Raw genomic sequence first — 55,832 nt, 5'->3', positions numbered from 1 at the left:
TCTCGGCCACCTCCTTGTTCTTCAGCGCCTCGATCGGCGCGCCGAGTTCCTTGATGCGGGCAAGGACAGCGGGATCGGGCGCGATCGACTTGTCGAGATAGATCGGGGCGCCGCTGGCTTCCTTGACGTTGCCGTTGTCGTCGAACACGACCTTGAACTCACCGAGATATTTCGAATAGGACGCCGCCTGCACGACGGGCACCTTGTAGCCGTCCGGGTTGTCGACCATCGTCGGGTACGGTCCCTCGGCCTTCGGGTCGGTGTTCGACAGGAGCGTGTGGCTGTGGCCGCCGACCACCACGTCGATGCCCGGGATCTTGGCGATGACGTCGCGCTCGCGCCGGTAGCCGATGTGAGTGACCGCGATGATCTTGTTGATGCCCTGCGCCTTCAACTTCTCGACCTCGGCGGTGATCGCCTTGACGTCGTCCGTGATGGCGATGTTCGGACCGGGCGAGGCGAGTTCCGGCGTGTCGTTGGTGACGGCGCCGACGATGCCGATCTTCTGACCGCCGACCTCGACGACGATCGAAGGCTTGATCTTATCCTTGGCGCCGGACTTGTCGTTGGGCACGACATTGGCGCTGACGACCGGGAACTTCGCCTTGTCGAGAAAAGGCACCAGCGCGGTCTCGCCGTCGTCGAACTCATGATTGCCGAGCGTCACCGCGTCAGGCTTGATCTGATTGAGGAATTCCTCTTCCACCGCACCCTTGTAGGTGGTGTAGAACAGCGATCCCTGGAAGCTGTCACCGGCATTGAGCAGCAGCACATTCTGGCCTTCGAGCTTCTTGCGCTCCTCGGCGATTGCCGTGATCAGCCGTCCGGCGCCGCCGATGCATTCGCCTTTGGTCTCCTCGTCGGCCGAACAGGTCGATTCGTATTTGTTGTTGCCTTCGATGCGGCTGTGCCAATCGTTGAAATGCAGGATGTTCAGCGTGTAGTCGGCAAAAGACATGCCTGCTGACAGGCCGAGCGCCGAGGCAGACAGGGCTAGGATCGCGGCAATCTTCTTCATTTTCGTCTCCCCGATGAGCTGACTGGGACGTGCTTAACGCCCTCGCTTGACTGGAAAATAACAGTCAGCCTCGGATCATGTTCACATCGGGTTCCAGCCGATGCAAGTAGAAATCAGGGAGATGTTTGCCGGCATAAAAAGGACGGCGGCTCGCGCCGCCGTCCCCCTGTTAGCGAGGCATTCGCCTGCCTCAGGCCCGGCGCGTCAGCACGAAGTTCTGGCCGCTGGCGCTGGTGCAGTTGAGCTGGCTGGTGGAGACCATCAGGCAGTTGAAGCTGACCGGCGTCTGGCGGATCAGCGAGGTGCCGTGGATCTCGACCGAGGTCGCCCCGGTCATGGTGTAGCTGCCTTCCGAAAGCTTCTGGCCGGTGTCGGTGGCGACGGTGGTGAACTTGCCACCCGCGAAGGTCGAAAGGCCGGTACCCTTGGCGTCGATCCAGTTGCCCTCGACGCCTTTGGGTGCGGCGGCGGGCAGTGGCTCCGACGGTCCGGTGGTGGTGCAGGCGGCCGCAGCCAGCAGGCTTGCCGCGGCGCCTGCCGAAAGCAGTTTGCGCGCAATGGTCATTTTCGAAAATCCTCTCCTCAGTCCGCATCCTTCAATCGCCCGATTTCCGGGCGATTGCAAGGCGGTGAGGCCGGTCAGACAGACTGCTATCGCACCAGAATGTTGCGGAACTGCCACGGATCGTCCTTGTCCAGGTCCTCGGGGAAGAGGCCCGGCCGGTTATCCAGCGGCGTCCAGTCGGTGTAGTAGCCCCTGACCGGCCCGAGATAGGGCGACTGCACTTCGAGGCAGCGCCGGTAGTCCATCTCGTCGGCCTCGACGATGCCGGCGGTCGGGTTCTCCAGCGCCCAGACCATGCCGGCGAGCACCGCCGAGGTCACCTGCAGGCCGGTCGCGTTCTGGTAGGGGGCGAGCTTGCGCGCCTCGGCCAGCGACAGCTGCGAGCCGTACCAGTAGGCGTTCTTGTCGTGACCGTAGAGCAGCACGCCGAGTTCGTCGACGCCGTCGACCAGCTCGTTCTCGTCGAGCACATGGTGGACCGGCTGTGGCTTGCCGGCGGCGCCGAACATCTCGTCGAGCGACAGCATGGCGTCGTTGCAGGGGTGATAGGCGTAGTGGCAGGTCGGGCGGTACTGGACCTTGCCCTTCTTCGAGCGCACGGTGAAGAAGTCGGCGATCGAGATCGACTCGTTGTGCGTCACCAGGAGGCCGTATTGCGCGCCCGGCGTCGGGCACCAGCTGCGCACGCGCGTGTTGGCGCCGGGCTGCTCCAGATAGATTGCCGCCTTGGAGCCGTGCTTGTGTTTCTTGCCGTTCTTCGGCATCCAGTTTTCATGCGTGCCCCAGCCGAGCTCGGCCGGCTGCAGCCCTTCCGAGATGAAGCCTTCGACCGACCAGGTGTTCCAGAACACGTCCATCGGCTTCGGCTTCTTCGTGCGCTGGGTGTCGCGCTCGGCGATATGGATACCCTTGACGCCGGCCTTTTTCATCAACCTGGCCCAGGCTTCGCGGTCTTCTTGGGCGGGCTCGGAAAACTCGAGCCCGAGATCGGTGGCGAGGTTGACCAGCGCCTTCTTGACGAACCACGAGACCATGCCGGGGTTGGCGCCGCAGGTGGAGACAGCCGTCGGGCCGCCCGGCTTGTCGTGCTTTTCCTTGATCAGCGCCTCGCGCAGCGCGTAGTTGGTGCGGCTGGCATTGTCGGCCTCGGCGTTGAAATAGAAGCCGAGCCACGGCTCGACGACCGTGTCGATGTAAAGCACGCCGAGCTTGCGGCACAGTCTCATCAGGTCCACCGAGCCGGTGTCGACCGACAGGTTGACGCAAAAGCCCTGGCCGCCGCCATTGGTCAGGAGCGGCGTGAGCAGCTTCTTGTAATTCTTCTCGGTCACCGCATCCTGCATGAAGGTGATGCCGCGCTCGTCGAGCAGCTTGCGATCGGTATCGCGCGGGTCGATGACCACCATGCGCGATTTGTCGAACTTGAAATGGCGCTCGATCAGCGGCAGCGTTCCCCGCCCGATCGAGCCGAAGCCGATCATCACGACAGGACCGGTGATTTCACCGTAAACGGGCCAGTTTTCATTCGCCATTTTTTCGCACACTCCTTCAAACACGCGCAAAACCGGGCGCCTTTCGCCCGACGGCCAAGCGCTACACCACAGATCATTGTCATAAACCAGCGAAAAGCGCCAATCGCCGGCTAGCCAGCCTGGCGCCTTGGTTAAGGCGTGTTGGCCATGCCGCCGAGGAATTCGACCAGCCGGTCGCGGTCGGCGGTCAGGCCCTTGTAGTCGAGTTGCTGCTGGTCGAGGGCGAGGAGCTGCTCCGCGAAGGAGGCGGCCAGCGCTGCCCGGTCCGGATGGCGCATGAGCAGCTTGAGCGGATCGAGATGGATGCGGATGGTGAAGAGGATGTCGCGCGAAGCGGGCAGCTTGCGCAACGTCTGGCGTTCGACGCGGATGAAGGCATGGGCTTTGACGTCGCCGTCGGGGAAGCGGCTCGGGCGGTTCGTGGCGCGGTCGATGCGCTCGACGTTGGAAAGCGGATGATAGAGCGCATCGCCCGCCTGGATCGACCAGTTGAAGCGCTCGACCGCCTGGCCCTGCAGGCCGTCGAACATGCGGTTGATGAGCTCGGCCGGCCGCGTGCCGGGTCCGAATCCAGGCACCGGCTGGTGGATCTCCTGCAGCGGCTTGCCGAATTTTTCCTGCAACGACCAGGACGAAGGGAAGCAGAGCGAGCCGGCGGCGAGCCGCCAGCCGCGCTCGTCGCGACGCATCAGGATCAGGTCTTCCTGGACGAGCAGCGAAGCCTTTGCCAGCGGCGCCTGGCGCAGGGCAGGGGGCAGCCTGTCGATCGTTCCCTCGAAACCGATCGGCTCGGCATCGCCGCGGCGGTGCGTGCCGGGATGCGCGGCTTCAAGATGCGCGACGAGCAGGTCCAGCACTTCGCGCTGAGCGTCGCTTGTGCCGTCTTCCTCGACAAAAACCTTTTCCGGGATTTCCGCGTAAAGCCGTTGCTTTTCGGCCAGATGCGGCAAAAGGAACTCATCGACCTCGATCCAGCGGTTGAAGTCGAGCGGCTTCAGCCCGATGGTGAAGAGTTTGGAGGACCCGTCATAGGGCGTGTGCGTCGGCTGGCGAATGGTCATGCCTGTTTGGGTGCTATCCAGTCTATGTCTCCAGCGTGGTCAGCCAAGCCGCGCCGGAATCAGCCCGCGCAGCGAGTTTCCGACGAAGATCGCCTTCGCCGCTTTCAGATCGTCGAAGCTGTAGATCGCTTCCACGGCGCGGCCTTCGTCCAGAAGCTCGCCGCGCAATATTCCAGGCAAAAGGCCGCAGTCGAGGCGGGGCGTGGCGAGCGGACCGTCGCCGAAATCGGCGAAGAGATTGGTGATCGTGCCCTCGCAGAGCTCGCCGCGCTCGTTGGCCAAAAGCACCTCATCGGCGCGGGTCGCGAGATATTCGGCGCGCGCCTGCGTGTAGACCTGGCGCAGGCTTGTCTTGTGGCGCAGAAGCGTATTGGCGGAATCGAGACGGATGCGCGCCAGCTGCAGCCGCCAGACCTTGTCGGCAGGCAGCGGTTCATAGGCTTGAGCGGCGGCCGTCGCTTCGCCGTTGCGCTGCAAGGCAAGGCGCACGCGCAAGGCAAAGCCGTGTCCGCCGACAGTGTTGGAAAGCACCTCGCCGATCCGTCCGGGATCGCAGGTGAAGCCGAGCTCGGCGGCGGACGCATAAAGCCTCGCCAGGTGGCGCTCGAAGCGCAGGAAGCCGGAACCAGGCTCCCAGCGCATGGTCTCGATCAGCTCGAAGCCGGCACTGTTCCCGTCGCGAAGCGCGCTTTCAACAGACACTCCCGATACTCCTCCTCGGCGGTGGAATCGAAGACGACGCCGCCGCCGACATTGTAGACCGCCTCGCCGTCGGCGAAGAGCGAGATGGTGCGGATCGCCACCGAAAAACGCATCCTGCCGCCGGGCGCGATCCAGCCGATGGCGCCGCAATAGATGTCTCGCGGCGCGTCTTCCAGCTCATGCAGGATTTCCATGGCACGGATTTTCGGCGCGCCGGTGATCGAGCCGCAAGGAAAGAGCGCGGCGAAGATCTGGCGGATGCCGATGCCAGGCAACAGCTTCGCCCGCACCCGGCTCACCATCTGGTGCACGGTCGGATAGGTCTCGATGCGGAACAGTTCCGGCACGTCCAGCGTGCCGACCTCGCTGATCAGCGAGATGTCGTTGCGCAAGAGATCGACGATCATCCGGTTCTCGGCCTGATTCTTCTCGTCGTTGCGCAGGAAGGCCTTCAGTCGCGCGTCTTCGGCCCTGGTCGTGCCGCGTGGCGCGGTGCCCTTCATCGGGTGCGTTTCGATCATGCCCTCGGCATCGATCTCGAAGAACAATTCGGGCGAGCGCGACAGGACGACCGGATCGCCGAGCGAAACCAGCGCGCCATATTTGACCGGCTGTCGCTCCGTCAGCGCGTCGAAGGCGGCGAGCGGGTCGCCGGACCACTGCGCCTGGACCGGGAAGGTGAGGTTGCCCTGGTAGCAATCGCCCTTGCGGATGTGGTTGTGAAGGCGCGCGAAGCGGCCGGCATAGTTCTCGGCGGACCATGTTGCCCTGGCGTCGAAGATCGGGCCGTTGCTGGCGGGTACTGCACTTTGCGGCACCGCCTGGTCGACAGGCGCATCGAAGACGCCGAGACAGATCAGCGGCGCGCGGCGGCCTTCGGGCAGGAGCGGCACCAGCTTCGGCTCGAACAGGTAGCCGGCTTCGTAGGAGAAATAGCCCGCCAGCCATTTGCCGGCGTCGGCGGCGGCCTGGGCCCTTTCGAGCGCAGGCGCGAACTCCTCCGCGGTACGCGCGAGAATGATCTCGTGCGGCCGGTCGAACACCAGCTGACGCGCGCGCTCGTCGTTGCGGAATATGGCTGCGGGCAGGGACATGAGCCTTGGACGCCGAGAATCTCTTTGTTTGGCGCAATTTCCAACGGAAAACCGCTACACACTTTTCCTGGAACTGCTCCAAGTCGACCGCTCTATATGGGGGCTCAGCGTGGCGCAATCGAGGGAGCGGCGTCGGGCGGCGCAAAGGCGGCTGGCCCAAAACAAAGGCGGCGCCCGTGCGGGCGCCGCCTTTGCGCCAACAAGCGGATTGTTCAGCTGTTGCTTGCTGTTCCCGCGGTCGGGAATTGGCGGGCGAACTCGGCCTCGTCGCCGGCGGCCAGCAGTTTCGCCTGGTCGATCCATTTCTCGCGCGCGATGCGGCCGTCGAAATTGAGCACCTCCTCGACGCGCTTGACGTCGGCGTCGGTCCAGGCTGCGATCTGGGCATAGGTGGTGACGCCCAGGCCCTTGAGCAGCCTTTCGTTGACCGGCCCGATGCCGATGAGGCGGCGCAGATTGTCGGCCTTGCCTGTCGTCGGCGCGGCAGCTTTCTTTGCCGCGGGGGCCGCCGCTTTCTTGGGCGCAGCAGCCTTGGCGGCCGGCTTCGGCGCCGCCGCGGTCTTCGTTGCCGGCGGCTTCTTCGCGGCGGCCGCCTTCGCGGGAGTGGGCTTTGCCGATGTCGCGGGGGTCGACATCAGCGTCGCCGGCGCCGGCGTTGCAGCCTTGTCGGCGCCGGCCTTGGCGGAGGGTGCGTCGCGCAGCCGGCTTTCGAGATCGGCGCGGGCGCGGCCGCAGGCATCGAGCTCGCCTTTCAGCCGATCGCTGTCGGCGCGCAGCCTGTCGCGTTCGCCGCGCGTGCGGTCGAGATCGCCGCGCAGGCTGTCGAGCTCGCCGCGCAGGCGGCCCCAGATGAACCAGCCAACCAGGATACCCACAACGAACGCCAGGAGCATGTAGAAGAAAGTGCTCATTTCCCTCTCCAGTCCGATCGTCGGCGGAGGCCCGGAAAGGCGAGCGCACGCCAAGGATCGTCAAAGGTTCCGTGGTTGGCGGAACCGCCGGCTTCAATCGAGCCGTCGACGTTCGGCCTTGTCCTGAGCCGACGGCCATCATCGCATTCGCCGTGGCGTCGCGACCGGCCATCTCTGGCCTGGGCGAAGCGTCCGGCTGAGCTTGAGGCCGGACGCTATCATATGGCCTGTCGAAAGCCAGTTGAAAAATGCGCCGGAGAATTATTCAAGAACACCTATTTAGGGCAAGAATAAAGTCTTGCTAATGTGCGTATCGGCTAAACTATAGCTGCCGATGCACTTTTTGTTGCTGTTCAATTGTCGAGCGCCTCCAACTCGTCGATCAGCGAACCGATCACGCCAAGGCCGATCTGCCAGAAAGCGGGATCGGTGGCGTCCAGGCCAAAGGGAGCCAGAAGCTCGGAGTGATGCTTCGTGCCGCCGGCGCGCAGCATCTCGAAATACTTCTCCTGAAAGCCGCGCTCGGCGTTCTGGTAGACGGCGTAGAGCGAGTTCACCAGGCAATCGCCGAAGGCGTAGGCGTAGACGTAGAAAGGCGAGTGGATGAAATGCGGAATGTAGGTCCAGAACACCTCATAGCCCTCGCGCAGCTTGATTGCCGGTCCCAGACTCTCGGCCTGTACCTCCAGCCAGAACTCGCCCAGCCTGTCCGAGGTCAGTTCGCCGTTCTTGCGCTCGGCATGCACCTTGCGCTCGAATTCGTAGAAGGCGATCTGGCGCACGACGGTGTTGATCATGTCCTCGACCTTCTGGGCAAGCATGGCCTTGCGCTCGCGTTTGTCGCCGGTCTGCTCGAGCAGCGAGCGGAAGGTCAGCATCTCGCCGAAGACGGAGGCCGTTTCGGCCAGCGTCAGCGGCGTCGAGGCCATCAGCGCGCCCTGGCCGGCGGCCAGCACCTGGTGTACGCCATGGCCGAGCTCATGCGCCAGCGTCATCACATCGCGCGGCTTGCCCATGTAGTTGAGCAGCACGTAAGGATGCACCGACGGCACCGTCGGATGGGCGAAGGCGCCGGGCGACTTGCCCGGCCTGACCGGCGCGTCGATCCATCTGCGATCGAAAAAGCCGCGGGCGATTTCGGCCATGTCCGGCGAGAAACGCTGGTAGGCGGATAGCACCGTGTCCCTGGCGTCGTCCCAGCTGATCACCGCCTGCGGCGTCTCCGGCAGCGGCGCGTTGCGATCCCAGTGGTTCATCACCTCCATGCCGAGCCAGCGCGCCTTCATCGCGTAATAGCGGTGCGACAGCCGCGGATAAGCCTCGCGCACGGCCGCGGCCAGCGCGTCGACCACTTCGCGCTCGACACGGTTGGCGAGGTGGCGCGAGTCGGCGATATCCTGGAAGCCGCGCCAGCGGTCGGAGATTTCCTTGTCCTTGGCCAAAGTGTTGGTGATGAGGGTGAAGGTGCGCAGATTTTTGCGGAAGGTGGCGGCGAGCGCCTCGGAAGCACGGCGGCGAACCTCGCCATTGGCATCCTGCAACCGGTTGAGCGCCGGCTCCAGCGTCAGTTCCTCGCCGTCGACGTCGAAGCGCAGGTCGGTCATCGTCTCGTCGAACAGGCGGTTCCAGGCGCCGCGCCCTGTAACCGACTTTTCGTGGAACAGCTGCTCGACACGATCTTCGAGCTGGTAGGGCTTGTCCTTCCTGAGGTCGAGCACCCAGGGCCGGTAGTGGCCGAAGGTCTTGTCCGCGGCCAAAGCGCTCTCGATCGCCGCGTCGTCGATCAGGTTGAGCTCGAGCGCGAAGAACAGAAGATGCGCGCTCGCGTCCGTCATCTTTTCCTGGACGTCGCCATAGAGCTTGGCGCGCTGCGGATCGGCGGTATTGCCGGCATAGACCAGGCCGGCATAGGAGACGATGCGGCCGATCAGTTCCTCGAGCGCCTCATAGGCTTGCAGCGCCTCGCCCAGGCGGCCGGCGCCGCCGCGCCCGGCTTCCGCGGCCAGCGTGCCTTTCCAGCGGGTCTCGAAGGCGACGGCGTCGCTGGCCGCCTTGGCGATGTCGCGCTTCAACTCGGGCGCTTCCATTCCGGAATAGAGATCGGCAAGATTCCATTCCGGCAGGTCGCCAAGCCCCGCAGCACCCTGGCCGGACGCTGGCGCCGCAAGCCGCCGACCAAACATCATGCGCATCAACGATACCTTCCAGAAACAAGGGAAAGGAGAAGCCGGTCAAATCCTAAGGAATTCGTTCACCGGGTTTTTTGAAACCTTATTTAGAACCCTGTGCCAAGATGATCCATGGGGATTTCTCGGGCGGACAACTCAAACAGTCATGACAGGTTCCATACTCATAGTCGATGACGATCCGGTGCAACGCAGGCTGGTCGAGGCCGCGTTGACCAAGTTCGGCCATACCGCGATCGTCACGGATGGCGGCGAGGCCGGCCTCGACGTGCTCGATGGGCCGAACGCGCGCGAGGTGTCCGTCGTCATTCTCGACCTCGTCATGCCCGGCCTCGACGGCATCGGCGTGCTGAAGGCGATGCGTGAGCGCGCCATCAACGTTCCCGTCATCGTCCAGACGGCGCAGGGCGGCATCGAGACTGTCGTCTCGGCGATGCGGCACGGCGCCTTCGATTTCGTCGTCAAGCCGGCGTCGCCCGACCGCCTCCAGACCGCGATTTCCAACGCGCTCAAGGTGGAAGCCGTCGAGGACGAGATTAAGCGCGCCTCGCGGCGGCGCGGCGGCGGCCATCTCACCTTCAAGGACATGATCACGCGCAGCCCGGCGATGGACCGGGTGATACGTCTCGGCCAGAAAGCGGCGGCCTCCAACATCCCAATCCTGATCGAAGGCGAGTCCGGCGTCGGCAAGGAACTGGTGGCGCGCGCCATCCAGGGCAGCGGCGACCGCCGCTCGAAGCCCTTCGTCACCGTCAATTGCGGTGCCATCCCCGACAATCTCGTCGAATCGATCCTGTTCGGCCACGAGAAGGGCTCCTTCACGGGCGCAACGGAGAAGCACACCGGCAAATTCGTCGAGGCAAATTCCGGCACGCTTTTCCTCGACGAGATCGGCGACCTGCCTCTCGACGTCCAGGTCAAGCTGCTGCGCGCCGTGCAGGAAGGCGAGGTCGATCCGGTCGGCGGCCGCTCGACCGTCAAGGTCGATATAAGGCTGATCTCGGCCACGCATCGTAACCTCCTGCAGCAGGTCAAGGACGGCAAGTTCCGCGAGGACCTGTTCTACCGGCTGAACGTCTACCCGATCTTCGTGCCGCCGCTGCGCGACCGCCGCGACGACATTCCCTACCTTGTCCGCCATTTCATGGAAAAGGTCGCGCCGGCCGATCCACGCCGCCGCCTTGCCGGCATATCGGCCACGGCGCTTGCGATGCTGCAGGCCTATGACTGGCCTGGCAACATCCGCCAGCTGGAGAATGCGGTCTTCCGCGCGTCGGTGCTTGCCGAGGGCGATGTGCTGACCGAGGAGGAGTTCCCGCAGATCCGGGCGCAGGTGGAAGGCACCGTCGATCTCGGAGCGGAACCGGCATCCGCCGTCGTCGAAACGGCCGAGGACGCGAGCCGTCCGGATGTGACTGTTGCCGATGTGGCCGGGGCTGGCGTGTCCGACGGCGAAGCGCCGGCCAGGCCGCAGCTGCGCTTCGGAACGCTTCGGGCGCTCGACGAGCGCGGCAATGTGCGGGCGCTGGCCGACGTCGAACTCGAGATGATCAAGCTCGCGATCGACCATTACAACGGCCAGATGAGCGAAGTCGCGCGCCGGTTGGGCATCGGGCGCTCGACGCTCTACCGAAAGTTGAAGGAATATGGCATTGATCCCGAAGCTGGTCGCGTCGACCGGCTTGCCTCGTGAGGGGCAAGCCTCGAACCAGCTTGCCTGCCTAAAATCCGAGTCAAATTGTCGCTTTTGACGTGAAAACCCAGTGTTTTCAGCGGTTGGCGCTGCCATGGATCACGCATTAACGCTAACGGTAACAGATCGTGTTCTGGCCGAGGCCGGATTCTTGATCTAAACCAGTGGTTTACCACGAAATGCTGTGCATCATTTTTGACGGGATATCGCCACGGTGTTACCGCATTTCGGCTTCAATAAACGATGATTAACCATTAGGATCGATATTCGGATGTGAAAACCACGCATCCGTTTGGTCAAATCCGGGGACAAACGGCAGCCTGAAAGCCATTTGATTTGAACAAAATCGAACGACACAAAAACGGGCGGCATTTTCACGTGAGCGTCTGGCCGAGGTGGCTGACGTTTGTGATTTTGGCTGTCGGGTTCCTGTCCGCGGCGACGTCGGGCGCCAGGGCGGAAGTGCGGACGCTCAAGCTCTATCACCTGCACACGCACGAGAAGGCCGAGATCGTCTACAAGCGCAACGGGCGTTACGATCCGGAAGGCCTGCGCAAGATCAACATCATCCTGCGCGACTGGCGCCGCAACGAGCCGACCAAGATGGATCCGCGGCTGCTCGACCTCGTCTGGGAAGCCTATCGCGAAAGCGGCGCGACCGATTATATCCAGGTCGTCTGCGGCTATCGTTCGCCGTCGACCAACGCGATGCTCCGCTCGCGCAGCCGCGGCGTCGCCGAGAAGAGCCAGCATATGCTGGGCAAGGCGATGGACTTCTACATTCCCGGCGTGCCGCTGAAGAAGCTGCGCAACATCGGCCTCAAGATGCAAGGCGGCGGCGTCGGCTATTATCCGACCTCCGGCTCGCCCTTCGTGCATATGGATGTCGGCAATGTGCGCCACTGGCCGGGCATCAGCCGTCAGGAGCTGGTCAGCCTGTTCCCGAACGGCAAGACGCTGCATGTGCCAAGCGACGGCAAGCCGCTGCCTGGCTACGAGCAGGCGCTGGCCGCTTATCAGGCGCGTAAGGGCGCCGGCACGCCCAATATCGAACTGGCCAGCGCAGGTGGCTCGACCAAGCGGTCCGGCGGCCTGTTCGCCTGGTTCCGCGGCGGCGGCGCCGACGAGGCTGACGACGAGGCCGATGACAGCGGCCCGGCGCCGCAGCAGAAGACTGTGAAGCAGGTTCAGGTCGCGAGCGCCGCCACGGCCCGCACCAACAATCTTCCGGGCATCGCGATCGTTTCGCCGAAGGATGCCAAGCGCGCCAACATCCCGCAGGTCGCGGATGACAGCGCCGACGATTCGCAGCAACCGGAGCGAGATACGCCCGAGACGATCATCGCCGCGCTGCCGCCTAAGGAAGTTCCGCTGCCCGACTTCGCGCCGCGTCCGAAGGTCGATGTCGGCCAGCAGACGCCGCAGAACGTGCCGTTCGCCATGGCGGATGCCTCGGCGACGACAGAGCAGGCGGTTTCAACGGCGCAGGCGCCCGCGCCGGCCAAGGTTCCGCTCGGCGCAGCCAGCGCCGCCCAGGCCGCGAGCACGGATCCGGCGCAGGTGGCGGTCAACAACATCCCGCTGCCGACCTGGCGTCCCGACCGCTCGACGCCGGCGGAACTCGCGCCGAAGGACAAGAACGTGCTTCTGGCGCTGGCCGAAACGGCTTCGCAGGACAAGAGCGCGACCGACGCGTTCTCCGTGCTGCCGACCGCACGGCCGCAGCCGGGCAAGCAGGATGAGGTCAAAGCCGTCCTCGAACAGGCCAATGCGACCGTCGGGGCCGATGGCGGCGGCGCCGAATATCAGCTGGCGTCGTTGACCGAACCGGAGCCGCGCTCCGCCTTCAACGATCCGTCGGGTGTCGATGCGGCCTCGCCGCGCCAGGCCATCGCGGCGCTTCCGGCCGGGACCGATCCCGCGAAGGCGATCGGCGGCGGCGTGAAGACGACGGCCAAGGAAGGCAGGGCGTCCGCCCATGATCTGAAGCCCGGGCCCAAGGCCATGGTGGTGGCGCCGCCGCCGCAGGCCGCGCGCTGGGCGCTGGGCAGCGGCGTCAACATTGCCTCGGTTTCCGACCCGACGACAGCGCCGCGCTACGCCTACAACATCGTGCACACGCCCCCGAGCGAGGTATACACGGCCGGCTTCCAGACGGATGGTCAGGTGCCGGATGCAAACCGCTTCACCGGCAACGCGGTGAAATTCCTGTCGGTCGCGCGCTTCCAGACGAGATAGGCGAGCCAGCGTGGCCCGCCGCAAAGCCGCGTTGGCCTGCCAGCGCGGCTTTTGTGTTTCAGGGCGTGTCTCCCGAAAGTGGGAACCGGCTTCGGGACAAAGACATGCGCAAAATCAAAAGCCCAAATCGCATGGAGCAAATCTGAAAGATCGCGACGCGCTTTAGTCTAGAGCATCGCCGTGGTCTATTTGACCGGCCGGTCTTCCCGCTTCGTCTATGGTAGGACAGCGCCCTTTGAAGGCGTGAATCGTGGTTCGAATCCATGAGCGGGAACAGACGCGGCGAGGTCTCAACCGGCGTTCCGCGGACGCACGTTCACGCCGGGCTAAACTTGCCGTGAGGTTGGAACGCCGTGCCCAGTGATGGGTTAAAACGGGTTCGTTCCAAACTGGGGATATTCATGAAGAAGATTGTATTGGCGTCAGTTCTGGCGCTGGCCGCGGCATCGGCTGGCGTCGCTCCCTCGCAGGCCGAAACCGTGATCGTCAAGGCCGGACGGCATCATTGCGTGACCAAGCTGGTGACGCATTGGCGCCACCATCACAAGGTGGTCGAGAAGGTCAGGGTCTGCAGATAGCTGCGTTTCAAGACTCCCCCGGCCGGCGCAAGCCGGCCGGTTTTCTTGCTCAGTCGACTTCCAGCGTGGCCGCTTCGCCCTTGGCCAGAAGCCGCGCCGCGTCGCGCGCGGGCGGGAGCCCGAATTGGCGCGTATATTCGCGGCTGAACTGGGAGGCGCTTTCGTAGCCGACGGCGAACGCAACCTGTGAGGCGTTGCCGGGTTGGGCGATCAGCATATGGCGCGCCTCCAGCAGGCGGAGCTGCTTCTGATACTGGATCGGGCTCATCGCCGTCGCCGCCTTGAAGTGGCGATGAAAGGCGGCATTGCTCATATGCGACAGCTCCGCCAGTTGCGTCACATCGATCGGCTCGTTGTAATGTGCCCGGATCCAGGCCGTGGCGCGGCGGATCTGCGACAGGCGCCCGTCGGCGTGCGCGAGCTGGCGCAGCTTCTCGCCTTGCGGGCCTTGCAAAAGCCTGAACGCGATTTCCCGTTCGAGCATCGGCGCGAGAACAGCAATCTCGGCCGGCCGGTCGAGCAGCCGCAGCATCCGGCGCCACACATCGAGCAGCAGGGCATCGATCTGATTGGTCACGAAGCTATCGCCATCGATCGCCGGCTTGTGGTCGATGAGCAGGCCGGCGATCAGCTCGGTATCGAGCGCGAAGGCGACGGCCAGGTAGGGCCGCGCGGCGCTCGCCTCGATCAGCTGGCTGGTGGCGGGTGTCTCGACCGCATAGACGAAATAGCTGCCGGCGCTGTAGGCAAGCGTGCGGTCGCCGATCAGCACGGTCTTGGTTCCCTGTAATACGAACAGCGTGGTCGGCTGGCAAAGCTCGGGCAATGGTGGCGTCGGAACCTCGCTGCGGCCGATCGTGACGCGCGGAATGGCTGTCTTGGTCCGCCTCCCGCGCGCATGGCGGCCGGCAATCGCGGTCAATTCCTCCAGCGCTTCGTTCATCGCTTTAGCATTGCCGATCCACGGAGGCGACGCAACCAAGCGAGACGCGACTCGCACGTGGCAACGCGCACTTGAGAGGATTAGGCAAGAGCATGAGAGTTTCCGGCGCGCGAAGCGGACCAGCTCACGTCATCTCTAGGTCGTCAAAAGGAGGACATGGATATGACGACGAAGAACGCGCTGGTGACCGGCGCCAACAAGGGCATCGGCCGTGAGACCGTCCGGCGCCTGGGGGCACTGCATTACAAGGTGTGGCTCGGCGCTCGCGATGCCGAGCGCGGTGAGACCGCGGCGCAAGCGTTGCGTAATGAAGGGCTGGACGTCGAGTGGCTCGCGCTCGACGTCGCCAGCGAGGACAGCGTCGCGGCGGCGGCCAAAGCCGTCGCGGCGCGGACGCCCAGCCTAGACGTGCTGGTCAACAATGCCGGCATCGCGCCCGGCTATGTCGAGGCACTGGGCCCGGACGGCCGCTATCAGCGGCCGCCGAGCCGCGAGACTGTCGCTGACATGAAAGCCACCTATGACGTCAATGTCTTCGGTCCGGTCCGGGTCACCCAGGCCTTCCTGCCGCTGCTCCTGGCATCGCCCGCTTCCCGCATCGTCATGGTGAGCAGCTATCTCGGATCGCTGGCACGAGCGTCAGGCAACGGCCAGTCGCCCAATGTGATGGGTTATGGCAGCTCGAAGACCGCGCTCAACGCGATTACGCTCGCCTTCGCCAGGGAACTCGCGCCGCGCGGCGTCATGGTCAATGCCGCCGCTCCCGGCTACACCGCGACGGACCTCAATGCGCACAAAGGCGGCCGCACAGTGCAACAGGCGGTCGAGATCATCGTGCGGCTGGCGACGCTGGAACCAGGCGGACCGACGGGCGGCTATTTCGATGAGAACGGCGCGCTGCCCTGGTGAAAGCGCGGTTACGTCTTGAGCTTGCTCGCCTCACGCGCCAGCGCTTCGATCTCGTCCCACTTGCCGGCCTTGATGAGATCGTCCGGCGCCACCCAGGAGCCGCCGACGCAGATGACGTTCGGCAGGCTCAGATAGTCGGCGGCGTTCCTGGCCGTGATGCCGCCGGTCGGGCAGAATTTCACGTCGGCCAGCGGCGACGCGAAGGCTTTCAGCGACGCGATGCCGCCGGACTGCTCGGCCGGGAAAAATTTCAGGAAGCGCAGGCCGGCTTCGCGGGCGGCCATGATCTCGCCGGGCGTGATGGCGCCGGGCAAAAGCGGCACCTGGCTGTCCCTGGCCGCGTCGAGAAGCTGGCTGGTGATGCCTGGGCTGACGATGAATTTCGAGCCGGCGGCGGCCGCTTCATCGAACTGCCTGGCATCGAGAATGGTGCCGGCGCCGACAACCGCGTCCTCAACCTCGGCCGCGACGCGGCGGATCGCCTCCAGCGCGCCGGCGGTGCGCAGCGTGATCTCGATGGCCCGCAAGCCGCCGCGCGACAAAGCGCGGGCGAGCGGCACCGCATCGGCGACATTGGCAATCTTGAGCACCGGGATGACCGGCTGACCATTGAGGAGCGACAGGAGCTTTTCGGTCTTGCTGGTCATGTGCTGGTCTCCAATTCTATCGTTTTAAACCGATTAGCAGAAGGGTTCGCTCAAGTCCACGGAGCCCAGCGTGTCGCTATGCCGCGCAGCGGATCGTGCGCCGCGTGAACTTTCTTTGCCTTGAAACAGCTTTGACCACAGTCTAGTGGCATGGCCATGACGACAACCAAGGAAATTCAGCCCATCCGTGTCGCCGCGCTTTACAAATTCGCGCGGCTCGACGGATACGAGGCCTTGCGCGCGCCGCTCGCCGCCTTCTGTTGCGGGCGCGGCATCAAGGGCACGCTGCTGCTGGCGCATGAAGGCATCAACGGCACCGTCGCCGGCAGCGAGGAGGCGATCGCCTCGCTCATCGACCATCTCCAGGCCATCGAAAACCTAGCCGGTCTGGAAGTCAAATACAGCAGCGCCGCAGAGATGCCGTTCCACCGCATGAAGGTGCGGCTGAAGCGCGAGATCGTCACCATGGGCGTCGAGGACATCGACCCGGCGACCAGCGCCGGCACCTATGTCGCGCCGGCCGACTGGAACGCGCTGATCTCGGACGCCGACACCGTCGTCATCGACACGCGCAACGCCTACGAAGTCTCGCTCGGCACGTTCAAGGGCGCGGTCGACCCAAAGACCTCCAGCTTCCGCGAGTTTCCGGCCTGGGTGGAAGAGCACCGCGAAGAGCTCGAAAGCCGCAAGGTGGCGATGTTCTGCACCGGCGGCATTCGCTGCGAAAAGGCGACGGCCTATATGAAATCGCTCGGCCTCAAAAATGTCTTCCATCTCAAGGGCGGCATCCTGAAATACCTCGAAGAGGTGCCGGCCGAAGAGAGTCTGTGGCAAGGCGAATGTTTCGTCTTCGACGAGCGTGTATCCGTCTCGCATGGACTGGCCGAGGGCGAGGCGGAGCTCTGCCGCGCCTGCCGGCACCCGCTGACGGTCGAGGACCGGCTGTCGCCGAAATATACAATCGGCGTTTCATGCCCGCATTGCTTCGAGGCGCGGTCCGACGCGGATCGCGAGCGCTATGCCGAACGCCACCGCCAGGTCGAGCTTGCGCAAGCACGTGGCGGCAAGCGCCATATAGGCAGTTAAGACGGCCCGAAAGCCGCCCGTCATTGTAATGTCAAAGCGCGGGGCCTACCTCTTGCCGGTCCAAAACCTTGCCCGCGCGCATTCGGCCGGGCCAATTCTGGAGGCATTGATGCTCGACCCCAAGAAGCTGCTCGACGACCTTCTCGGCTCGCACATTCCAGGCACGGGCTCGACCGTCCGCGACAAGGCGGGGCAGGCGGTGCAGATGGCGAAGGACAATCCGCTGGCCGCTGGCGCGTTGGCCGCCGTGCTGCTCGGCACGGGCACCGGCCGGCAGGTGACGGGCGCGGCCATCAAGCTCGGCGGCCTGGCGGCGATCGGCGGCCTCGCCTACAAGGCCTACCAGAATTACAAGACCGGCAACGAGCCGGCGCAGGCGCCGGCATCCGGCGAGCCTGAACTGCTCCCGCCACCGGCCGATACCGCTTTCGATCCAGCGCAGGCGCCGCAAGGCGAGGCCGAGTTCACGCTGACGCTGGTCAGGGCGATGATCTCGGCGGGGAAGGCCGACGGCCATGTCGACGACGAAGAACGCAAGAAGATCGCCGACAAGCTCAAGCTCGCCGGCATTGGCGCCGAAGCGGAAAAATTCCTGCTTGCCGAGCTCGAAAGCCCACTCGATCTGGACACGTTGGTCGCCGGTGCCAAGACCGATGCGCAGAAGCTCGAGCTCTACACCGCCTCGCGGCTCACCATCGATCCCGACACGCGCGCCGAGCGCGGCTATCTCGACCTGCTCGCCGGCCGGCTGGGCCTGCCGGACGCGCTGGTCGATCATGTCGAGGCGACTGTCTCGGCGGCCAAGGTGCCGGCGGGCAGCGCGCCTAATTCGCTGTGGTGAATCACGTTGGTAAACGCCGCTGCGCGCCGCCTTGGCGGTCGTTAATCTCTCGTTAACCCAGCAAGCGCATCATTCTAATCAGTCGGACCGGCTTTTCCTCCTCCCAAGCGCGGTTCAGATCGGGGCGGTCGCCAATGACCGCCCTTTTTGTTGGCCTCTTGTTTGTCGCCAATAGCGACTTGCCATGATCCTTGCCATTTGCGATGCCACGTCTTTCCAAGCAAGACCGGAGGACGGCGATGACAGCCATAACAGAGAAGACCGCCATCGTTACCGGGGCCGGCACCGGTATCGGCAAGAGCGTCGCCACGGCGCTGCTCCAGGCGGGCTGGAACACGGTGTTCTGCGGCCGCCGCAAGACGCTGCTGGAAGAGGCGATCGCCGATGCGGGCAAGACGCAGGCCAAGGCATTGGCCGTCGCCTGCGACATCAGCAAGGCCGAGGAGGTCGACGACATGTTCGAGACCGTGCTCGAGGCTTTCGGCCGCGTCGACCTGCTCTTCAACAATGCCGGCATGGGTTACAAGTCGACGCTGATCGACGAGATCCCGGTCGAGGTCTGGAACGATGTCGTCGGCGTCAACCTCACAGGCTCATTCCTGTGCGCCCGCGCGGCATTCGGCGCGATGCGAAGGCAGAAGCCGATGGGCGGCCGCATCATCAACAACGGCTCGGTGTCGGCCTATGCGCCGCGCCCGGGCTCGGCGCCCTATACGGCGACCAAGCACGCGATCACCGGGCTCACCAAGACGCTGGCGCTCGACGGCCGTCCCTTCGACATCGCCTGCGGCCAGATCGACATCGGCAATGCGCTGACCGAGATGGCGCAGCCGATGACGGTCGGTGTGCCGCAGGCCAATGGTTCGATCGCCGCCGAGGCGGTGATGGATGTGCAGCGGGTCGCCGACGCGGTGCTGCACATGGCCAGCCTGCCGCTCGATGCGAACGTTTTGTTCATGACGGTGATGGCGACGAAGATGCCATTTGTCGGGCGCGGGTGAACGCCTGACGGCTCACTTCTTCAGGAACGCCTCGATCCGCTCCAGCGCGCGCAGGATGTTCTCCTCGGAATTGGCGTAGGAAAGCCGGATATAACCTTCGCCGAGCACGCCGAAATCGGGGCCGCCGATGAGCGCCACGCCGGCATCCTCGAGCAGCGCCGAGGCGAGCTTCTTCGCCTTCCAGCCGGTCTTTGAGACATTGGGGAAGGCGTAGAAGGCACCCTTCGGCGTGACGCAGGAAATGCCGGGAAGCGCATTCAGCCCTTCGACCACGATCTTCCTGCGGTTGTCGAAGGCGCGCATCATCTTGTCGACATCGTCCTGGGGGCCGTCGATCGCGGCGATGCCGGCAAACTGGCTCGGCGCGTTGACACAGGACCAGCAGTTCACCGCCAGCTTGCGCACCTTGTCGTAGAGATGCGCGCCCTTCTCACCGTTCGGCCAGATCGACCAGCCCATGCGCCAGCCGGTCATCGCCCAGGTCTTCGACCAGCCGTTGAGCACGATCAGCCGGTCGCGGATCTCGGGGAAGTTGAGCAGCGAGCAGTGCGTCTCGCCGTCATAGGTCATGACGTCGTAGATCTCGTCCGACATGACGGCGACCTCAGGGTGCTTCTCCATGCCCTTGACCAGCTTCTCGATCTCGGCGCGAGGCGTCACGCCGCCAGTCGGATTGGCGGGCGAATTGAGGATCAGCAGTCTGGTCCTGGGCGTGATCAGCGCCAGCGTCTCTTCCGCCGAGAAGGCAAAGCCGTTCTCCTCGCGGATCGGCACCGGCACCGGCGTCGCGCCGGTGAACTCGATCATCGAGCGGTAGATCGGAAAGCCGGGATCGGGGTAGAGGATCTCGGTGCCTGCCTCGCCGAACATCAGGATCGCGGCGAACATGGTAGGCTTGCCGCCGGGCAGGATCATCACATTCTCAGGCGACACCTCTACGCCGGTGGTGGTCAGCGTGCGGCGCACGACGGCCTCGCGCGTGGCCAAGAGGCCGTTTGCCGGCGTATAGCCGTGGTGGCCGTCGCGCAGCGCCTTGATCGCCGCCTCGACGATGTGCTGCGGCGTCTTGAAATCGGGCTGGCCGATGCCGAGGTTGATGATGTCGCGGCCCTGATGGGCAAGCGCGGTGGCCCTTGCCAGCACCGCGAAGGCGTTTTCCTCGCCGAGCCGGTCGAAGGCCGCGATCGTGTGGAGCATTTTTCCCGTCCCTGTGGTTCTTTCTGTGAGCGAGCGTTTTTGTGACCGTCCGGCAGCAAAAGTCAAACGGATTGGAGTGGCCGGTGTCGGAAGATCTGAAGAATTGGCAGCCGCGCCCGCGGCCGGAACGCAAGGCGATCGAGGGGCGCACCGTCCGGCTCGAGCCGCTGAGCGCGGCAAAGCATGGCGACGGCCTCTACGAAGCCTCCTCGGTTCCCGATGTCGGCGGACGTTTCGCCTGGCTGCCCGACTACCCGCCGGAAAGTCGCGCCGCCTTCCAGCCCTGGCTCGACAAGGCCGAAGCCAGCGAGGATCCGCTGTTCTTCACCGTCATCGACAAGGCGAGCGGCAAGATCGCCGGACGCCAGACGCTGATGCGCATCGATGCCGCCAACGGCGTCGGCGAAATCGGCAACATCTATTGGGGGCCGCTGATCTCGCGCAAGCCGGCGGCGACCGAGGCGCAGTTCCTGTTCGCGAAATATCTTTTCGACGATCTCGGCTATCGTCGCTACGAGTGGAAATGCAACAACCGCAATGAGCCTTCCAAGCGCGCCGCCGAGCGCTTCGGCTTCAAGTTCGAAGGCATCTTCCGCCAGCACCTTGTGGTCAAGGGTGAAAACCGCGATACGGCGTGGTATTCGATCATCGACAAGGAGTGGCCGGCCTTGCGCAAAGCCTATGAAGGCTGGCTCGATCCGGCGAATTTCGATGACCAAGGCGGCCAGAAGCGGCGGCTTGAGGATTTTCGCGCCGACTTCGGCGCATAGACCACGATCTCCGGAAGCGAGAAACCGCTTGCCGGCAAGGTCAGACAGGAGTTCATCCATGGCGCATGACCACGCTTCGCACGATCATGGTCCGGCCGGTCACAGCCATGGCGCCGGCCATGTGCATGGCTCGACCGACAAGAAGCGGGTGCTGATCGCGGCCTGCCTGACCGGCGGTTTCATGGTCGCCGAGACGCTCGGCGGTCTGCTCACCGGATCGCTGGCGCTGCTCGCGGATGCCGGCCATATGCTCGCCGACTCGATCGCGCTCGGCCTTGCCTGGTATGCCTTCCATCTGGCGGGGCGTCCGGCCACCGGCCGCCTCACCTATGGCTTCGCCCGGGTGAAGACGCTGGTCGCCTACACCAACGGCATCGCCATCTTCGCCATCGCGCTCTGGATCGTCTACGAGGCCTGGGGGCGGCTGATGAACCCGGCGCCGGTGCTCGGCGGGCCGATGCTGGTGGTGGCTGTGGCAGGCCTGCTGGTCAACGTCGCCTCCTTCTTCGTGCTGCATGGCGGAGACCGCGAGAGCCTGAACATGCGCGGCGCCATCCTGCACGTGCTGGGCGACTTGCTTGGCTCGGCCGCGGCAATCGCGGCAGCCATCATCATCCTGGCGACGGGATGGACACCGATCGATCCGATCCTGTCCGTCCTGGTGTCGCTGCTGATCCTGTCGACGGCGTGGTCGCTGATGCGCGAGGCGGCGCATGTCCTGCTCGAAGGCGTGCCGGCGAGCCTCGACCGCGACGTGATCGCCAAGGACATCGAGGGCGCGGTCAAGGGCGTGCGCGAGGTGCATCACATGCATGTCTGGTCGCTCGACGGCACCTCCAACATGGCGACGCTGCATGCCTGCCTGAACGATGGCGTCGATCCGCATATCGCGGTGAGCGCGATCAAGAAGCGGCTCGCCGTGAAGCACGGTATCGATCATGCCACGGTCGAGTCCGAATTCGGACAATGCGCCGACGGCCATGACGAGCATGACCATCACCACGATCACGACCACGCGCATGGCGCACCCGCCGATCGCCGGCACTATCACTGATGAAACCGAACAGCCTCGAAACGAGGACCGCCCGCTGATGGATCGTGAGACGAAAAACGCGGCGATCGCCGCAGCGGTGATATTGCTGCTGTTCGGCCTCTCCGCCTATTTCCTGCCGGCCATCATGCTGGCCGCGGGCAAGCTGTCGACGGTCCTGGCGGCCGTCATCGCCGTGGCCTTCATGGTCGGGCTGTTCGTCGTCCTGTGGCTGCGCGGACGCAGCCAGCGCAAGAAAGGTCTCTGAAGATGCGAATTCTGATCACGGGCGCGGCCGGCATGGTCGGCCGCAAGCTTATCGCGCGGCTCGCCAAGGACGGTATGCTGCGCGGGCGCAAGATAACGGCGCTCGACCTGCATGACATCGTGGCGCCGCAGGCACCGGCGCTCACGGGCGTCGATGTCTCGATCCACACCGGCGATCTGTCATCCCCTGGGGCCATGGCGGCTCTCGTGGCTCCGCGCCCCGACGTGATCTTCCACCTGGCCGGTATCGTGTCGGGCGAGGCGGAAGCCAATTTCGATCTCGGCTACCGCGTCAATCTCGACGGCACGCGCGCGCTGTTCGACGCGGTGCGGCTGGCGGCGTTCGCGCCGCGCCTTGTCTTCACCTCGTCGATCGCCGTGTTCGGCGCGCCGTTCCCGGATGTCATCCCCGACGAATTCCATCCGACGCCGCTCACGTCTTACGGCACGCAGAAGCAGATGAGCGAAGCGCTGCTCGCCGATTACACGCGGCGCGGCTTCTTCGACGGCATCGGCATCCGGCTGCCGACGATCTGCGTGCGCCCCGGCAAGCCGAACAAGGCGGCCTCCAGCTTCTTCTCCGGCATCATCCGCGAGCCGCTCGCCGGGCAGGAAGCGATCCTGCCGGTGCCGCGCTCGGTGCTGCATACCCATGCCAGTCCGCGCTCGGCGGTCAATTTCCTCGTCCATGCGGCCGAGATCGACGGTGACAAGGTCGGTCCGCGCCGCAACCTCACAATGCCCGGCGTCGCCGTCACCGTCGGCGAGCAGATCGAGGCGCTGGAGCGCATCGCCGGCGCCGCGGTCGCGAAGCGGATCCGGGAGCAGCCCGACGAGACGATCTGGGCGATCGTCAAAGGCTGGCCGACGCGTTTCGAGGCGCGCCGCTCGCGCGAACTGGGCTTTGCCGCCGAGAAGAACTTCGACGAAATCATCCGCGCGCATATCGAGGATGAGCTTGGTGGGAAGATCGCCTGACCGGCCTCAGGCGCCGCCCGATAGGCTGGCCGACAGAAGCAGCAGTCCGACCAGGAAAATGAAGGCGGCGCCGCCGATCTCGACGATGGAATGGATGCGGTTGCCGATGCGGCCATCACCGGCGAAATAGACCGCCCAGTTCTTGGCCGTCACGGCGATCGTCGCCAGCGCGGAGACGGTGATCGCGGTGCCGATCGACATCGCCAGCACCGACAGCAGGCCGCCAAGCCACAACCCGTTGAGCAGCGCGAAGCTCAGCACGATCAGCGCGCCGGAACAGGGGCGGATACCGACGGCGGCCACCGCCGACCAGGCTGTCTTCCAGTCGAAGCGGTCGCCCGACAGCATCGCCGGATCCGGCGCATGCGAATGGCCGCAGGTCTCGCAGACTTCACCAGGACCATGGTCGTGGTGGGCGTGGTCGTGCGCGGCGTGATGGCGGTGCTCATGCGCGCCATGATCGTGGCCGTGGGCATGCGAATGGCCATGATGATCATGATCGTCATGCACGCGCAGGGAATGCGCGACGCGCGCATGCGAATGCCCATGCGAGTGGCCCGCATGGGAATGCCCGTCATGCGGATGGCCGGCATGGGCGGCCGACAGGCTGTAGGCGGGCGCTCTGCCGAACAGGCGCAGCACCGACGAGCCGAGCTTGCGCCAAAGCAGCCAGGCGCCGAACAAGGTGACCAGCACGAAGCTGGAGATTTCCAGGAACCACGCCGCGTCGGTCATCGAGATCGCGGTGCCGCGCAGCACGAAATAGGCAAGCATCATGACGACTACCGCGGTCAGGCCCTGCAGCAGCGCCGAGACGAAGGAGAGCATTATGCCGCGCCGCAGCGCCACTTCGTTGGCGACCATGTAGGACGAGATCACCGCCTTGCCGTGGCCGGGGCCGGCGGCGTGGAAGATGCCGTAGGCGAAGGACAGGCCGATCAGCAGCCAGAGCTTGCTGCCGTCCTGGCGCATCGCCTTCATGGCGGCGGCCAGCGAATGGTAGAATTCCTGCTGCCTGAGATTGATCCACATCAGGATATGGGCGAACGGACCCGTGGTGGTCGGCGCCATGCCGTCATTGGTGCCGATGCCGAGCGAGCTCTGGGCATGGGCCACGCCCGCCAGATGGGTCGCCATCAAGGCGGCTGCCAAGAGGCCGAGGGCCAGGCGGATATTCGTGGGATGTCTCACGAATATCCGCCTGGATTCCCTTGCTTGTCGCAGGTTCCAATCGCAAAACCGTGCGACACTTTTGCGAAACCTGCTTGCGCGCAGAGAGGGTCTCATCACCAAATCATCCTTCCGGCGGGCAGTTCAACTCGAGCTTGGTGGCGAAGATCTTGCTCATGTCGGTGCCTGTCGGATCGTTGAAGAACGCGTCCGTCAGGGTCTTCTGGTTTTCCTTGATCGCCTCGTCCGGATCGGGACGGATGACCTTCTTGGTGCAGGTCGAGGGCAGGCCATCGACGGTGAGGTTGGCGTCGTCGGTGAAATCGATCGCGGTGTAGAACGTCGGGTCGTAGACGCCGATGTCGATCTTGCCGGCGAGCTTGATCGGCGTCTTCGGCTGCGACTCGAACAGGATGATCAGCTGGTCGTTGTCGAAATTCGCCATCAGATGCGGCGGCGGCACCATGGGCACGTCCTTGCCGTCCTGGGTGACGAGCTGAAAGTAGTTGAACTCGGCCAGCGAGGAATGGACGGTGTCGGCCACTTCCTTGAGCTCTTTGTCGTCAAGTTTCAGATCGGAGTTCTTGTCGAACTCCATCATCACTGTACTCGAAAACAAATCGTCGAAGCGCCAAAGGTGGCGCAGCGCCGTCACACTTTGGTGATCCTGGCTGAGGATGACGTCGAGCCGGGCTTCGGCGAAGACATGCGGGTGGACTTCAGCCTGCTCGACCGAGGCCAATGTGGCCGCAAAGGCCGAAGCCAGCATGGTTGCTTGCCGTTTCAGATGCATTCCGTGCCGCGATTCCATTGACTTTGTTTCTGAGCAATTCCGGACAGAAAACCGCTACGCACTTTTCCTGGAATTGCTCTAGGGAGCGGGCCCGAGGGTTGACATAAAGCGGGCGAAATTGGGACGCCCGCTTCAGCTTCGTCTTTACGCGCGCCGCTGCCTTGGCCGGGCGACAGTCATCAGGCGGTGTCGCGCGTCCTGAACCAGTGCACCAGGAAGTCGACGAAGACCCTTACCTTGGCCGGAAGATAGCGGCGGTGCGGGTAGACGGCGAAGATGCCGGTGCCCGCCAGGATCCGGTCGTCGAGCGCGGTGACCAGCTTGCCGGACGCGACGTCCGGGGCGGCGATGAAATCCGGCAGCATGGCAAAACCCAGGCCGGAAAGCGCGGCGGCTCGCGCCACGATCGGGCTGTTGACCTCGATGGGGCCCGACACGGCGACGCTGATGGATTCCTCGCCTTCGCCCTTGAAGCGCCAGTTGGCCAGCGAGCGGCCGTTGGTGTCGACGATGCAGGGCATGTTGGCGAGGTCCTGGGGCCGCGTCGGCGCGCCATGCCTGGCGATCAGCTCCGGCGAAGCGCAAAGCCGGACGGAGAACGGCGCCAGCCGCCTGGCGATCAGCGAGGAGTTCTCCAGCCGCGAGATGCGCACGGCAAGGTCGAAACCTTCCTCGACAAGGTCGACGAAGCGGTCGTCGAGATGGATGTCGAGCACGATGTCGGGGTGCTGCCTGGCGAAGTCGACCAGCGACTGGCCGATCGGCGCATCGGCGAAGGTGCGGGCGGCCGACAGCTTGATCCTGCCGCGGACGTCGCCGGAAGACTGGCGCACCGCCTCGGCGAGGCTGTCGACCTCGCGCACGATCTCGGAGGCGCGCTGATAATAGGTGTGGCCGGCTTCGGTCAGCGAGAACTGCCGCGTGGTCCGGTTCAAGAGCAGCGCGCCGAGCTCGTCCTCCAGCTCGCGCACATATTTCGACAAGAGCGCCTTGGAGCGGCCGATCTTGCGCGCCGCGGCCGAAAACCCTTCCGCCTCGACCACGTCGATGAAGGCGCGCATGCGGGTCAATGTATCCATGGTCAGACCTTTCGTGCCGCGTCGAGAATCCTGCGGCCGAGCCGTATCAGGGCAACGTCGCTGCCGGAAGGGCCGAGCAGCGACAGGCCGAAGGGCGCGCCGTCGACCGCGCCGATCGGCAAGGTGATCTGCGGAAAGCCCGAAAGACCCGAAAGGCACAAGAGATGCAGCGCCCTTTCGCGATAAGCCTGGAACTGTTCCGGCGTGCCGGCGGCAAGCGGTGCTGCGCCGGGAACGGTGGGCAGGACCAGAAAGCCGTTGTTGCCAAGCAGGGCGCCAAGCTCGGCCCGAAAAGCCAGCCGCCGCGCCGCTTCGGCGGCGGCGGCCTTGGCGTCGATGGTGCGGCCGAAGCCAAAACGTTCGTCGACGCCCGGGCTGAGGCGGCCGCCGGCCGAGATCCAGGGGCCATGCTCGCGCCAGGCCTCGAAGGCCTGCAGGCGGCGAAAGCACCAGTAAAGCTCGTCGGGGAACGAGGTGAAGGCGTATTCGGTCTCCGCGGGCTGGCCGATGACGGCGGCGGCCAACGCCTTCATGCGCGCATATTCGGCGGCTTCCGCCGGGCCGCTGACGAAGGCGTCGAGCCAGCGAATCGACAGCGGGCGGTTGAGCGGGTGCTGGTGCGGATCGCGGCCAAGCAGAAGCTTGCCGACCGCCTCATAGGTCTCGATGTCGTCGGCGAACCAGCCGAACGTGTCGAAGCTCGACGCCAGCTTCATCGCCCCGTCGAGCGAAATGCGGCCATGGGTGGTGCGCAGCCCGATCAGGCCGCAGAAGCTCGCCGGCGCACGGATCGAGCCGCCGGTGTCGGAGCCGGTGGCGATGTTCGCCAGCCCGCCGGCGACTGCGGCCGCCGAGCCGGAGGAGGAGCCGCCGGTGACGCGGTCAGGCGCGGCGGGATTGACCGGGTAGGGGAAATGCGCGTTCTGGCCGAACAACGAGAAGGCCAATTCGTCGGTCTGGGTCTTGCCGACGAATCGGGCGCCGGCATCGAGGATCGTCTGCACCGCTTCGGCCGTGCGCGAAGCGGCATGGGCTTCCTCGAATTTTTGCGGGTTGCCGCAGCCGGTGCGGTAGCCGGCGACGTCGTAGATGTCCTTGACGGCCAGGCGCAGGCCGGCGAGCGGGCCCAATTCAGCATGCGCCACAGGCATTTGGCGCAGATCGAGGAAGGCGTTCAGCGGCCCTTGAGTTCCTGGCATCGTTCGATTTCCGGATACGGTGCGACCAACATTGTTCGATGCCGGAAATTTTACAACATGGGCTTACGATTTTTATTGATTGTGAACCCCTTCGCTCCTATATCGCCCTTGCCCAAAGTCGCACGTGCCTGTGGGTGTCCGCCGATCCTCGAATGGTGAGGGCAATCGGTAAGGTAACTGGAGCCAACCCCCTCCAGTCGGTCAGTGGCCAACCACAAGACCGAGGACACCTTGAAGCAACGACGGTGCGGGCCTTTCTGGTTCTCTTCCGGTTGTCCAAAGACCGGGGTTACTAAAGAGGCACACCTTCATTGCCGGCAGTGCGGACGGGGTTCTCCCATCCAAGCCAAGGCAGACAAAGCGAACCGAGGCCGGGCAAGGCCAAGGTTCATCGCCGCGAGACGGCATTCCATGGTTCCGGGGTCTCCACCGGCTGGTTCCATGGATTTGACGTCCCGCCTTTGTTTGACCGCGAGTTCGCGAGGCTGAGCGCCCGCGTCCGCAGCCTTTGTGCGCGCCGAAAGGCGTTATGGAGAGACCCCGATGGCCACCCAGCGCATCCTTGACTTCCTCGCCACCCGACGTCCGAACGGTCCCTGCCTCGTCGTCGACCTCGATGTCGTGCGCGACAATTTCCGCGCCTTCGAGAAGGCGTTGCCCGATTCCAAGATCTACTATGCGGTGAAAGCAAACCCGGCGCCGGAAATCCTGCGCCTCCTTGCTGCGATGGGCTCGTCCTTCGACACCGCATCGGTTGCCGAGGTCGAGATGGCGATGGACGCGGGTGCGCCCGCGGACCGCATTTCCTTCGGCAACACCATCAAGAAGGAGCGTGACATCGCACGCGCCTACCAGCTCGGCATCCGCCTCTTCGCGGTGGACTGCGTCGAGGAGGTCGAGAAGATCGCGCGTGTCGCTCCCGGCTCGCGCGTGTTCTGCCGCGTGCTCACCGACGGCGAAGGCGCCGAGTGGCCGCTGTCGCGCAAGTTCGGCTGCGTGCCGGCGATGGCCGTCGACGTGCTGCGCCATGCCAAGGGGCTCGGCCTCGACGCCTATGGCGTGTCGTTCCACGTCGGCTCGCAGCAGACCGACCTGTCGGCCTGGGACCGCGCTCTGGGCGACGCCAAGAAGGTGTTCGCGACGCTCGCCGAGGAGGGCATTGTGCTCAAGATGGTCAATATGGGCGGCGGTTTCCCGACCCGTTACCTGAAGGACGTGCCAGCCGCCCAGGCCTATGGCCAGGCGATCTTCTCGGCATTGCGCAAGCATTTCGGCAACGCGCTGCCCGAGACGATCATCGAGCCGGGCCGCGGCATGGTCGGCAATGCCGGCGTCATCAAGTCGGAAGTCGTGCTGATCTCGAAGAAGGCCGACAACGACAATGTGCGCTGGGTGTTCCTCGACATCGGCAAGTTCGGCGGTCTCGCCGAGACGATGGACGAGGCGATCCGCTACCCGTTTGTCACCCGCCATGACGGCTCGGAGACCGCGCCTTGCGTGCTCGCCGGCCCGACTTGCGATTCGGCCGACGTGATGTATGAGAAGACGCCTTATCCGCTGCCCTTGTCGCTGACCATCGGCGACGAGGTGCTGATCGAAGGCACCGGGGCCTACACGACCACCTATTCGGCGGTCGCCTTCAACGGCTTCGAGCCTCTCCGATCCTACGTGATCTGACCGGTTCGCAAGGACCGTTCAGATCATCCGGCGCGGGCGATGATGTCGCCCGCCCGGGCTCGCTTGTGGAACAGATCTCCGCTCGTGAAGGATCGCGGATATGGAATACCTGATCAAATCGGCCCTTGCGGCCACCGAGATTGCCCCCTCGTCCGGACCGTCGGCTGAGCTTTTCTCCGCGGGGGAGAAGAGCCCGATTGCGGCGCTGGCGCCCTCCCTTGCCCTCCGGGCACAGGCTGGCTCGCGCGGCGCGCCGGACGAGGGGGCCGCCCAGGCGCCGGCCTTCGTCATCGTCTGCGAAGGCGCCGGCGACGTCGCGGCGCGCGAAGCCTTGCTCGATCGCGCCATGGGGCCGAAGCGCAAGAAGAAGTCGTCCGAGAAGCTGCGGCGCGGCCGCCGGCCTTCAGAGGGCCTGGCCTTCGTCGCCCGCGATGCCTCGGGCGCGGTCGTCGGCACGGTGCGGCTTTGGGATGTGAGGCTGGGCGAGGGCGGTCCGGCGGCGCTGCTGCTCGGCCCGCTCGCGGTCGAGCCTGGCTTGAAGAGCGGCGGCATCGGCTCGGCGCTGATGCGACATGCGGTCGCCGAGGCCGCGCGGCTCGGCCATGGCGCGATCCTGCTCGTCGGCGACGCGCCCTATTACGGACGGTTCGGCTTTTCGGCGGACCGCACCGGAACGCTTGCCATGCCCGGCCCCTATGAGCGGCACCGGCTTCTTGCGCTGGAGCTGAAGGAAGGCGCGCTGGACGGCGCCAAAGGCACAATCAAGGCCGCCGGCCGCAAGATCAAGGGTCAAGCCCAGGGCCTCGTCGCCTGAGGGCTTAGACTCGACAAAAACATAACGCCGCCCGTGGGGCGGCGTTCTCGTTTTTACGAAAGATCAGCCGAGCAGCTGGCTGAGCGCCATGGCAACCGTCATGTCGCCCTCGACCTTGAGCTTGCCGGCCATGAAGGCCATGGTCGGGTTCAGGTCGCCTGCAATCAGCGAATCCAGATCGTCGAGCGACAGCTTGACGGTGCAGTCGGTCGGCGCGTCGGTGGTCGAGACGGTCGCGCCGTCGATGACGATGACGCCGTCGCTGCCGGTGTCGAATTTGACCGAATGCTCGAAACCCGCGCTCGCCACGCGCGACCTGATCTTGTCGGCAATCTCCTGAACGCCCATGGCGGTTCTCCTCGTTGGTTGCGTTGACGCGCACCGGCCTGTCGAGCCGCTGGGCGAGGTAGGCGCGCCGCGCCTAAGCGGCCGCCTGTCACGGCGCATATAGCTTCGAGTTGACGTAAACGTCAACGCGGTCACCATGCGTCATGTCGCATCATGGGTAAGCTTTACTAAGATATCCGTGTCGAGTTGGCCGGGCAATCAATGCTCCGGCGCGGTCTTGAACGCCTTGGTCATCGCCGCCGCGGTTTCGCCGGCATTCTTGCGGCGGCGAAGCGCGTTGTCGCGGATATCGTCCTTGGATAGGAAGTTGACCTGGTCGATCAGCACCTCATGCACCAGCTCGACGCCGACGCGGGTGTTGATTGTGTCGCGTATCGACTTGCGGAAGGCGTCGAGATCGATCGAGTCCTTCTTGGTGAAATCGATCTGCGGATTGGAATAGAGATAGGAATAGACCTGATCGGTCATCAGCGCCTGGGCGGGGACAGACAGCTTCTTCATCTGCTCCGGCTCGACCGTGTAGACGAGCTTGGTCAGAAAATAGCCGTCGATCGAGCCGTCGCGCAGCAGCGGCACCGAGATCATGTCGGTCTTGACGTAGTCGAGGCCGCCCAGCATCGGCTTTGGCGGTTCGGCCGCGCCGCGCTGGCCGGCCGCCTGGAAGGAATAGAAGACCGCACCGAGCGTCACGGCGCAGATCCACAGCGCGGCGGCGATGAACTTTATCATGTTCTATTTGCTTCGCGCATGATCTTGTCCGAAAAACCGGCTTCCACTTTTCGCTGACGCGGTCCTGCGGTTCGGGATCATGCTCGGGCCATGCCGAACTCGCCGGCCGAGTAGGTGCCGTCGGTATCGGCGCGCTGGATGGCGTTCCTCAGAAGCGTGGCGACCTCGTTGACGGCGTTGAGATGGGCGAGGATCGCCGCCTCGTTCTTGGCCAGCTTCTGGCGCAGCCGCAGCAGGCCTTCTTTATGCTGCTCGAGGAATTCGATCTCGTTGGCCCCCTTCAAGGCGCGGTTGAGTTCGTAGAGATACCGGCTCTTGCGCGCGTTCGAGGCTTTGAGGTCATAGGCCGTTCCGCTCCGGATGCCGGCGGTCTCCTCGTCCACGACTTCCTCGATGCGGCCAATGATGGCGGCGAGGTTGCCGGGTCGTGCGGCGGCGGGCGCCTCCATTGCGTTGGCACGCGCGGGAAGGTTGGAAAGGTCCGTTTGGTCGGCCATGTAGGTCCCTAGATCTTGATGTCCGTTTTTATGGTTGTGTCGTCGCCGGTCATCGACCGTGCGGCCTTGCGCTCAAGCTCCTCGACCATCGAGGTCGAAAGCCTGGTCTGCTGGTCGATCTCGGCTTTCTGCGGTCCGCCGGCGACCGGGCCGACCGGCACCTTGTGCTTGCCGTCGAGATAGTGGTCGGCGAGCATCGACCGGGCGATGCCGATGCCGCCATGCGCGGCCATGACATCGGCCACCTTTTCGGCGAGCTGCGACTTCCACATGTCGCCGGCCAGGCCCTTGCCATAAACGCCCTCGGTGTCCTTGGGCATCATGTCCTGGATGAAGGTCGTCAGCACCATCGCCTCGAAGCGCTGGAACTTCTTCGCCGGATTGGCGGCTTCCGCCTTGTCGGCCGTGGCTCGCGAGAGAATGGAGCCGGCATCGACCGTCGCGGAGGGATCGACGGTGAATGGCGCCGAGGCGCCGTTCGCCCGTCTGGCGAGCGCCGCGCGCGCGGCCTCGACATCGGCCGGCTCCGCTGCGCGGGCAACATCCATGACGATGTCGCTGGGTGGGGAAATGGCCAAGAAAGTCCGCCCTTTGCCGGTTTTGTTATCCGCACAATGACTGAACAAGCTTGTGGCAGGCTTGCGGGAAAAGGGAGGCGGGACGCGGACGGCAGCTTCCCACATCTTGATTGCCCCATAGGGGCCGGAGCGGCCACTTCCCGCCGTCGACAAGGCGCTGCCCGGGAGCGGTCGCCGTAGCGTCGCGAGAGCTCGCTTCCAAAGGCACTTCAGCAATTGAGCAAAATGTTGATAGCTTATATCTGTTTCGTTGCCGAGGTTTCCATGAGCGAGCAAAATCACCGTTTCTGGCGGGAGCGCATGACGATCCTCGGCGATGTCGAGGCAGCCTCCTTCCTTCCTTGGATCGAGCGTCATGCCGCCAAGCTCGGGCTCGCGCAGGCAATATGCTTTGCCGGTCCCGACTGCATCGAACTCGACATCGCCGGTCCAGCCGAGCTCGTCGACATGATGGAGATGGGATGCTCTCTTGGACCAATCGATGTCTGGGTCGAGGCCATCCGCCGGGTGCCGATAGAGGGCGAATCGGGCTAGTTTCCGGCCTGCGGGCTGTCCCTGCGAAGAGTGCAATGCACCTTTTTTGGGCATTATTGCCAGTGAGGAGATGTTGTGCAAACGTGACCGGGTCTTTTAGCATGTCCTTGACCGCTAAGCCGCGCCCCGGGAACATGCTGGTGTCGTTTGAAAGTTGATGTATGCCTCCCTACTCGACCGGCTCTTGGATGCCTGTTGCCCTCTCCGCGGATTTGCCGGCGGGAACCGTGATGCCAGCGCAATCCCCAGCCGGGCCGATTGCCCTTTGGAGAAGCCGCTCCGGCCGTATGGCGGCCTTTGCCGACAGATGCCCTCATCGCGGCATGCGCCTCTCCCACGGCTTCGTGCGCGGTGAGACCCTGTCCTGCATCTATCACGGCTGGAGCTACGCCCAGGCGGGAAACTGCCTGCGTATTCCGGCCCATCCGGCACTGACGCCGCCGGACACGATTCGTGTCGCGACACAGCCTGTCGAGGATGGCGGCGGCATCATCTGGATTCCGGTCGGCGAACCCGCCGCCGAGCCGCCACGGTTCGACGGAGTTACCCCCCTGCGCTCAATGGTGGTGGAGGCCGACATCGCCGCGCTGGAGGAGGCCGCCGGAACGAAGGCCGCTGAAGGCCTGCTAGACTATACGCATGATGGCCGGACCGTGCGGCTGCTGCTTGCTCCCGAAGGGAAAGCGCGGACGCTGATGCATGTACTGGTCGACGAGGACAGCAATCCGAGCGAACGTATCGCCGCGTCGAGGGCCGCCGAAGCGCTGCGGCGGGCGGCCGAGTATGTTGCGGCCAGCGGGACCGCCCGATGACCCGCAACGCGATGATCGACGAATGGTATCCGGTCTGCCTTGTCAGCCAGCTCGATGCGCATGGACGCAAAACCGCCCTCATGGGCGAGCCGATCGAGGTGAGGCTCGGCGACGACGGGACCGCCAAGGTCGCCGGCGGCAACGGACGTGTTCTGCCGGCCTTAGTCCGCTATGGCCATGTCTGGGCGTCGCTCGGCGATCCGCAAAAGCCGCTGTTTGCGATCCCCGAGGCCGATCAGCCCGGCCGCCGGCTCGTCGATGTCGGGGTGGTGCGCGTGCGCTGCTCGCCGCTGCGCGCGGTGGAGAACTTCCTGGACATCGCGCATTTCCCGTTCGTCCATACCGACATATTGGGAGCAGAGCCGCATACGGAGGTGCAGAACTACAAGGTCGAGATCCGCGAGGACGAAGACGAGGTGTGGGCAACCCAGGTGCAGTTCTACCAGCCGCAGGCCGCCAAATCGGCGGCAGGCGGCATCAACACGCAATACATGTATCGCGTGCCCGCGCCGACCTGCTCGATCCTCTACAAGACCTGTCCGCCTCGCCCAGGTGAATGGGACGTCATCACCCTTTTCGTGCAGCCGCTTGCCGAAGACCTGTGCGACGTCTGGCCATGGATGGCACTGTTCGACGACGAAACGCCGCTGACGGACCTGATTCATTTCCAGCAGACGATCTTCGTCCAGGACCGGTCGATCCTTGAAAACCAGATCCCGGAGCTGCTGCCGCTCGATCCCGGCATGGAGATTCCCACACGGGCCGACCTGACCTCGGTTGCCTACCGGCGCTGGCTGAAACGCCATGGCTACACCTACGGCGCGCAACTGGTGGCGCAATGAAGCTCTACGACTATGTGCTGTCACCGAGCTGCTACAAAGTGCGCCTGATGGCGGCGCTGACAGGTGTGGCGCTCGACATCCGCCCGGTCGACTTCCATCCCGGCGCCGAGCATCGCGGCCCCGAACTCCTGGCGCTCAATCCGGCGGGCTCGATCCCGATCCTGGAGGATGGCGACCTCGTCCTGACCGAATCCTCGGCTATGCTGGTCTACCTCGCCGCCAAGGGGGCGCCGCAATGGCTGGGTAACGATGCGGCCGAGCAGGGAGCACGCGTCCAGCAATGGCTGTCCTTCTCGCACCGGCTGACCGCTAGCCTGGGAGCGGCGCGCCTGCACGAGATGCTGCTGCGTCCGGGCGATATCGATGCGCTTCGCGGGCAAGGCACGGCGGCCCTTCGGGAACTGGAAGCCGGCCTCGTCGAACAGCGCATCCGCGGCCAGCGCTTCCTTGCGTCGGACCGGCCGACGATCGCCGATATCGCCTGCTTTCCCTATGTCGCGCTCGCGCCGGACGGCGGCGTTTGGCTCGATCCCTATCCCGCGATCCGGCTATGGTCGCGGGCGATCCGCGGCATCGACGGCTTCATCGAGATGCCCGGCATCCATCGGCTGCACGAGCTCAAGCCTGAGCCCGTCCTCGAAGGCGGCGAAGCCTGACATGACGGGTTATCTGTTGAAGAACTGCGCTGCGGTCATCGTCGACGATGGCGATGGTCCGCGCGTCCGCCGCAATGTCGATGTCTTGACCGACGGCCCGGCGATACGGGCCATCGGCGAAGACCTCGACAAGGGGGGACTGTCTGGCGGCACCGTCGCGCAGGACGCCGCCGGCTGGTTCGTCTATCCGGGCCTCGTCAACACCCATCATCACTTCTTTCAATGCTTCGTGCGCAACCGCGCCGACTTGGACTGGACGAAGCTGTCGGTCATCGAATGGCTCGACCGCATCTACCCCATTTTCTCGCGGCTCACCGAGGAATGTTTCTACCACGCGTCGGTCACGGCTATGGCGGAGTTGATAAAGCACGGCTGCACGACGGCTTTCGACCATCAATACTGTTTTCCGCGGCACGCCGGCAAACGGCTGATCGACCGGCAATTCGAAGCGGCCGAACTGCTCGGCATGCGCTTCCATGCCGGACGGGGCGGCAACACGCTGCCGAAATCGGAAGGCTCGACCATCCCCGACGCCATGCTGGAAACGACGGACGAGTTCATCGCCGACTGCGCCCGGCTGATCGACGCCTACCATGATGCCGGTCGCTTCGGCATGCGCCAGGTCATCGTCGCGCCTTGCCAGCCGGTCAACTGCTATCGCGACACGTTCTTGGAATCGGTGGCGTTGGCGCGCGACCGCAAGGTGCGCATGCACACCCATGTCGGCGAGGGCGAAAGCCCGGTCATGCAGGCCCGTCACGGCCTGCGAACCGTCGACTATTGCACCGAGATCGGCTTCTGCGGGCCGGATGCCTTCTATGCCCATTGCTGGGAGCTGACCCACGACGAGCTGCGCAAGATGGCGGCGAGCGGCACCGGCGTCTCGCATTGCCCTGAGCCGGTCTACCTCGTCGGCGCCGAGATCACTGACATACCGGCGATGTCGGCCCTCGGGCTCAGTGTCGGACTGGGCTGCGACGGCGCCGCCTCGAACGACAATTCCAACCTGATGCACTGCATCCATTCCGCCTACATGCTGCAATGCCTCGCGGCATCGACGCGCGGTCATCCGGTGCCGCCGCCGGCTGATTTTCTCGGCTATGCGACGACGGGGGGCGCGGCGCTGCTCGGGCGCGGCGACATCGGCAGGCTGGCGCCTGGCATGGCCGCCGATCTCTTCGCCATCGACACCCGGCGCATGGACTATGTCGGCACGCGGCACGATCCGCTGAGCCTGCTGGCCAAGGTTGGAATCGGCGCGCCGACCGACATGACCATGATCAACGGCCGGGTCGTTTGGGCCAAGGGAGAATTCCCGGGGCTCGACGAGGCCAGGTTGTTCGCGCAAGCCGAGGCGGCGCTCGCGACCGTGCAATTCTAGCAACCAAAACCAAAAGCAAGGGGAACCGACATGCTGATAAATCTTACCCGCAGAACATTGATGAAGGGCGCCGCGGCTTCCGGCCTCGTTGCCGCGGTGGGCAGCCGAGCGCTTGCCGCCGACGAGCCGCTAGGCATCGCGCTGGTGGTCCCGTCGCCGGTCGGCGATGTCGGCTGGGGCCGCGCGCTCGCCGACGGGCTCGGGCCGGTGAAGGCAGCCTATGGCGACAAGGTGAAGGTCACTATCATCGAGAACATACAGGAGGGACCCGACGCCGATCGCATCATGAACAAGGCCGTCGCCGACGGAAACAAGTTCCTCATTGCCGGCTCCTTCGGATACCAAAATGGCGCCCTGCAGGTCGCACGGCGCAATCCCGACGTCACCGTGCTGCATGCTTCCGGTTTCCAGGTGGCGCCGAACTTCTCGCCCTTCGCGGCCCAATATTCGCAGGGCACCTATCTGATGGGCATGGCCGCAGCCGCGCTTTCGAAGACCGGCAAGCTCGGCTCCGTGTCAGCCTTCGCCATCCCTGAGTTGATCACCTCCATCAACGCCTTCACCTTAGGAGCGCAGGCGGTGAAGCCCGATGTCGAGGTTTCGGTCGTATGGGTCAATTCCTGGTTCGACCCGGCCAAGGAGCAGGAAGCCGCCAAGGCGCTGCTGGCGCAGAAATGCGACGTGATCTTCTCCAACGCGCAGGATACGCCGTCCGTCGTCTCGGCCTGTGAGGAGGCCGGCATCCCCGCCTTCAACCTCAACTCGTCGATGAAGAAGTACGCGCCCAAGACCTATCTCGGCTGCGTGGCGACCGACTGGTCGCCCTTCTTCAAAGCATCGGTCGACGCCCACCTCGCCGGCACCTTCAAGGGCGCCAACGCTTTCCTGGGCGTCGGCGACAAGGTTGTCGAGGTCGTTGACTGGAACCCGGGCATCCCGGCCGACATGATGGCCAAGATCAAGGAGGTTGAAGCCAAGATCGCCGGGGGCAGCTTCTCGCCCTTTACCGGTCCGATCGCCAAGGCTGATGGCAGCGAGGGCGTCCCCGCCGGCAAGACGATGACCCAGGCCGAGATCGTCGCCATGGACTGGCACGTCAAGGGTGTCACCACGCCGCTGCCCAAGTAATCATGACCGCCCCGCTTCTGTCGCTGCGCGGCATCTCCAAGAGCTACGGCCAGATCCATGCCAATCGAGACATCGATCTGGACGTGGCTCCGCGCTCGATCCATGCGATCCTGGGAGAGAACGGGGCGGGCAAGTCGACGCTGATGAAGCTGATCTACGGCGTCGAGCAGCCCGACGCGGGATCGGCGACCTGGAAAGGAGAAACCCTGGCCCTCGCGTCCCCGGCGGATGCGAGGCGCCAGGGGATCGGCATGGTCTTCCAGCATTTCTCCTTGTTCGAGACGCTCACGGTCGTCGAGAACATCCGGCTGGTCGTGCCAGGGGTCAAATCGGATCTTGCTCAAGGTATCCGCAAGCTCGGCCGTGACTTCGGCCTGGAGGTCGATCCGCTCGCCCACGTGCATTCGCTTTCGGTCGGTGAGCGGCAGCGGGTGGAAATCATCCGCTGCCTGATGACCCGACCGGAGCTCCTGATCCTTGACGAACCGACTTCCGTCCTGCCGCCGCAATCCGTAGACAAGCTGTTCGAGACGTTGCGGCGGTTGCGCGACGGCGGCGTCTCTATCCTGTTCATCTCGCACAAGCTGGAGGAGATTCGCGCGGTCTGCGACCGTGCAACCATCCTTCGCGGCGGGCGCATCACCGGCCACGTGGATCCGCGCGACCACGACGCGCACGACCTCGCCCGCATGATGATCGGCCGCGACATGCCGCAGCCCATGCCGGCGGTTGCCCATTCCGGCGGAGAGAAGCGCCTTGAAATCGTCGGCCTCGACCATCGGCCCGACGATCCCTTCGCCGTGACGCTTTCCGACATCAGCCTGACGGTCCGGGCAGGCGAGATCCTCGGTATCGCCGGCATATCGGGCAACGGCCAGAGCGAACTCGCAACGCTGATCTCGGGCGAGACAGTGCTGCCGCGGGAAAAGTCCGAGCGTATCTTCATGATGGGCAAGGACGTCGGCGTGCTCGATGCGGCCGCCCGCCGCCGGCTGGGTTTCGCCTTCGTGCCCGAGGAACGGCTGGGCCGCGGCGCGGTGCCGGAAATGTCGCTCGTCCTCAACAGCCTTCTGACCGCCCATCCCTCCGGCCTCCTGAAACGCGGGCTGGTCGACACGCCCCGGGCGAAAGCTTTCACCGAAGAGTGCATCCGGCAGTATGACGTACGCACGCCGGGCTCGGAAACGGAGGCTGGGGCGCTTTCGGGCGGCAATCTGCAAAAGTTCATCGTCGGCCGCGAGATCATGCTATCACCGAAGCTGCTGTTCGTGGCGCAGCCCACCTGGGGCGTGGACATAGGCGCCGCGGCCGCCATCCGCCGGCGCCTCGTCGCCCTGCGCAACGAAGGCATGGCCATTCTCGTCATCTCGGAGGAACTGGAGGAACTGTTCGAGCTCTGCGATTCCATCCAGGTGATCCATCAGGGCCGGCTCAGTCCGCCGCTGGTGACAAGCGACACCAGACCCGAGGAGATCGGCCGTTATATGATCGGTGCGCATACGACCGCCGAAAAGGTCCCCGCATGAGCGCTCTGCCCCTGCGGTTCCTTCCCGTTCTGGTTCGCCGCGAACATGCCTCGCTTGCAGTCAAGCTGCTCGCCCCGCCCGTGGCGCTGGGCCTTGCGACACTGCTCAATCTCGGGCTCTACCTTCTGATGGGTCGAGATCCGGTAGCCGTTTTCCACGCGATGTTGCTCGAACCTTTCCTATCCTGGGCTTCGTTCTCGGAAGTCCTGCTGAAGATGGGGCCGCTGCTGCTCATCGCACAGGGGCTTGCGATCGGCTTTCGCGCCAAGGTTTTCAACATCGGCGCTGAGGGCCAATTCATCCTCGGCGCAATCTTCGCGTCGGCCATTCCCATCTGGCTCCCGCAGGCGACGGGGCAGTGGATTTGGCCCTCCATGCTCGTCCTCGGCGCGCTGGGCGGCGCGCTTTGGGCTTCGCTCACGGCGTTCTGGCGCGTGCGGCTCAACGCGAACGAGATTCTCGTATCGCTGATGCTGGCACTCGTTGCCGCGCAACTGCTCAACTACCTGCTTCTCGGGCCCTGGAAGGACCCCGCCGGCTTCAACTTCCCGCAGTCGGTCATGTTCCAGTACGACGCGATGGTGCCGATCCTGATCCCCGGCACCCGCGTCAACGTCTCGCTGCTTATCGCCTGCGCGCTGTCGCTCGCGGCCTGGCTGTTCATGCAGAGGAGTTTCGCGGGCTACAAGCTGCAGGTCGGCGGCCTGGCGCCGCGCGCGGCCGCATACGCCGGCTTCAATGAAGGCCGCGCAATCTGGATTTCCTTCCTCATCGGCGGCTTCGCGGCCGGCCTCGCCGGGGCGGCCGAGGTGGCCGGGCCGCTCGGCCAGTTGCAGCGCTCCATCTCGACCGGCTACGGCTATGCGGCCATCATCGTCGCTTATCTCGGTGGACTTCATCCGATAGGCATCATTTTTTCCGCGCTGCTCATGGCGGCCCTCTATATCGGCGGCGACAACGCCATGGTGTCGGCAAATCTGCCGGTCGCCGCGGTCCGGGTCTTCCAGGGCAGCCTGTTGCTCGCCTATCTCGTCGCCATCGCCTTCGTCCGCTACCGGCTCGAATGGCGCCATGCCGCCCAGGAAAGCGCTCCATGAATGCCCTCGAGTTCATCGTCGCCGGAATGCTGGCGGCGGCCACGCCGTTCCTTTTGGCGGCGCTTGGCGAGATGGTGGCCGAGCGGGCCGGCGTCCTCAATCTCGGCGTGGAGGGACTGATGGCCTTGGGGGCGATCATCGCCTTCATCATCGTCTATCGCGGCGGCGGCCACCTTCTGGGTTTCCTCGCCGCAGGCCTCGCCAGCGCGGCTCTTTCCCTTGTCTTTGCCGTCATCGCGCTGGGGTTCCGCGCGAACCAGGTCGCGGTGGGGCTGGCCATAGGCATACTTGGCCAGGGCCTATCGGCACTGTTCGGCAAGACCTATGAGAGCCTCACGGTCAAAGGCCTTCCGAAGCTTTCGTTGCCCTGGCTTTCAGATATCCCGGTCATCGGCGGCCTGTTCGCCCAGGACGTCGTCGTGTGGCTCTCGCTGGCGGCGACCGTCGCCATCTGGGCAATATTCGCCTATACCAAGACCGGCCTTGTCGTTCGCGCCGTCGGCGAGAATCCCAAGGCGGCCCATGCGCTCGGCTATCCTGTGATCGCGGTGCGCTTCGCCGCTGTCGCCTTCGGCGGCGTATTGGCTGGCTTCGCCGGCGCCTACGCGGCCGTGGTCTACACGCCGCTGTGGGCCGATGGCATGATTGCCGGGCGCGGCTGGATCGCGATCGCGCTCGTCGTCTTCGGCACCTGGCTCACCAGCCGTATCTTTCTCGGCGCCTGCCTCTTCGGCGCCGTCTCCTTGGCAAGCCTGGCGGCGCAGGCGACCGGACTGGACGTTTCTTCGCAACTTCTCTCGAGCCTGCCCTATATCGTGACAATCGTCGTGCTGGGCATCATTTCTTCGAACCGGCGTCTGCTAAAGCTCAACGGCGTGGCATCGCTCGGAGAGCCTTTCGAACAATAGTGTCGCTCGCCGCCAACGCCAGCGGCAATCCATGTCGGCTTCAGGTAGTGCGGAATTCGAGTTCAGCGTCCGACATGCGGCGCAAAGCGGTCGCGATGTCGTCCGTGAGTCACCTTCGGTTATCACCGTGCTACTCCTCGGCCCGCTTCTGCGTGATGAGGTCGAGCCGCTCGCGGTCGGAGCGCTCGCGCTCGTCGCGGCGGCGCACGTCCTTGTAGGCACGCTCGACCATGTTGGTGCGCGCCGTCGCAGTGGCGATCAGCGCGGCTTCCTGCCTGGCGTCTTCGAGGTTCTGTTTCTGCCGGCCGAGCGCATCGGTGATGCGCTTGTGGTAGAGCGCGGGAAAGAGACCGGCGAGCGATTTGTCGGTATCGAAATGCTCGATCAGTTCCTTGGCCTCCGCTTCGGCCTTGATGGCGGCGGCGAGGAAACCGGCATGGCGGGTCTCGTGCAGCGCCTTCAACTGCTCCTGCACCTTGACCAGTTTCTTCAGGCGGTCTTTCCGCGTGGTCATGGCTACCGCGCCAGCGTGAGGTCGACGAAGCCGTCGACGAAGAGCGATAGCAAGGTGCCGACGGCAAAATAGAAGATGATCATGCCGCCGGCGATGACGAAGGGCAGCGAGATGAAATAGACCGGGATCTGCGGCGTCAGCTTGTTGACGAAGCCGATCGTCAGATTGACCAGGATGGCGTAGGCGACGAACGGGCTGCCGAGGCGGACGACCAGGAAGAACGCGTCCGACACCGTGTCGGTGACGTCGACGAGGGCCGCCTGCGGGTTGAAGAACGCGTTGACCGGGGCGACCTGGTAGGAGGCGACGAGCGCCTTGACGATCTCGTGGTCGAAATCGAAGACGAAGAGTAGAAGCAGCGCCGAGAACGAGATGATGGCGGCAAGCGCGGCCTGCGGCTCAGGCTCCTCGATCGCCGGCCCGCCCGAGCCGCCATAGCCGATCAGCATGGCGATGGCCGAGCCCATGAAGCGCAACGCTTCCATGTAGAGCCTGGTCATGGCGCCGATCAGTCCGCCGACCAGCAACTCGGAAACGATCATCGGTGCGAGCACCTGCGGGCGCGGATCGACGAAGGGGTAGATGCGGTCCCACAGGAAAGCGAGCAGGCCGCCGGTCGCGGCCACCGACACGAAGAGCCGGATCTGGATCGGCACGCGGGCGCTCGACAGGCCAGGCATCAGCATGAAGCAGGCGCCGATGCGGCAGAAGGCGAGGAAGGCGGCGATGACGATGCCTTGCGAGAGCGCGTTCACGAGATCGTTCCGAGCACCTTGATCTCGACGCCCTTGGCGATCTCGACATGGCTGAGAACCGGAAGCGTCGTGAACAGCCGCTCGATGATCATGCGCACATAGGGGCGGGCGTCCGGCGCGGTGACCAGCACGAAGCGCTCGCCGGCCTCGAGATGCTTGCGGATCGCCTTGGTGGCGTCCTGGCCGAACTCCTCGAGCTGGCGCGGATCGATGTCGAACTCGCGCACCTCGCCCTTGGCGTCGCGCTTGAGGCTCTGGTGGAAGGCGAGGTCCCAGCGGTTGCCGAGGCGCAGAACCTTGAGCATGCCGCCTTCCGAGAGGTCGCCGCAGATCTGCTGCGCCATGCGGATGCGCACATGCTCGACGATCTGCTCGGTGCGGCGCACATGCGGCGCGATCTCGGCGATCGCCTCGATGATCAGATGCAAATTGCGGATCGAGACGCGCTCGGCAAGCAGCAGCTTCAGCACGGCCTGCAGGCCTGGATAGGAGATGTGCGAGGTGCAGATCTCGTCGGCGAGCTTGCGGTATTCGGGGTCGAGCCGTTCCAAGAGCGCCTTCATGTCCTTGTAGGAGAGAAGCTGCGGCAGGTTGTTGCGGATGACTTCCGAAAGATGGGTGAGCAGGACCGACATGTTGTCGGCGAAGGTGAAGTTCTCGCGCTTCAGGTCCTCGGCGAAGGTTTCGAGCACCGAATAGGCGCGCATGCCGAAGGCCGGCTCGCGGATCTCCTCGCCGGGGATTTCCGGCACGCCGCGCGTGCCGAGCAGCACCATGATCTCGCCGACGCGCATCTGGTATTCGGCGACCACCGTGCCGTGCACCTTGATTTGATAGCTCTTCGGCGGAATGGCGAAGTCGTCGGCGACGCGCACCTCCGGCACCACGAAGCCGTATTGCTGGGCGAATTTCTTGCGCATCTTCGACATACGGAACACCAGCTCCTGATGCGCCACCATCAGCCTGGTCGAAAGCTGCTTGCCGATCAGCAGCTCGATCTCGGCGGTGACCAGCGAGGCCTTAACCGAGTTCTTCTCCTCCTCGACCTTGTTGGCCTTCTCCTGCGTCTTCAGGGCCTCGGCGGCAGCACGTTCGCGGCTTTGGCGCAGCGGGATGATGTAGCCCAGGCCGGCCATGCCGCCGGCGAGCGCGAAGAAGGGGAACAGCGGCAGGCCGGGCATCAGGCCAAGGATGACCAGCAGCGAGGCCGCGACGTAGAGCGCGCGCGGATGCGCGCCGAGTTGGCCGAACACCGCCTGGTTGGCCGAGCCGCGCGTGCCGCCCTTGGAGACCAGCATGCCGGCGGCGAGCGAAACGATGAGGGCCGGGATCTGGGTGACGAGACCGTCGCCGACCGACAGCTTGATGAAGACGTCGGCCGCCTGGCCGAGGCCCATGCCGTGGCGCAGATAGCCAATGGCGATGCCGCCGACGATGTTGATGGCGGTGATGATCAGGCCGGCGATGGCGTCGCCGCGCACGAATTTGGACGCACCGTCCATCGAACCGAAGAAGGAGGATTCTTCCTCCAGTTCGCGGCGCCGCAACTGCGCCGTCTTTTCGTCGATCATGCCGGCGGAGAGATCGGCGTCGATCGACATCTGCTTGCCGGGGATGGCGTCGAGGGTGAAGCGCGCGCCGACTTCGGCGATACGGGTGGCGCCCTTGGTGATGACGATGAAGTTCACCACGATCAGGATCATGAAGACGATGAGGCCGATGACGAAGTCGCTCGACATCACCAGCTTGGAGAAGCCGGAGATGACATAGCCGGCGGCATGCGTACCCTCATTGCCGTGCGACAGGATCATGCGCGTGGTGGCGATGTTGAGCGACAGGCGCAGCATGGTGGCGATCAGCAGCACGGTCGGGAAGGACGAGAAGTCGAGCGGCCGCTGGATCCACAGCGCCACCATCAGGATCAGCACCGAAAGCGCGATCGAGAAGGCCAGGCCGATGTCGATGAGGAAGGCGGGGATCGGCAGGAACAGCACCGCCAGGATGACGACGATGCCGAGCGCGAAGAAGACGTCGCGGCCGTTCTTCGCCACCAGGCCGGACGGTAGTGTTTCGCTGATCGCCATGTCGTCCCCAAGTCAAGACCCGCCACGCACAGGGCAGGCTCTCGACCGTAATCCTCCAAGCTTGCGCGAAGGTGGGAGAGTGGCTACGGGACTTGGCCACGGGCTTGCGAAAGGATGGCACATGCTCCTGATCACCGGCACGATCCGGCTGCCAGCCGACAGTCTCGAACGGGCAAGGCCGGCGATGCAACGCATGATCCTGGCAAGCCGCGCCGAACCGGGCTGCCTTCACTATTCCTACGCGCAGGATGTGCTGGATGCCGGGCTCATTCATGTTTCGGAGGGCTGGAGCGACCGGGCCGCGCTCGAAGCGCATTTCAAGTCGGTCCATATCGCGGAATGGCGCGCGAGTTGTGGCCGAGCTCGGCATTGGCGACCGCAAGCTCACGCTTTTCGAAACGGATGGCGGCACGCCGACCTGATCGTCCGAAGCGTTACGGCTGCGCCGCGTCCGCGGTCGCGACAGCGACCAGCCAGCGCCGCACGGCGCGCTCCGCCTCGGCGGAGAGGCCGGCGGTCAACTCGCCTTCGAGCTTGTAGACGCGTTCCCGGCATTTCTTCAGCAGGGCGCGGCCGCTGTCGGAGAGGTCGAGATGCTGGATGCGGCCGTGGACGGCATGCGGCCGTCGGGTAAGTGAGCCGGCCTTTTCCAGGTTGCCGACGATCACGCTCACCGTCTGCGGCGTCAGCACGGCCAGCCGGGCAAGATCGGCATTGGACAGTCCGGGATAGGCCGAGATCATGGTAAGGGCCGCGAACTGCGCCTGGGTGACGCCGAATTCGTCCAGTGCCCGCTCCACCTTCAGGCGGTATGCGCCGGCCGCTTGGCGCAGCAGATAGCCCAGATAGCCTTGCTCGCCGCGCTTGCCCTCGCCGGCGGACGGAATGGAGGGATTCCCCTTGCGCATCATATCAGAGCTCTTATATGTTGTTCGTGCTCTGATATTATCGCATCAAGGGACGAAAGACGATGGGCTATCGTGTTTTTCTTGCCGGCGCCTCGGGCGCGATCGGCCGCCGGTTGGTGCCGCAATTGGTGGCGGCCGGTCATCAGGTGACGGCCACGACACGCCAGGCGGCAAAAACGGAAGACCTGCGCGGGCTCGGCGCCGATCCGGTGGTGGTCGATGTGTTCGACGCCAACGCGCTGCGCACTGCGGTCGTGGCAGCGAAGCCGGAGGTCGTCATCCATCAGCTCACAGACCTGCCGGCCGGGCTCGAGCCATCGAAGATGGCTGAAGCAGCCACACGCAATGCCCGCATCCGCGACGAGGGAACGCGTAACCTCGTCGCGGCGGCCAAGGCTGCCGGCGCCAAGCGGCTGATCGCGCAGAGCATCGCCTGGGTCTATGCGCCGGGCGCAGAGCCGCATGCAGAGACGGACCCGCTGGACAGCGGCGCCGAGGGTGGCCGCGCCGTCAGCGTCGGCGGCGTCATTGCGCTGGAGGCGCATGTGCTCAACGCCGCGCCGATCACCGGCATCGTGCTCCGCTACGGCCATCTCTACGGACCGGGCACCGGCGCCGAAAGCGCTGCGGGGCCGGCCGTGCATACAGATGCCGCCGCCTATGCGGCGCTGCTTGCCGTCGAGCGGGGCGCGCAGGGCGCCTTCAATGTGGCGGAGCCGAATGGCCAAATCACGATCGACAAGGCCGTCACCGAACTCGGCTGGCACGCCGGCTTTCGCCTGGCCCAGTAAACGAGGGAGTCGACCGTCATGATCGAAGACGTCTCTTCGCGAAGGCTGGCGCTGCTCGGCGTCGTCGCTATCGTCATGGGGCTGCTTGGCATGGCCATGGTCCGGGGCAACAGGGCAGCCGCCATCACTGGCGGGATGGACGCGCATATCCACATGATGGGGGCCGATGCCGGAGAAGGGGCGACGGCGCGTCCGACCACCACGGTGAAGCCGCTTTCCTGCGAAAAGCTGCCGAATGTTCCGGGGCATTCGATCACCACGGCGCTGGTCGAATTCCCGCCCAATGCCTACACGCCGCGGCATCGTCACCCCGGCTCCGTCACGGCCTTCGTCATCAAGGGAGCGCTGCGCTCGCAGATGGAAGGCAGTCCGGCGGTCACCTACACTCAGGGCCAGACCTGGTTCGAAGCGCCGGGCGCGATCCACACCTTCGCCGAGAATGCCAGCGCCACCGAGCCGGCCGAGCTGCTGGCGATCTTCGTCGCGGAAGACGATTGCGGCCCTCTCACCATCCCCGTACCTGACTAAGTTTATCAACTTGGTCGCACGAAAAGTCTTGTTTAAGGCTAATTCGCGCAACGCCAAAATGGCGCCACAAGCGGTCGGCATTGCGGTTGCCACGCATAGCCGCCGCGCGTATCACCCACGGCAGCTTTTCCTCCGCATACCGGCGAGCCGTTCCGTTGCCTGCCAGAAACGACCCACAAGTCTACGCCCGCCGGCTTCGCGCGGTGCTGATCAGCTCGATCCCCGTGCTCGAGGCGCGCGGCATCGTGATCGTGGTGATGGCCGGCGTGATCGGCATGATCGCGGGCGCGCTGGTCACCGGCATGAGCGCGCTGGTGCAAGGCATGCACTGGCTGCTGTTCGACGTGCAGCCGGGCGGCCGGCTTTCGGCGATGTTCTCGCTCGCCGATCCGACGCAGGCGATGTATCCGGCGATCGGCGGCCTATTGCTCGGCCTTTCGGTGGTCTGGCTCAGAAAGCGCAAGTTCCGCACCCCGGTCGACCCGATCGAGGCGAACGCGCTCTATGGCGGGCGCATGTCGCTCACCGACACGTTTATCATCGTGGCGCAGACGATGATCTCCAGCGGCTTCGGCGCCTCGGTCGGCTTGGAAGCCGGCTACACGCAGATCGGCTCCGGCATCGCTTCCAGGCTGGCGCGGGCGTTCCACCTGCGCCGCAACGACATCCGCATCCTGGTCGGCTGCGGCGCGGGCGGCGCGATCGCCGCCGCCTTCGACGCTCCGCTGACCGGCGCCTTCTACGGTTTCGAGCTGGTCATCGGCATCTACTCCGTCGCCAATGTGGCGCCGGTGATGACGGCGGCGATCTGCGCTTCGCTGACGGCGGAAATGTTCGGGGGCGTGCCGTTCCCGCTGGAATTGTCGGGTTTGCCGAATTTGACCCCCAGCGAATATGTGCCGTTCCTGCTTCTGGGGCTACTCGGCGGAGCGGCCTCGATCGCCATCATGCATCTGGTGAGCATCGTCGAGCGCCTCTTCGTGCGGTTGTCGATCGACGCTTCGATCAGGCCCTTCATCGGCGGCATTTTCGTCGGCCTGCTCGGGTTGGTCACGCCGCAAGTGCTCTCCAGCGGGCATGGCGCGTTGCATCGCGAATTCGCCATGAACTACGCGCTGCCGGTGGTGGCGAGCGTCTTCGTGCTGAAGCTGGCCGCCTCGGCCATCTCGCTCGGCTCCGGCTTCCGCGGCGGCCTGTTCTTCGCCTCGCTGTTCCTGGGAGCTCTGCTCGGCAAGGTCTTCGCCGGTGTCATGGCAATGACCGCGCCGTCGGCCGGCATCGATCCGGCGGTCGCCGCCGTCGTCGGCATGACCTCGCTTGCGGTCGGCGTCGTCGGCGGTCCGCTGACCATGACGTTCCTGGCGCTGGAATCGACCCGCGACCTGACGCTCACCGGCGTGGTGCTGGCGGCCTCGATCATGTCGGCGATCCTGGTGCGTGAAACCTTCGGCTACTCCTTCTCGACCTGGCGCTTCCATCTGCGCGGCGAGACGATCCGCAGCGCGCACGACGTCGGCTGGATGCGCAGCCTCACCGTCGGCACGATGATGCGCAAGGATGTCCGCACCATCCCCGCCTCGACCACGCTTGCCGAATTCCGCAAGGAGGTCCCGCTCGGCTCCGGACAGCGCGTCATCGCCGTCGAGCAGGCCGACCAATATGTCGGCATGCTGCTGGTGCCCGAACTGCACAGCGATCGCTCCGACGACGATACGCCGGTGAGCGCGCTGGCCCAATTCAAGGATGCGGTGCTGGTGCCATCGATGAACGTCCAGACCGCGGCCGAGACCTTCCAGCGCACCGGAGCGGAAGAGTTGGCGGTGGTCGAAGATTTCGACGAGCGCATCGTTCTCGGCCTGCTCACCGAAAGCCATCTGATGCGCCGATATGCCGAAGAACTCGACAAGGCGCGCCGCGACCTGTCGGGCGAAGGCTGACCCGCTACCGCTGCACGAAGAACTGCTCATCGATCGTTCGGTCGACTGGCCCAGCTGAGGGCCGGTTTTGGCCGGATGCTCGCTGCTTGCTATTTGTACAGTGTCACTGTACAAACTGTGCAGTGGAGAACAAATGAGATGCCCAAGGCTTCCCATAAGAGCCAGGCTTCAAACGGGAACAAGAACGGTTTGGTCGCGACAGCCGCCCAAGAAGTGCTGGGCATGCGTCTCAAGAACCTTCGCCTTGCCCGCCGGCTTTCCTTGCGCGACCTCGCCGAGGCGACCGGCACCAGTGCCAGCTTCATCAGCCAGCTCGAACGCGGTCTGACTGGCGCCAGCACGGCGTCGCTCAACCAGATGGCTTCGGCGCTCGGCGTCAGCGTCGCGCTGCTCTTCGCGGAGAGCACGGCTCAAGATCACCACGGCGTGCTCAGGCGCAGCGAACGCCCAAGCCTGCCGCCCAGCGACGGCTGCCGCAAGATGCTGCTTTCGCGGCCGCCGCTGAGCGACATGGAGGTCTATGTCGGCGAGTTCGAGATCGGCGGCTCGACCGGCCCCGACCAATACACGCATGGCGACGCGCATGAGATGCTGATCGTGCTGCGCGGCGTCGTCGAGGTCTTCCTAGGCGAGGCGCGCCATGTGCTCGAAGAGGGCGACAGCGTCGAATACACGACGTCCACCCCGCATCGCACGGAGAACATCGGCAGCGGCCGGGCCGAAGTGATGTGGATCATCGCGCCGCCGACCTCGGCGCGCGCCGAGCTCGATCAATACACGACCTGGAAACCGCCTGCCGCCAGGTGATCGACCAAACCGCGGGCATCAATGGGAGAGTTATCGTTATGCTGAAATCGAGATATGGCATCGGCGCCGTTCTGGCGCTTGGGGTTCTGACCGGCGCCGCCTTCGCGCAGGACAAGCCCGTGGCTGGCGAGGTGAAGGAAGGCTCGCTCAAAGGCAAGACCCTGACCTTCGTCTCCTATGGCGGCATCTACCAGGACGGCCAGGTGGCGGCGCTGAAGGAGTTCGTCGACAAGTCCGGCGTCAAGCTGCTCAATGACGGTCCGACCGAGATCGCCAAGCTGCAAGCGCAGGTCGAATCCGGCAATGTCACCTGGGACGTCGTCGATACGGACGACCTGCCGCCTTACGTCTATTGCGGCAAGCTGTTCCAGAAGCTCGATCTCTCCAAGCTCGACGTCTCGAAGATCCCGGAAGGCCAGGTCGGCGAATGCTCGGTGCCGGCGATGAACTACGGCGTCGTGCTGATGTACAACAAGGAGAAGTACAAGGATAATCCGCCCAAGAGCTGGGCCGACTTCTTCGACACCGAGAAATTCCCGGGCGTGCGCGGCATCGACGGCTCCGGCAGCCCGACCGGCGGCCTGCTCGAACAGGCCTTCAAATATGCGGGCGGCGATCCGAAGGCGATGACCGTGGCCGATATCGACAAGGCCATCGACGTGGTCCGCAAGCTCGGCCCCGATACCATCTTCTGGAAGACGGGCGCCGAATCGCAGCAGCTCGCTGAATCCGGCGAGGCCGACATGCTGATGATGTGGACCGGCCGCGCCATGACCGCGGTCAAGAACGGCGCAAAATACGCGCCGGCCTGGCAGGATTGGCTGGTGGTGATGGACCAGATGACGATCCCGGTCGGCGTCAAGGACACGGATGCCGCGTACGCGCTGCTCAACGCCTATCTCGGCAAGAATGCCCAGGAGATCCTGACGGAGAAGACGTCCTACACGCCGATCAACAGCGAGGCGCAGCCCAAGGTCGACGCTTCCGTCGCCGCCTTCCTGACCAACACGCCGGAGCGCCAGAAGCAGGGCTACAAGCAGAACTTCAAGTTCTGGGTGCCGAACTTCGCCGTGGCGCAGGAAAAGTGGTCTGCGCTGATGGCCGGCAACTGACCGGCTGAGAGAAGGCAAAGACCCGTGAGCGCGCTCGAACCGACGACGCCTTCTGCCCGGCAAAGGGCGGGCTGGGCATGGCGGCCGTACGCGCTCACGCTGCCGGCGCTTATCCTGCTGGTGGCCGTGATCGGCTATCCGCTGCTCACAATCGTGCTGCGGAGCCTGTCGGAGCCGCAATGGGGGCTGCAGAACTACGCCTGGTTCTTCGGCGCGCCGGTCAATCTGACGGTGCTCCAGCGCACCTTCACCATCTCGGCCTGGGTGACCGTGGTCTGCGTGCTCTGCGCTTATCCTTACGCCTATCTGATGACCGCGGTCGGGCCGCGCGTGCGGCTCGTCCTGGTGCTTTGCGTCTTGATCCCGTTCTGGGTGAGCGGCGTGGTTCGCACGCTCTCCTGGGTGATCCTGCTGCAGGATTCGGGCGTCATCAATTCGCTGCTGAGATCAGCCGGCTTCGACGGCGTCCGGCTGATCCGCACCCAGACGGGCGTGGTGATCGGCATGGCGCAGGTGCTTTTGCCTTTCATGATCCTGCCGCTCTATTCCGTGATGAAGACCATAGATCTCAGGCTGGTACAGGCGGCGCGAAGCCTTGGCGCGCGGCCGTCGCGCGCTTTCTTCACCGTCTATCTGCCGCTGTCGCTGCCGGGCGTCTATGCCGGCGCGATCATCGTCTTCATCCTGGCGCTGGGCTTCTACATCACGCCGGCGCTGCTCGGCGGACCGCGCTCGACCATGCTGTCGACACTGGTGCAGACGCAGGTGCTCAGCCTGCTGCAATGGGGTCGCGGCGGCGCCATGGGCGTGGTGCTTCTGATCGCGACCTTCGTCTTGCTGGCGCTGGCGGCACCGGTCATGCGGTCCAGGCATCGCGAGGCGGGACGACGCTGATGGAGATGAAGCCGCTCACCCGCGTTATCCTTGGGCTTGTCTGCCTGCTCGTCGCGATCTGGTTGGTGGCGCCAACGCTGGTCGTCGTGCCGATGTCGTTCAACGAGAACAAGTCGCTCGCTTTCCCGCCGCAGGGCTTTTCCTGGCAATGGTACCAGAACTTCGCCACCAATCCGGAATGGTCGACCAGCTTCCTCAACTCGCTCAAGGTCGCTTCGCTGGTGGCGGTGCTGGCGACGGTGCTCGGCACGCTCGCCGCCTTCGGCCTCGACCGGATGAAAGCGCGGCCGGCCAATCTCTTGCGCATGCTGATGCTGACGCCAATGGTGGTGCCGGGCGTGGTTCTGGCCATCGGCATCTATGCCGTCTATCTCGACGCGCAACTCGTCGGCACGCTGACGGGCTTCGTGCTTGCGCACACCATCCTCGCGCTGCCCTTCGTGCTGATCGCGGTCTCGGCCAATCTCGAAGTGTTCGACAGGCGGCTTGAGACGGCGGCGGCAAGTCTCGGCGCCGGCGCGCTGACCACGTTCCGCACAGTGACGCTGCCGCTGATCCTGCCCGGCATCCTGTCCGGCCTGCTGTTCGCCTTCGCCACGTCCTTCGACGAGATCGTGGTATCGCTCTTCATCACCAACCCCTATCTCAAGACGTTGCCGGTGCAGATATTTTCCTCGATCACGCGCGATGCCGACCCGACGGTCGCGGCCGTCGGCACCATCCTGTTATGCGCCACCACGATCCTGATCGGCGGCGGCATGCTCCTCCTTGGCCGCGAGCGGAAGGGACGCCTATGAACCCGAGGGCGGAAAATCGTGGCGCCGCGATTGATCTCGACACGGTCAGCAAGGCCTACGGCGCCTTCAAGGCGTTGGACGGTGTTTCGCTTAGGATCGAGCCCGGCGAGTTCATGACGCTGCTCGGACCGAGCGGCTCGGGCAAGACGACGACGCTCAACGTCATCGCCGGTTTCACCGATGTGACCAGCGGCAAGCTGCTGGTCGGGGGGAAGAGCGTGGTCGGCGTGCCGGCGCACAGGCGCAATATCGGCGTCGTCTTCCAGCATTACGCGCTGTTTCCACACATGACCGTCGGGCGCAACGTCGCCTATCCGCTGACGTTGCGCGGCGTCGCGCAGGATGAGCGCAAGGCCCGCGTCGCGAAAGCACTCGACATGGTCAAGATGGGCGACTTCGCGCATCGCTATCCGAGCGAGCTGTCCGGCGGCCAGCAGCAGCGCGTTGCGCTGGCGCGCGCCATCGTCTTCGATCCGCCGCTGCTCTTGATGGACGAACCGCTCGGCGCGCTCGACAAGAAGCTGCGCGAATGGCTGCAGCTCGAGATCAAGCGCATCCACCGCGAGCTTGGCACCACCTTCGTCTATGTCACGCACGACCAGGAAGAGGCGCTGGTGCTGTCGGACCGGATCGCCGTGTTCAATCGCGGGCGCATCGAGCAGGTCGGCACCGGCCGCCAGCTCTATGACGAGCCGGCGACCTTGTTCGTCGGCCGCTTCATCGGCGATTCCACCGTGCTGCGCGGCGAGGTGAAGAGCGACGGCACAAGCACGGCGCTGACCATCGCCGGTGAGACGGTCAGCGCGCCGCGCCGGCTCGCGGGCGAAGCCAATCCGGTCATGCTGCTGCGGCCGGAGAAACTCGCCATCCGCCGGCCGGGGCATGATGCCGGCGGCACGAACCGGCTGTCGGGAACAATCGCCGAGGCGATCTATCTCGGTTCGGGCTCGAAATACGAAGTGAAGCTCGGCGACGGCTCGACCGCGATCGTGCGTTCGCCGCTCGCCGGCGAAAGCTTCGGCCTCGGCGAGAAGGTCGAGCTGTGCTTCGACGGCGCCGATGCGAAACTTCTGCCCGACGACAGCACGGCCGACATGACGCTCACCTGATCTCTTTTCACCGGTTCCCCTGGAAATCATTCCATGCAAGTCAAGCGCAACGGCGATATCTCGTTCTGGTATGCGGATCTGGGTCATATCCCCGCGCCACGCCCACCTTTGGCGGGCGACACCGAGGCGGATGTCGCGATCGTCGGCGCCGGCTACACCGGGCTGTGGACCGCCTACTACCTGAAGAAGGCCAGGCCGTCGCTGCGTATCGTGCTGCTCGAGCGGGAGTTTGCCGGCTTCGGCGCCTCGGGGCGCAATGGCGGCTGGCTGTCGGGCGGCTTCGGCTGGTCGCGCGAGAAATATCTGAAGACCTCGACCCGGCAAGGCGTCACCGCCATGCAGAAGGCGATGGCCGGCTGTGTCGACGAGGTGATCCGGGTGGCGACGGAAGAAGGCATCGACGCCGATATCCGCCGCGTCGACAATCTGACGGTTGCCACCAATCCGGCGCAGTTGGAGCGCGTGCGTGAGGAATGCGAGACGATCCGCTCCTGGGATGCCGATCCCGAACGCATCGAGCTGCTTGACGCCGAGGCGACACGGGCGCGCATCAACATCCGGAATGTGATGGGCGGCTTCGTCATCCACGGCCAGGCGCGCGTCCAGCCGGCCAAGCTGGTGCGCGGGCTCGCGGCGGCGGTCGAGCGTCTCGGCGTTTCGATCTACGAGAAGACGACGGTCACCGCCATTGCCAAGGGCGTCGTGACCACGGATCGCGGCACGGTGCGGGCGGAAACGATCATCCGCGCCACCGAAGGGTTCACCGCCGGCATCCCTGGCGAGGAGCGGACCTGGCTGGCGCTCAACAGCGCGCAGATCGTCACCGAACCGCTGTCGGAAGAGCTTTGGCGCAAGATCGGCTGGGAGGGGCACGAGCTGCTCGGCAATGCCGCGCATGCCTATTGCTACGCCCAGCGCACGCGCGAGGGGCGCATCACCATGGGCGGACGCGGTGTGCCTTATCGCTACGGCTCGCGCACCGACGTCAACGGGCAGACGCAGCAGGCGACGATCGACCAGCTGCATACGATCTTGACGACGCTCCTGCCGCAGACGGCTGGGTCTCGCATCGACCACGCCTGGTGCGGCGTGCTCGGCGTGCCGCGCGACTGGTGCACGACAGTAGGCCTCGATCCCAAAACGCGCATCGGCTGGGCCGGCGGCTATGTCGGACTCGGCGTGTCGAGCTCCAACCTGTCGGGGCGCACGCTCGCCGATCTGGTGCTTGGCGAGAACACCGAACTGACGCAGCTGCCCTGGGTCAACCGCAAGGTGCGGCCCTGGGAGCCGGAGCCATTCCGCTGGCTGGGCGTCCATTCGATGTATCAGCTCTACCGCATCGCCGATAACCGCGAGGCCGCCGGGCTCCATCACACCTCGAAACTGGCCGCTCTCGCCGATGGCATCACCGGCCATTAGCGGTTCGTAGGGCCCACCAACTGTTCCGTTTTCGCGCAGTTCCAGACTGCGGGAATTGCCCTGATGCATGGAGACCAGCTTGATCGACCTTTCGACTTTCCGCGACCTCGCCAAGGCCGAGATCGGCGCCTTTTCACCGAAGCCAACCTCGATCGAAGGGGATCAGCTGGAGGCTGCGCGATCCTTCTTCCAGTCGCCGGACGGCAGCGTCGACATCGGCATCTGGGAATGCACGCCCGGCCGCTTCACCGCCGACCGCACGAACTCGTCGGAGATCTGCCACATCATCTCCGGTCGCGTGGAAGTGGGCCGTGCCGATGGCGAGATGCGCGAACTGGGGCCGGGCGACCTTCTCGTCCTGCCGCAGGGATGGAGGGGCGAGTGGCGCATTCACGAGACCACGCGCAAGCTCTACATGATCCAAAGCGCCAGCTGAGCGCCTATTCCTTGACGGATGCCGTTCGCCTGAAGCACTGCGCTTCGGGCGATGTATAATCAGTGATCGATCGGGCCTTTCGGCGAGACGAGCGTCGTGCCCGCGGTGGTCGGGCGCTCGATCATGCGGCGCACGCGCGGCGGGTTCTCGCCGCTGTGCAGTGCGCGGATGCGCTCGCCGACCACGGCGTCGGCGTGGGTGGCGCGCCGGTTGTGGCGGATATACTCGACCCAGGTCGGCGTGTGGTAGTGCTCGATCCACACCGACGGATTTTCGAGATCCCGCGCAAGCGTCCAGTTGCGGGCGCCGTCACGGCGGCGGATGCGGCCGCGCTCAGCCATGGTCGCCAGGAATTCCGGCACGTCCTCTTCGCGGATGATGTACTCGATCATGATGGCGATCGGGCCGCTGCGTGGCTTGAGATCGAGCGACAGCATCGGCTCCTTGAAGCGGTTGAGCGGATCGAGGTTGAGGACCGTCTGCTTCGGCAATGGCAGGAAGAAACCGATTGCCGCGCCGGCAAGCATGGCGATCGCCGCCGCGATCAGCGCAATCTCGGCGCCATGCGCGTCGGCGACCACGCCCCAGATCCAGCTGCCCAGCGCGATGCCGCCGAAAGTCGCGGTCTGGTAGATCGACAACACGCGGCCGACCACCCAGCGTGGCGTCGACATCTGCACCGTGACGTTGAAGTGCGAGAGCGCGATCACCCAGCAGGCGCCGCCG

Annotated in this window: 56 protein-coding genes, 1 tRNA gene and 1 pseudogene (2 of these 58 only partly in view); 34 read left to right on the top strand and 24 right to left on the bottom strand. The window is 64.9% G+C overall.

Annotation, left to right across the window (positions count from 1 at the left end; genetic code table 11):
• The 8 genes from MJ8_RS26750 to MJ8_RS26715 all read right to left on the bottom strand — a co-directional run.
• On the bottom strand, positions 1-1,018 hold the 5' end (the start) of the coding sequence (locus tag MJ8_RS26750) for a bifunctional metallophosphatase/5'-nucleotidase (protein ID WP_201411617.1). The gene continues 1,082 nt to the left of window position 1, outside the view; only the first 1,018 of its 2,100 coding nucleotides appear in the window; it begins with the start codon at positions 1,016-1,018; its stop codon lies beyond the left edge, outside the window.
• Positions 1,019-1,208: 190 nt separating this feature from the next.
• Positions 1,209-1,583 (bottom strand): hypothetical protein, encoded by a 375-nt coding sequence (locus MJ8_RS26745; protein WP_201411616.1) that lies wholly within the window; start codon positions 1,581-1,583, stop codon positions 1,209-1,211.
• An 86-nt stretch (positions 1,584-1,669) separates the two neighbouring features.
• Positions 1,670-3,115 carry a homospermidine synthase gene (locus tag MJ8_RS26740; protein WP_201411615.1) on the bottom strand — a complete coding sequence of 482 codons (1,446 nt, stop codon included), beginning with the start codon at positions 3,113-3,115 and terminating at the stop codon, positions 1,670-1,672.
• A gap of 131 nt (positions 3,116-3,246) precedes the next feature.
• A complete protein-coding gene (locus MJ8_RS26735) occupies positions 3,247-4,176 on the bottom strand; it encodes a heme-dependent oxidative N-demethylase family protein (RefSeq protein ID WP_201411614.1) in 930 nt (309 codons plus the stop codon).
• Between the two features lie 39 nt (positions 4,177-4,215).
• Positions 4,216-4,878 carry an aminotransferase class IV family protein gene (locus MJ8_RS26730; RefSeq protein WP_201411613.1) on the bottom strand — a complete coding sequence of 221 codons (663 nt, stop codon included), beginning with the start codon at positions 4,876-4,878 and terminating at the stop codon, positions 4,216-4,218.
• Positions 4,827-5,972: an aminodeoxychorismate synthase component I gene (locus MJ8_RS26725; RefSeq protein WP_201411612.1), complete on the bottom strand. Its 1,146-nt coding sequence runs from the start codon at positions 5,970-5,972 to the stop codon at positions 4,827-4,829. The genes MJ8_RS26730 and MJ8_RS26725 overlap by 52 nt, the downstream gene beginning before the upstream one ends.
• Positions 5,973-6,184: 212 nt before the next feature.
• Positions 6,185-6,883 carry a proton-conducting membrane transporter gene (locus MJ8_RS26720; protein WP_201411611.1) on the bottom strand — a complete coding sequence of 233 codons (699 nt, stop codon included), beginning with the start codon at positions 6,881-6,883 and terminating at the stop codon, positions 6,185-6,187.
• 353 nt (positions 6,884-7,236) lie between these two features.
• Complete coding sequence (locus MJ8_RS26715) at positions 7,237-9,075, bottom strand: M3 family oligoendopeptidase (protein ID WP_201411610.1); 1,839 nt, start codon at positions 9,073-9,075, stop codon at positions 7,237-7,239.
• A gap of 142 nt (positions 9,076-9,217) precedes the next feature.
• On the opposite strand from MJ8_RS26715, the gene MJ8_RS26710 reads away from it, so the two are divergent.
• From MJ8_RS26710 to MJ8_RS26695, 4 genes are all read left to right on the top strand, one after another.
• Complete coding sequence (locus MJ8_RS26710) at positions 9,218-10,762, top strand: sigma-54-dependent transcriptional regulator (protein WP_201411609.1); 1,545 nt, start codon at positions 9,218-9,220, stop codon at positions 10,760-10,762.
• A 378-nt stretch (positions 10,763-11,140) separates the two neighbouring features.
• A complete protein-coding gene (locus MJ8_RS26705; RefSeq protein ID WP_201411608.1) occupies positions 11,141-13,000 on the top strand; it encodes a DUF882 domain-containing protein in 1,860 nt (619 codons plus the stop codon).
• Positions 13,001-13,204: 204 nt separating this feature from the next.
• Positions 13,205-13,274 (top strand) — tRNA-Gln (locus MJ8_RS26700).
• 127 nt (positions 13,275-13,401) lie between these two features.
• The gene (locus MJ8_RS26695) at positions 13,402-13,578 is read left to right on the top strand and encodes a hypothetical protein (RefSeq protein ID WP_201411607.1); all 177 of its coding nucleotides are present in this window, start codon (positions 13,402-13,404) and stop codon (positions 13,576-13,578) included.
• A gap of 49 nt (positions 13,579-13,627) precedes the next feature.
• Here the strand turns inward: MJ8_RS26695 and MJ8_RS26690 are convergent, their stop codons facing one another.
• Positions 13,628-14,521 carry an AraC family transcriptional regulator gene (locus tag MJ8_RS26690; RefSeq protein ID WP_201411606.1) on the bottom strand — a complete coding sequence of 298 codons (894 nt, stop codon included), beginning with the start codon at positions 14,519-14,521 and terminating at the stop codon, positions 13,628-13,630.
• Positions 14,522-14,683: 162 nt separating this feature from the next.
• Here MJ8_RS26690 and MJ8_RS26685 point away from each other — a divergent pair, with 162 nt between their 5' ends.
• On the top strand, positions 14,684-15,430 hold the full coding sequence (locus tag MJ8_RS26685) for an SDR family oxidoreductase (RefSeq protein WP_201411605.1): 747 nt from the start codon (positions 14,684-14,686) through the stop codon (positions 15,428-15,430).
• Between the two features lie 8 nt (positions 15,431-15,438).
• On the opposite strand, the gene MJ8_RS26680 is transcribed toward MJ8_RS26685, so the two are convergent.
• Positions 15,439-16,077, bottom strand: a complete 639-nt coding sequence (locus tag MJ8_RS26680) for a 2-dehydro-3-deoxy-phosphogluconate aldolase (protein WP_201411604.1) — start codon at positions 16,075-16,077, stop codon at positions 15,439-15,441.
• 156 nt (positions 16,078-16,233) lie between these two features.
• On the opposite strand from MJ8_RS26680, the gene MJ8_RS26675 reads away from it, so the two are divergent.
• The 3 genes from MJ8_RS26675 (at position 16,234) to MJ8_RS26665 (ending at position 19,005) form a co-directional block, all read left to right on the top strand.
• Positions 16,234-17,163 (top strand): rhodanese-related sulfurtransferase, encoded by a 930-nt coding sequence (locus tag MJ8_RS26675; RefSeq protein WP_201411603.1) that lies wholly within the window; start codon positions 16,234-16,236, stop codon positions 17,161-17,163.
• A gap of 109 nt (positions 17,164-17,272) precedes the next feature.
• Complete coding sequence (locus MJ8_RS26670) at positions 17,273-18,004, top strand: tellurite resistance TerB family protein (RefSeq protein ID WP_201411602.1); 732 nt, start codon at positions 17,273-17,275, stop codon at positions 18,002-18,004.
• Positions 18,005-18,243: 239 nt separating this feature from the next.
• The gene (locus tag MJ8_RS26665; RefSeq protein ID WP_201411601.1) at positions 18,244-19,005 is read left to right on the top strand and encodes an SDR family oxidoreductase; all 762 of its coding nucleotides are present in this window, start codon (positions 18,244-18,246) and stop codon (positions 19,003-19,005) included.
• Between the two features lie 12 nt (positions 19,006-19,017).
• On the opposite strand, the gene MJ8_RS26660 is transcribed toward MJ8_RS26665, so the two are convergent.
• Positions 19,018-20,202 carry a pyridoxal phosphate-dependent aminotransferase gene (locus tag MJ8_RS26660; RefSeq protein WP_201411600.1) on the bottom strand — a complete coding sequence of 395 codons (1,185 nt, stop codon included), beginning with the start codon at positions 20,200-20,202 and terminating at the stop codon, positions 19,018-19,020.
• An 83-nt stretch (positions 20,203-20,285) separates the two neighbouring features.
• On the opposite strand from MJ8_RS26660, the gene MJ8_RS26655 reads away from it, so the two are divergent.
• From MJ8_RS26655 to denD, 4 genes are read left to right on the top strand one after another with little or no spacing between them, the layout of a single operon-like run.
• Positions 20,286-20,972, top strand: a complete 687-nt coding sequence (locus MJ8_RS26655; protein WP_201411599.1) for a GNAT family N-acetyltransferase — start codon at positions 20,286-20,288, stop codon at positions 20,970-20,972.
• Between the two features lie 58 nt (positions 20,973-21,030).
• Positions 21,031-22,026, top strand: coding sequence for a cation diffusion facilitator family transporter (locus tag MJ8_RS26650; protein ID WP_201411598.1), 996 nt, complete (start codon positions 21,031-21,033; stop codon positions 22,024-22,026).
• A gap of 37 nt (positions 22,027-22,063) precedes the next feature.
• On the top strand, positions 22,064-22,270 hold the full coding sequence (locus MJ8_RS26645) for a hypothetical protein (protein WP_201411597.1): 207 nt from the start codon (positions 22,064-22,066) through the stop codon (positions 22,268-22,270).
• A gap of 2 nt (positions 22,271-22,272) precedes the next feature.
• Positions 22,273-23,247, top strand: a complete 975-nt coding sequence (gene denD, locus MJ8_RS26640) for a D-erythronate dehydrogenase (protein ID WP_201411596.1) — start codon at positions 22,273-22,275, stop codon at positions 23,245-23,247.
• A 6-nt stretch (positions 23,248-23,253) separates the two neighbouring features.
• On the opposite strand, the gene MJ8_RS26635 is transcribed toward denD, so the two are convergent.
• The 4 genes from MJ8_RS26635 to MJ8_RS26620 all read right to left on the bottom strand — a co-directional run bounded on the left by MJ8_RS26635 (position 23,254) and on the right by MJ8_RS26620 (position 27,488).
• Positions 23,254-24,384, bottom strand: a complete 1,131-nt coding sequence (locus tag MJ8_RS26635; protein WP_201415599.1) for a nickel/cobalt transporter — start codon at positions 24,382-24,384, stop codon at positions 23,254-23,256.
• 157 nt (positions 24,385-24,541) lie between these two features.
• Positions 24,542-25,210 carry a DUF1007 family protein gene (locus MJ8_RS26630; RefSeq protein ID WP_201415598.1) on the bottom strand — a complete coding sequence of 223 codons (669 nt, stop codon included), beginning with the start codon at positions 25,208-25,210 and terminating at the stop codon, positions 24,542-24,544.
• Positions 25,211-25,389: 179 nt separating this feature from the next.
• Complete coding sequence (locus tag MJ8_RS26625) at positions 25,390-26,289, bottom strand: LysR family transcriptional regulator (RefSeq protein ID WP_201411595.1); 900 nt, start codon at positions 26,287-26,289, stop codon at positions 25,390-25,392.
• Positions 26,290-26,291: 2 nt separating this feature from the next.
• Positions 26,292-27,488 carry an amidase gene (locus tag MJ8_RS26620; RefSeq protein ID WP_201411594.1) on the bottom strand — a complete coding sequence of 399 codons (1,197 nt, stop codon included), beginning with the start codon at positions 27,486-27,488 and terminating at the stop codon, positions 26,292-26,294.
• A gap of 543 nt (positions 27,489-28,031) precedes the next feature.
• Between MJ8_RS26620 and odc2 the strand changes: the two genes are divergently transcribed.
• Positions 28,032-29,165, top strand: a complete 1,134-nt coding sequence (odc2, locus tag MJ8_RS26615; RefSeq protein ID WP_201411593.1) for an ornithine/lysine decarboxylase — start codon at positions 28,032-28,034, stop codon at positions 29,163-29,165.
• Between the two features lie 289 nt (positions 29,166-29,454).
• Positions 29,455-29,979 (top strand): GNAT family N-acetyltransferase, encoded by a 525-nt coding sequence (locus MJ8_RS26610; RefSeq protein WP_412177130.1) that lies wholly within the window; start codon positions 29,455-29,457, stop codon positions 29,977-29,979.
• Between the two features lie 63 nt (positions 29,980-30,042).
• On the opposite strand, the gene MJ8_RS26605 is transcribed toward MJ8_RS26610, so the two are convergent.
• From MJ8_RS26605 to MJ8_RS26590, 4 genes are all read right to left on the bottom strand, one after another.
• Positions 30,043-30,327, bottom strand: coding sequence for an SCP2 sterol-binding domain-containing protein (locus tag MJ8_RS26605; RefSeq protein ID WP_040997164.1), 285 nt, complete (start codon positions 30,325-30,327; stop codon positions 30,043-30,045).
• A gap of 198 nt (positions 30,328-30,525) precedes the next feature.
• A complete protein-coding gene (locus MJ8_RS26600) occupies positions 30,526-31,056 on the bottom strand; it encodes a hypothetical protein (RefSeq protein WP_201411591.1) in 531 nt (176 codons plus the stop codon).
• A 77-nt stretch (positions 31,057-31,133) separates the two neighbouring features.
• Positions 31,134-31,553 (bottom strand): hypothetical protein, encoded by a 420-nt coding sequence (locus MJ8_RS26595; RefSeq protein WP_201411590.1) that lies wholly within the window; start codon positions 31,551-31,553, stop codon positions 31,134-31,136.
• Between the two features lie 8 nt (positions 31,554-31,561).
• Positions 31,562-32,131, bottom strand: coding sequence for a rod-binding protein (locus tag MJ8_RS26590; RefSeq protein WP_225248053.1), 570 nt, complete (start codon positions 32,129-32,131; stop codon positions 31,562-31,564).
• A gap of 264 nt (positions 32,132-32,395) precedes the next feature.
• On the opposite strand from MJ8_RS26590, the gene MJ8_RS26585 reads away from it, so the two are divergent.
• The 9 genes from MJ8_RS26585 to MJ8_RS26545 all read left to right on the top strand — a co-directional run bounded on the left by MJ8_RS26585 (position 32,396) and on the right by MJ8_RS26545 (position 41,015).
• Positions 32,396-32,665, top strand: a complete 270-nt coding sequence (locus MJ8_RS26585) for an acylphosphatase (RefSeq protein ID WP_201411588.1) — start codon at positions 32,396-32,398, stop codon at positions 32,663-32,665.
• A 161-nt stretch (positions 32,666-32,826) separates the two neighbouring features.
• Entirely contained in the window at positions 32,827-33,477 is a 651-nt protein-coding gene (locus tag MJ8_RS26580) for a Rieske 2Fe-2S domain-containing protein (RefSeq protein ID WP_201411587.1), read from the top strand.
• A complete protein-coding gene (locus MJ8_RS26575; RefSeq protein WP_201411586.1) occupies positions 33,474-34,319 on the top strand; it encodes an aromatic ring-hydroxylating oxygenase subunit alpha in 846 nt (281 codons plus the stop codon). The genes MJ8_RS26580 and MJ8_RS26575 overlap by 4 nt, the downstream gene beginning before the upstream one ends.
• A complete protein-coding gene (locus tag MJ8_RS26570; RefSeq protein WP_201411585.1) occupies positions 34,316-34,975 on the top strand; it encodes a glutathione S-transferase family protein in 660 nt (219 codons plus the stop codon). Before MJ8_RS26575 ends, MJ8_RS26570 begins: the two co-directional genes overlap by 4 nt.
• Before the next feature lies 1 nt (position 34,976).
• On the top strand, positions 34,977-36,356 hold the full coding sequence (locus MJ8_RS26565; RefSeq protein ID WP_201411584.1) for an amidohydrolase: 1,380 nt from the start codon (positions 34,977-34,979) through the stop codon (positions 36,354-36,356).
• Positions 36,357-36,389: 33 nt separating this feature from the next.
• Positions 36,390-37,484, top strand: a complete 1,095-nt coding sequence (locus MJ8_RS26560; protein ID WP_201415597.1) for a BMP family ABC transporter substrate-binding protein — start codon at positions 36,390-36,392, stop codon at positions 37,482-37,484.
• Positions 37,485-37,486: 2 nt separating this feature from the next.
• A complete protein-coding gene (locus MJ8_RS26555; protein WP_201411583.1) occupies positions 37,487-39,010 on the top strand; it encodes an ABC transporter ATP-binding protein in 1,524 nt (507 codons plus the stop codon).
• Positions 39,007-40,107 (top strand): ABC transporter permease, encoded by a 1,101-nt coding sequence (locus tag MJ8_RS26550; protein ID WP_201411582.1) that lies wholly within the window; start codon positions 39,007-39,009, stop codon positions 40,105-40,107. Before MJ8_RS26555 ends, MJ8_RS26550 begins: the two co-directional genes overlap by 4 nt.
• Positions 40,104-41,015: an ABC transporter permease gene (locus MJ8_RS26545; protein WP_201411581.1), complete on the top strand. Its 912-nt coding sequence runs from the start codon at positions 40,104-40,106 to the stop codon at positions 41,013-41,015. Before MJ8_RS26550 ends, MJ8_RS26545 begins: the two co-directional genes overlap by 4 nt.
• Before the next feature lie 130 nt (positions 41,016-41,145).
• Here MJ8_RS26545 and MJ8_RS26540 read toward each other — a convergent pair whose 3' ends face one another.
• Genes MJ8_RS26540 through flhA form a run of 3 tightly spaced genes read right to left on the bottom strand, consistent with a single transcriptional unit; the run spans position 41,146 to position 44,368 of the window.
• Complete coding sequence (locus MJ8_RS26540; protein WP_201411580.1) at positions 41,146-41,529, bottom strand: hypothetical protein; 384 nt, start codon at positions 41,527-41,529, stop codon at positions 41,146-41,148.
• A gap of 2 nt (positions 41,530-41,531) precedes the next feature.
• On the bottom strand, positions 41,532-42,284 hold the full coding sequence (gene fliR, locus MJ8_RS26535) for a flagellar biosynthetic protein FliR (protein WP_201411579.1): 753 nt from the start codon (positions 42,282-42,284) through the stop codon (positions 41,532-41,534).
• A complete protein-coding gene (gene flhA, locus MJ8_RS26530) occupies positions 42,281-44,368 on the bottom strand; it encodes a flagellar biosynthesis protein FlhA (protein ID WP_040990011.1) in 2,088 nt (695 codons plus the stop codon). Before flhA ends, fliR begins: the two co-directional genes overlap by 4 nt.
• A 121-nt stretch (positions 44,369-44,489) precedes the next feature.
• Here flhA and MJ8_RS26525 point away from each other — a divergent pair.
• A pseudogene (locus MJ8_RS26525) lies at positions 44,490-44,790 on the top strand (putative quinol monooxygenase).
• A gap of 12 nt (positions 44,791-44,802) precedes the next feature.
• Here the strand turns inward: MJ8_RS26525 and MJ8_RS26520 are convergent.
• Complete coding sequence (locus tag MJ8_RS26520) at positions 44,803-45,276, bottom strand: MarR family winged helix-turn-helix transcriptional regulator (RefSeq protein WP_201415596.1); 474 nt, start codon at positions 45,274-45,276, stop codon at positions 44,803-44,805.
• A 62-nt stretch (positions 45,277-45,338) separates the two neighbouring features.
• Between MJ8_RS26520 and MJ8_RS26515 the strand changes: the two genes are divergently transcribed.
• The 10 genes from MJ8_RS26515 (at position 45,339) to MJ8_RS26470 (ending at position 55,106) form a co-directional block, all read left to right on the top strand.
• Positions 45,339-46,067 (top strand): NAD-dependent epimerase/dehydratase family protein, encoded by a 729-nt coding sequence (locus MJ8_RS26515; protein WP_201411578.1) that lies wholly within the window; start codon positions 45,339-45,341, stop codon positions 46,065-46,067.
• A gap of 18 nt (positions 46,068-46,085) precedes the next feature.
• On the top strand, positions 46,086-46,595 hold the full coding sequence (locus tag MJ8_RS26510; protein ID WP_201411577.1) for a cupin domain-containing protein: 510 nt from the start codon (positions 46,086-46,088) through the stop codon (positions 46,593-46,595).
• Between the two features lie 155 nt (positions 46,596-46,750).
• Entirely contained in the window at positions 46,751-48,532 is a 1,782-nt protein-coding gene (locus MJ8_RS26505; RefSeq protein WP_201411576.1) for a chloride channel protein, read from the top strand.
• Positions 48,533-48,670: 138 nt separating this feature from the next.
• Positions 48,671-49,339 carry a helix-turn-helix domain-containing protein gene (locus MJ8_RS26500; RefSeq protein WP_201411575.1) on the top strand — a complete coding sequence of 223 codons (669 nt, stop codon included), beginning with the start codon at positions 48,671-48,673 and terminating at the stop codon, positions 49,337-49,339.
• 38 nt (positions 49,340-49,377) lie between these two features.
• Positions 49,378-50,451, top strand: coding sequence for an extracellular solute-binding protein (locus MJ8_RS26495; RefSeq protein WP_201411574.1), 1,074 nt, complete (start codon positions 49,378-49,380; stop codon positions 50,449-50,451).
• Positions 50,452-50,475: 24 nt separating this feature from the next.
• Positions 50,476-51,345 carry an ABC transporter permease gene (locus MJ8_RS26490; RefSeq protein WP_201411573.1) on the top strand — a complete coding sequence of 290 codons (870 nt, stop codon included), beginning with the start codon at positions 50,476-50,478 and terminating at the stop codon, positions 51,343-51,345.
• A complete protein-coding gene (locus tag MJ8_RS26485; RefSeq protein ID WP_040997143.1) occupies positions 51,345-52,142 on the top strand; it encodes an ABC transporter permease in 798 nt (265 codons plus the stop codon). Before MJ8_RS26490 ends, MJ8_RS26485 begins: the two co-directional genes overlap by 1 nt.
• The gene (locus MJ8_RS26480; protein ID WP_201411572.1) at positions 52,139-53,251 is read left to right on the top strand and encodes an ABC transporter ATP-binding protein; all 1,113 of its coding nucleotides are present in this window, start codon (positions 52,139-52,141) and stop codon (positions 53,249-53,251) included. Before MJ8_RS26485 ends, MJ8_RS26480 begins: the two co-directional genes overlap by 4 nt.
• Positions 53,252-53,284: 33 nt before the next feature.
• On the top strand, positions 53,285-54,670 hold the full coding sequence (locus tag MJ8_RS26475) for an NAD(P)/FAD-dependent oxidoreductase (protein ID WP_201411571.1): 1,386 nt from the start codon (positions 53,285-53,287) through the stop codon (positions 54,668-54,670).
• Positions 54,671-54,737: 67 nt separating this feature from the next.
• Positions 54,738-55,106 (top strand): cupin domain-containing protein, encoded by a 369-nt coding sequence (locus MJ8_RS26470; protein ID WP_201411570.1) that lies wholly within the window; start codon positions 54,738-54,740, stop codon positions 55,104-55,106.
• A gap of 59 nt (positions 55,107-55,165) precedes the next feature.
• Here the strand turns inward: MJ8_RS26470 and MJ8_RS26465 are convergent, their stop codons facing one another.
• Positions 55,166-55,832: the end of an MFS transporter gene (locus tag MJ8_RS26465; RefSeq protein WP_201411569.1), read on the bottom strand. 977 nt of this gene lie beyond the right edge of the window; the window shows 667 of its 1,644 coding nt (coding positions 978-1,644); its start codon lies beyond the right edge, outside the window — the gene reads right to left on this strand; the stop codon is at positions 55,166-55,168.

The sequence above is a fragment of the Mesorhizobium sp. J8 genome (assembly GCF_016591715.1).
Lineage (GTDB): Bacteria > Pseudomonadota > Alphaproteobacteria > Rhizobiales > Rhizobiaceae > Mesorhizobium.
This window is presented reverse-complemented; position numbering and strand designations above follow the sequence as displayed.

Bases quoted from the DNA above. Each gene is read 5' to 3' on its own strand.
- MJ8_RS26745 (WP_201411616.1), bottom strand. From the start codon at position 1,583: ATGACCATTGCGCGCAAACTGCTTTCGGCAGGCGCCGCGGCAAGCCTG.
- MJ8_RS26740 (WP_201411615.1), bottom strand. From the start codon at position 3,115: ATGGCGAATGAAAACTGGCCCGTTTACGGTGAAATCACCGGTCCTGTC.
- MJ8_RS26735 (WP_201411614.1), bottom strand. From the start codon at position 4,176: ATGACCATTCGCCAGCCGACGCACACGCCCTATGACGGGTCCTCCAAA.
- MJ8_RS26725 (WP_201411612.1), bottom strand. From the start codon at position 5,972: ATGTCCCTGCCCGCAGCCATATTCCGCAACGACGAGCGCGCGCGTCAG.
- MJ8_RS26720 (WP_201411611.1), bottom strand. From the start codon at position 6,883: ATGAGCACTTTCTTCTACATGCTCCTGGCGTTCGTTGTGGGTATCCTG.
- MJ8_RS26715 (WP_201411610.1), bottom strand. From the start codon at position 9,075: ATGCGCATGATGTTTGGTCGGCGGCTTGCGGCGCCAGCGTCCGGCCAG.
- MJ8_RS26710 (WP_201411609.1), top strand. From the start codon at position 9,218: ATGACAGGTTCCATACTCATAGTCGATGACGATCCGGTGCAACGCAGG.
- MJ8_RS26695 (WP_201411607.1), top strand. From the start codon at position 13,402: ATGAAGAAGATTGTATTGGCGTCAGTTCTGGCGCTGGCCGCGGCATCG.
- MJ8_RS26690 (WP_201411606.1), bottom strand. From the start codon at position 14,521: ATGAACGAAGCGCTGGAGGAATTGACCGCGATTGCCGGCCGCCATGCG.
- MJ8_RS26685 (WP_201411605.1), top strand. From the start codon at position 14,684: ATGACGACGAAGAACGCGCTGGTGACCGGCGCCAACAAGGGCATCGGC.
- MJ8_RS26680 (WP_201411604.1), bottom strand. From the start codon at position 16,077: ATGACCAGCAAGACCGAAAAGCTCCTGTCGCTCCTCAATGGTCAGCCG.
- MJ8_RS26675 (WP_201411603.1), top strand. From the start codon at position 16,234: ATGACGACAACCAAGGAAATTCAGCCCATCCGTGTCGCCGCGCTTTAC.
- MJ8_RS26670 (WP_201411602.1), top strand. From the start codon at position 17,273: ATGCTCGACCCCAAGAAGCTGCTCGACGACCTTCTCGGCTCGCACATT.
- MJ8_RS26665 (WP_201411601.1), top strand. From the start codon at position 18,244: ATGACAGCCATAACAGAGAAGACCGCCATCGTTACCGGGGCCGGCACC.
- MJ8_RS26660 (WP_201411600.1), bottom strand. From the start codon at position 20,202: ATGCTCCACACGATCGCGGCCTTCGACCGGCTCGGCGAGGAAAACGCC.
- MJ8_RS26650 (WP_201411598.1), top strand. From the start codon at position 21,031: ATGGCGCATGACCACGCTTCGCACGATCATGGTCCGGCCGGTCACAGC.
- MJ8_RS26645 (WP_201411597.1), top strand. From the start codon at position 22,064: ATGGATCGTGAGACGAAAAACGCGGCGATCGCCGCAGCGGTGATATTG.
- denD (WP_201411596.1), top strand. From the start codon at position 22,273: ATGCGAATTCTGATCACGGGCGCGGCCGGCATGGTCGGCCGCAAGCTT.
- MJ8_RS26635 (WP_201415599.1), bottom strand. From the start codon at position 24,384: ATGGCGACCCATCTGGCGGGCGTGGCCCATGCCCAGAGCTCGCTCGGC.
- MJ8_RS26630 (WP_201415598.1), bottom strand. From the start codon at position 25,210: ATGCATCTGAAACGGCAAGCAACCATGCTGGCTTCGGCCTTTGCGGCC.
- MJ8_RS26625 (WP_201411595.1), bottom strand. From the start codon at position 26,289: ATGGATACATTGACCCGCATGCGCGCCTTCATCGACGTGGTCGAGGCG.
- MJ8_RS26620 (WP_201411594.1), bottom strand. From the start codon at position 27,488: ATGCCAGGAACTCAAGGGCCGCTGAACGCCTTCCTCGATCTGCGCCAA.
- odc2 (WP_201411593.1), top strand. From the start codon at position 28,032: ATGGCCACCCAGCGCATCCTTGACTTCCTCGCCACCCGACGTCCGAAC.
- MJ8_RS26605 (WP_040997164.1), bottom strand. From the start codon at position 30,327: ATGGGCGTTCAGGAGATTGCCGACAAGATCAGGTCGCGCGTGGCGAGC.
- MJ8_RS26600 (WP_201411591.1), bottom strand. From the start codon at position 31,056: ATGATAAAGTTCATCGCCGCCGCGCTGTGGATCTGCGCCGTGACGCTC.
- MJ8_RS26595 (WP_201411590.1), bottom strand. From the start codon at position 31,553: ATGGCCGACCAAACGGACCTTTCCAACCTTCCCGCGCGTGCCAACGCA.
- MJ8_RS26585 (WP_201411588.1), top strand. From the start codon at position 32,396: ATGAGCGAGCAAAATCACCGTTTCTGGCGGGAGCGCATGACGATCCTC.
- MJ8_RS26580 (WP_201411587.1), top strand. From the start codon at position 32,827: ATGCCTCCCTACTCGACCGGCTCTTGGATGCCTGTTGCCCTCTCCGCG.
- MJ8_RS26575 (WP_201411586.1), top strand. From the start codon at position 33,474: ATGACCCGCAACGCGATGATCGACGAATGGTATCCGGTCTGCCTTGTC.
- MJ8_RS26570 (WP_201411585.1), top strand. From the start codon at position 34,316: ATGAAGCTCTACGACTATGTGCTGTCACCGAGCTGCTACAAAGTGCGC.
- MJ8_RS26565 (WP_201411584.1), top strand. From the start codon at position 34,977: ATGACGGGTTATCTGTTGAAGAACTGCGCTGCGGTCATCGTCGACGAT.
- MJ8_RS26555 (WP_201411583.1), top strand. From the start codon at position 37,487: ATGACCGCCCCGCTTCTGTCGCTGCGCGGCATCTCCAAGAGCTACGGC.
- MJ8_RS26550 (WP_201411582.1), top strand. From the start codon at position 39,007: ATGAGCGCTCTGCCCCTGCGGTTCCTTCCCGTTCTGGTTCGCCGCGAA.
- MJ8_RS26545 (WP_201411581.1), top strand. From the start codon at position 40,104: ATGAATGCCCTCGAGTTCATCGTCGCCGGAATGCTGGCGGCGGCCACG.
- MJ8_RS26540 (WP_201411580.1), bottom strand. From the start codon at position 41,529: ATGACCACGCGGAAAGACCGCCTGAAGAAACTGGTCAAGGTGCAGGAG.
- flhA (WP_040990011.1), bottom strand. From the start codon at position 44,368: ATGGCGATCAGCGAAACACTACCGTCCGGCCTGGTGGCGAAGAACGGC.
- MJ8_RS26520 (WP_201415596.1), bottom strand. From the start codon at position 45,276: ATGCGCAAGGGGAATCCCTCCATTCCGTCCGCCGGCGAGGGCAAGCGC.
- MJ8_RS26515 (WP_201411578.1), top strand. From the start codon at position 45,339: ATGGGCTATCGTGTTTTTCTTGCCGGCGCCTCGGGCGCGATCGGCCGC.
- MJ8_RS26510 (WP_201411577.1), top strand. From the start codon at position 46,086: ATGATCGAAGACGTCTCTTCGCGAAGGCTGGCGCTGCTCGGCGTCGTC.
- MJ8_RS26500 (WP_201411575.1), top strand. From the start codon at position 48,671: ATGCCCAAGGCTTCCCATAAGAGCCAGGCTTCAAACGGGAACAAGAAC.
- MJ8_RS26495 (WP_201411574.1), top strand. From the start codon at position 49,378: ATGCTGAAATCGAGATATGGCATCGGCGCCGTTCTGGCGCTTGGGGTT.
- MJ8_RS26485 (WP_040997143.1), top strand. From the start codon at position 51,345: ATGGAGATGAAGCCGCTCACCCGCGTTATCCTTGGGCTTGTCTGCCTG.
- MJ8_RS26480 (WP_201411572.1), top strand. From the start codon at position 52,139: ATGAACCCGAGGGCGGAAAATCGTGGCGCCGCGATTGATCTCGACACG.
- MJ8_RS26475 (WP_201411571.1), top strand. From the start codon at position 53,285: ATGCAAGTCAAGCGCAACGGCGATATCTCGTTCTGGTATGCGGATCTG.
- MJ8_RS26470 (WP_201411570.1), top strand. From the start codon at position 54,738: ATGGAGACCAGCTTGATCGACCTTTCGACTTTCCGCGACCTCGCCAAG.